Annotated in this window: 49 protein-coding genes and 3 pseudogenes (2 of these 52 running past the window's edge); 32 read left to right on the top strand and 20 right to left on the bottom strand. The window is 61.5% G+C overall.

What is annotated here, in order from left to right; translation table 11 throughout:
• Positions 1–504, bottom strand: the 5' end (the start) of a protein-coding gene (secA, locus tag AO268_RS02750) for a preprotein translocase subunit SecA (RefSeq protein WP_099167842.1). It extends 2238 nt beyond the left edge of the window; 504 of the gene's 2742 nt are visible here — the first part of the coding sequence; the start codon lies at positions 502–504; the stop codon falls past the left edge of the window.
• Between the two features lie 308 nt (positions 505–812).
• Between secA and AO268_RS02745 the strand changes: the two genes are divergently transcribed.
• A complete protein-coding gene (locus AO268_RS02745; protein WP_076961896.1) occupies positions 813–1268 on the top strand; it encodes a DUF721 domain-containing protein in 456 nt (151 codons plus the stop codon).
• Between the two features lie 133 nt (positions 1269–1401).
• On the opposite strand, the gene AO268_RS02740 is transcribed toward AO268_RS02745, so the two are convergent.
• On the bottom strand, positions 1402–2880 hold the full coding sequence (locus AO268_RS02740; RefSeq protein ID WP_099167851.1) for a helicase HerA-like domain-containing protein: 1479 nt from the start codon (positions 2878–2880) through the stop codon (positions 1402–1404).
• Between the two features lie 197 nt (positions 2881–3077).
• On the opposite strand from AO268_RS02740, the pseudogene AO268_RS33640 reads away from it, so the two are divergent.
• Positions 3078–4109: pseudogene (locus AO268_RS33640) on the top strand (cache domain-containing protein); the annotation flags it as partial.
• Positions 4110–4202: 93 nt separating this feature from the next.
• Entirely contained in the window at positions 4203–4967 is a 765-nt protein-coding gene (locus AO268_RS33635; protein WP_373562108.1) for a methyl-accepting chemotaxis protein, read from the top strand.
• Between the two features lie 45 nt (positions 4968–5012).
• On the opposite strand, the gene AO268_RS02730 is transcribed toward AO268_RS33635, so the two are convergent.
• A complete protein-coding gene (locus tag AO268_RS02730; protein ID WP_076961894.1) occupies positions 5013–5210 on the bottom strand; it encodes a hypothetical protein in 198 nt (65 codons plus the stop codon).
• Positions 5211–5297: 87 nt separating this feature from the next.
• Positions 5298–6146: a formyltetrahydrofolate deformylase gene (gene purU, locus AO268_RS02725; protein WP_076961893.1), complete on the bottom strand. Its 849-nt coding sequence runs from the start codon at positions 6144–6146 to the stop codon at positions 5298–5300.
• 349 nt (positions 6147–6495) lie between these two features.
• Here purU and mvaT point away from each other — a divergent pair, with 349 nt between their 5' ends.
• The gene (gene mvaT / locus AO268_RS02720; protein WP_029295469.1) at positions 6496–6870 is read left to right on the top strand and encodes a histone-like nucleoid-structuring protein MvaT; all 375 of its coding nucleotides are present in this window, start codon (positions 6496–6498) and stop codon (positions 6868–6870) included.
• An 89-nt stretch (positions 6871–6959) separates the two neighbouring features.
• On the opposite strand, the gene sbcB is transcribed toward mvaT, so the two are convergent.
• Entirely contained in the window at positions 6960–8387 is a 1428-nt protein-coding gene (gene sbcB / locus AO268_RS02715; RefSeq protein ID WP_076961892.1) for an exodeoxyribonuclease I, read from the bottom strand.
• A gap of 210 nt (positions 8388–8597) precedes the next feature.
• On the opposite strand from sbcB, the gene AO268_RS02710 reads away from it, so the two are divergent.
• From AO268_RS02710 to AO268_RS33960, 5 genes are all read left to right on the top strand, one after another.
• A complete protein-coding gene (locus AO268_RS02710) occupies positions 8598–9290 on the top strand; it encodes an RDD family protein (protein ID WP_076961951.1) in 693 nt (230 codons plus the stop codon).
• Positions 9287–10267: a stage II sporulation protein M gene (locus AO268_RS02705; RefSeq protein ID WP_099167841.1), complete on the top strand. Its 981-nt coding sequence runs from the start codon at positions 9287–9289 to the stop codon at positions 10265–10267. Before AO268_RS02710 ends, AO268_RS02705 begins: the two co-directional genes overlap by 4 nt.
• Positions 10254–11783 (top strand): DUF4129 domain-containing protein, encoded by a 1530-nt coding sequence (locus AO268_RS02700; RefSeq protein WP_099167840.1) that lies wholly within the window; start codon positions 10254–10256, stop codon positions 11781–11783. Before AO268_RS02705 ends, AO268_RS02700 begins: the two co-directional genes overlap by 14 nt.
• Entirely contained in the window at positions 11780–12937 is a 1158-nt protein-coding gene (locus AO268_RS02695) for a DUF4350 domain-containing protein (protein WP_099167839.1), read from the top strand. Before AO268_RS02700 ends, AO268_RS02695 begins: the two co-directional genes overlap by 4 nt.
• Before the next feature lie 109 nt (positions 12938–13046).
• On the top strand, positions 13047–13178 hold the full coding sequence (locus AO268_RS33960) for a hypothetical protein (RefSeq protein WP_428839098.1): 132 nt from the start codon (positions 13047–13049) through the stop codon (positions 13176–13178).
• 341 nt (positions 13179–13519) lie between these two features.
• On the opposite strand, the pseudogene AO268_RS02685 reads toward AO268_RS33960, so the two are convergent.
• The 3 genes and pseudogenes from AO268_RS02685 to AO268_RS32615 form a co-directional block, all read right to left on the bottom strand.
• Positions 13520–14521, bottom strand: a pseudogene (locus AO268_RS02685) (chitinase); the annotation flags it as partial.
• 40 nt (positions 14522–14561) lie between these two features.
• Positions 14562–15197, bottom strand: a complete 636-nt coding sequence (locus AO268_RS02680; protein WP_076961887.1) for a lytic polysaccharide monooxygenase auxiliary activity family 9 protein — start codon at positions 15195–15197, stop codon at positions 14562–14564.
• Positions 15198–15569: 372 nt separating this feature from the next.
• Positions 15570–15779 (bottom strand): hypothetical protein, encoded by a 210-nt coding sequence (locus AO268_RS32615; RefSeq protein ID WP_176561330.1) that lies wholly within the window; start codon positions 15777–15779, stop codon positions 15570–15572.
• 295 nt (positions 15780–16074) lie between these two features.
• Here AO268_RS32615 and AO268_RS02670 point away from each other — a divergent pair, with 295 nt between their 5' ends.
• Positions 16075–17067: an AAA family ATPase gene (locus AO268_RS02670; RefSeq protein WP_099167836.1), complete on the top strand. Its 993-nt coding sequence runs from the start codon at positions 16075–16077 to the stop codon at positions 17065–17067.
• Between the two features lie 7 nt (positions 17068–17074).
• A complete protein-coding gene (locus AO268_RS02665) occupies positions 17075–18406 on the top strand; it encodes a DUF58 domain-containing protein (RefSeq protein ID WP_076961884.1) in 1332 nt (443 codons plus the stop codon).
• A 13-nt stretch (positions 18407–18419) separates the two neighbouring features.
• Here AO268_RS02665 and AO268_RS02660 read toward each other — a convergent pair whose 3' ends face one another.
• Positions 18420–18779 (bottom strand): PilZ domain-containing protein, encoded by a 360-nt coding sequence (locus AO268_RS02660; protein ID WP_076961950.1) that lies wholly within the window; start codon positions 18777–18779, stop codon positions 18420–18422.
• A gap of 234 nt (positions 18780–19013) precedes the next feature.
• A complete protein-coding gene (locus tag AO268_RS02655; protein ID WP_076961883.1) occupies positions 19014–19388 on the bottom strand; it encodes a hypothetical protein in 375 nt (124 codons plus the stop codon).
• 177 nt (positions 19389–19565) lie between these two features.
• Between AO268_RS02655 and pyk the strand changes: the two genes are divergently transcribed.
• Positions 19566–21017 carry a pyruvate kinase gene (gene pyk, locus AO268_RS02650; RefSeq protein ID WP_076961882.1) on the top strand — a complete coding sequence of 484 codons (1452 nt, stop codon included), beginning with the start codon at positions 19566–19568 and terminating at the stop codon, positions 21015–21017.
• Between the two features lie 179 nt (positions 21018–21196).
• Here pyk and AO268_RS02645 read toward each other — a convergent pair whose 3' ends face one another.
• Positions 21197–21946 (bottom strand): enoyl-CoA hydratase, encoded by a 750-nt coding sequence (locus AO268_RS02645; RefSeq protein WP_076961881.1) that lies wholly within the window; start codon positions 21944–21946, stop codon positions 21197–21199.
• Between the two features lie 28 nt (positions 21947–21974).
• Positions 21975–22907 (bottom strand): iron-sulfur-binding ferredoxin reductase, encoded by a 933-nt coding sequence (locus AO268_RS02640; protein WP_099167835.1) that lies wholly within the window; start codon positions 22905–22907, stop codon positions 21975–21977.
• A 256-nt stretch (positions 22908–23163) separates the two neighbouring features.
• On the opposite strand from AO268_RS02640, the gene AO268_RS02635 reads away from it, so the two are divergent.
• The 4 genes from AO268_RS02635 to AO268_RS02605 all read left to right on the top strand — a co-directional run bounded on the left by AO268_RS02635 (position 23164) and on the right by AO268_RS02605 (position 30025).
• On the top strand, positions 23164–24687 hold the full coding sequence (locus tag AO268_RS02635) for a fumarate hydratase (protein WP_076961879.1): 1524 nt from the start codon (positions 23164–23166) through the stop codon (positions 24685–24687).
• Positions 24688–24899: 212 nt separating this feature from the next.
• A complete protein-coding gene (locus AO268_RS02625) occupies positions 24900–26675 on the top strand; it encodes an ATP-binding protein (protein WP_099167833.1) in 1776 nt (591 codons plus the stop codon).
• Positions 26660–27985 carry a sigma-54-dependent transcriptional regulator gene (locus tag AO268_RS02620; protein ID WP_099167832.1) on the top strand — a complete coding sequence of 442 codons (1326 nt, stop codon included), beginning with the start codon at positions 26660–26662 and terminating at the stop codon, positions 27983–27985. Before AO268_RS02625 ends, AO268_RS02620 begins: the two co-directional genes overlap by 16 nt.
• A 720-nt stretch (positions 27986–28705) precedes the next feature.
• Positions 28706–30025 carry an MFS transporter gene (locus AO268_RS02605; protein ID WP_099167829.1) on the top strand — a complete coding sequence of 440 codons (1320 nt, stop codon included), beginning with the start codon at positions 28706–28708 and terminating at the stop codon, positions 30023–30025.
• Between the two features lie 63 nt (positions 30026–30088).
• Here AO268_RS02605 and AO268_RS02600 read toward each other — a convergent pair whose 3' ends face one another.
• Positions 30089–30844, bottom strand: a complete 756-nt coding sequence (locus AO268_RS02600; protein ID WP_099167828.1) for a COG4705 family protein — start codon at positions 30842–30844, stop codon at positions 30089–30091.
• Between the two features lie 196 nt (positions 30845–31040).
• Between AO268_RS02600 and AO268_RS02595 the strand changes: the two genes are divergently transcribed.
• Positions 31041–31673, top strand: a complete 633-nt coding sequence (locus tag AO268_RS02595; RefSeq protein ID WP_099167827.1) for a flavin reductase family protein — start codon at positions 31041–31043, stop codon at positions 31671–31673.
• 143 nt (positions 31674–31816) lie between these two features.
• On the opposite strand, the gene AO268_RS02590 is transcribed toward AO268_RS02595, so the two are convergent.
• On the bottom strand, positions 31817–32098 hold the full coding sequence (locus AO268_RS02590) for a hypothetical protein (protein ID WP_099167826.1): 282 nt from the start codon (positions 32096–32098) through the stop codon (positions 31817–31819).
• A gap of 8 nt (positions 32099–32106) precedes the next feature.
• On the bottom strand, positions 32107–32448 hold the full coding sequence (locus AO268_RS02585) for an antibiotic biosynthesis monooxygenase family protein (RefSeq protein ID WP_099167825.1): 342 nt from the start codon (positions 32446–32448) through the stop codon (positions 32107–32109).
• 327 nt (positions 32449–32775) lie between these two features.
• On the opposite strand from AO268_RS02585, the gene AO268_RS02580 reads away from it, so the two are divergent.
• Positions 32776–33705: an AraC family transcriptional regulator gene (locus tag AO268_RS02580; protein WP_099167824.1), complete on the top strand. Its 930-nt coding sequence runs from the start codon at positions 32776–32778 to the stop codon at positions 33703–33705.
• Positions 33706–33738: 33 nt separating this feature from the next.
• Here AO268_RS02580 and AO268_RS02575 read toward each other — a convergent pair whose 3' ends face one another.
• From AO268_RS02575 to edd, 4 genes are all read right to left on the bottom strand, one after another.
• Positions 33739–35193 carry an ATP-binding protein gene (locus AO268_RS02575; RefSeq protein WP_076961869.1) on the bottom strand — a complete coding sequence of 485 codons (1455 nt, stop codon included), beginning with the start codon at positions 35191–35193 and terminating at the stop codon, positions 33739–33741.
• Positions 35183–35914 (bottom strand): response regulator, encoded by a 732-nt coding sequence (locus tag AO268_RS02570; RefSeq protein ID WP_076961868.1) that lies wholly within the window; start codon positions 35912–35914, stop codon positions 35183–35185. The genes AO268_RS02575 and AO268_RS02570 overlap by 11 nt, the downstream gene beginning before the upstream one ends.
• Before the next feature lie 126 nt (positions 35915–36040).
• Positions 36041–36997, bottom strand: coding sequence for a glucokinase (locus tag AO268_RS02565; protein ID WP_099167823.1), 957 nt, complete (start codon positions 36995–36997; stop codon positions 36041–36043).
• The gene (gene edd / locus AO268_RS02560) at positions 36994–38820 is read right to left on the bottom strand and encodes a phosphogluconate dehydratase (RefSeq protein WP_099167822.1); all 1827 of its coding nucleotides are present in this window, start codon (positions 38818–38820) and stop codon (positions 36994–36996) included. The genes AO268_RS02565 and edd overlap by 4 nt, the downstream gene beginning before the upstream one ends.
• A 221-nt stretch (positions 38821–39041) precedes the next feature.
• On the opposite strand from edd, the gene gap reads away from it, so the two are divergent.
• From gap to AO268_RS33625, 8 genes and pseudogenes are all read left to right on the top strand, one after another.
• Entirely contained in the window at positions 39042–40043 is a 1002-nt protein-coding gene (gene gap / locus AO268_RS02555) for a type I glyceraldehyde-3-phosphate dehydrogenase (protein WP_076961865.1), read from the top strand.
• A 195-nt stretch (positions 40044–40238) separates the two neighbouring features.
• The gene (locus tag AO268_RS02550; RefSeq protein WP_076961864.1) at positions 40239–40757 is read left to right on the top strand and encodes an RNA polymerase sigma factor; all 519 of its coding nucleotides are present in this window, start codon (positions 40239–40241) and stop codon (positions 40755–40757) included.
• 74 nt (positions 40758–40831) lie between these two features.
• Positions 40832–41800 carry a FecR family protein gene (locus AO268_RS02545; RefSeq protein ID WP_099167821.1) on the top strand — a complete coding sequence of 323 codons (969 nt, stop codon included), beginning with the start codon at positions 40832–40834 and terminating at the stop codon, positions 41798–41800.
• Positions 41801–41915: 115 nt separating this feature from the next.
• Entirely contained in the window at positions 41916–44483 is a 2568-nt protein-coding gene (locus AO268_RS02540) for a TonB-dependent receptor (RefSeq protein ID WP_099167820.1), read from the top strand.
• A 128-nt stretch (positions 44484–44611) separates the two neighbouring features.
• Positions 44612–45220, top strand: a complete 609-nt coding sequence (locus AO268_RS02535; RefSeq protein ID WP_076961861.1) for a biliverdin-producing heme oxygenase — start codon at positions 44612–44614, stop codon at positions 45218–45220.
• A gap of 192 nt (positions 45221–45412) precedes the next feature.
• Positions 45413–45817 (top strand): YbaN family protein, encoded by a 405-nt coding sequence (locus AO268_RS02530; protein WP_076961860.1) that lies wholly within the window; start codon positions 45413–45415, stop codon positions 45815–45817.
• A gap of 126 nt (positions 45818–45943) precedes the next feature.
• Positions 45944–47224, top strand: a pseudogene (locus tag AO268_RS33630) (PDC sensor domain-containing protein); the annotation flags it as partial.
• Between the two features lie 102 nt (positions 47225–47326).
• Positions 47327–48082, top strand: coding sequence for a methyl-accepting chemotaxis protein (locus AO268_RS33625; protein WP_373562107.1), 756 nt, complete (start codon positions 47327–47329; stop codon positions 48080–48082).
• 177 nt (positions 48083–48259) lie between these two features.
• Here the strand turns inward: AO268_RS33625 and AO268_RS02520 are convergent, their stop codons facing one another.
• A complete protein-coding gene (locus tag AO268_RS02520) occupies positions 48260–48823 on the bottom strand; it encodes a nitroreductase family protein (protein WP_099167819.1) in 564 nt (187 codons plus the stop codon).
• A 147-nt stretch (positions 48824–48970) separates the two neighbouring features.
• Between AO268_RS02520 and AO268_RS02515 the strand changes: the two genes are divergently transcribed.
• The 6 genes from AO268_RS02515 to AO268_RS02490 all read left to right on the top strand — a co-directional run.
• Positions 48971–50401, top strand: a complete 1431-nt coding sequence (locus tag AO268_RS02515; RefSeq protein ID WP_076961857.1) for a di-heme oxidoreductase family protein — start codon at positions 48971–48973, stop codon at positions 50399–50401.
• Positions 50402–50432: 31 nt separating this feature from the next.
• Positions 50433–51497, top strand: a complete 1065-nt coding sequence (locus AO268_RS02510; protein WP_076961856.1) for an imelysin family protein — start codon at positions 50433–50435, stop codon at positions 51495–51497.
• A 2-nt stretch (positions 51498–51499) separates the two neighbouring features.
• The gene (locus AO268_RS02505) at positions 51500–52597 is read left to right on the top strand and encodes a DUF1513 domain-containing protein (protein ID WP_099167818.1); all 1098 of its coding nucleotides are present in this window, start codon (positions 51500–51502) and stop codon (positions 52595–52597) included.
• Between the two features lie 262 nt (positions 52598–52859).
• Positions 52860–54020 carry an efflux RND transporter periplasmic adaptor subunit gene (locus AO268_RS02500; protein WP_099167817.1) on the top strand — a complete coding sequence of 387 codons (1161 nt, stop codon included), beginning with the start codon at positions 52860–52862 and terminating at the stop codon, positions 54018–54020.
• The gene (locus AO268_RS02495; protein ID WP_099167816.1) at positions 54017–57043 is read left to right on the top strand and encodes a multidrug efflux RND transporter permease subunit; all 3027 of its coding nucleotides are present in this window, start codon (positions 54017–54019) and stop codon (positions 57041–57043) included. Before AO268_RS02500 ends, AO268_RS02495 begins: the two co-directional genes overlap by 4 nt.
• Positions 57044–57222: 179 nt before the next feature.
• Positions 57223–57671: the 5' end (the start) of an efflux RND transporter periplasmic adaptor subunit gene (locus AO268_RS02490; protein ID WP_099167815.1), read on the top strand. Its footprint extends 715 nt past the window's final position; only the first 449 of its 1164 coding nucleotides appear in the window; its start codon is at positions 57223–57225; the stop codon falls past the right edge of the window.

The raw sequence follows: 57671 nt of genomic DNA, 5'->3' as shown, positions 1-57671 counted from the left end.
GGCGCGCTTCTCTTCCGGCGGCTGGAACGGGGTCACGACGCCGACGCTCAGGCCGAGGAACTCATACAGCGGGCGCATCCAGTTGGCGTCCCGGCGGGCCAGGTAGTCGTTCACCGTCACAACGTGCACGCCCTTGCCGGACAGTGCATTGAGGTAAACGCCCAGGGTTGCCACCAGGGTCTTGCCTTCACCGGTACGCATTTCGGCAATCATGCCTTCATGCAGGGTCATGCCGCCGATCAACTGGACATCGAAGTGGCGCATGCCCATCACCCGCTTGCCGGCTTCGCGGGCGACCGCAAAGGCTTCGGGCAGCAGCTTGTCGAGGGTTTCACCTTTGGCTATGCGGGCCTTGAACTCTTCGGTCTTGGCGCGCAATTGCTCGTCCGACAGGGCAACCATCTGCTCTTCGAGGGCATTGACCAGCTGCACCGTCTTGAGCATGCGTTTGACTTCGCGCTCATTCTTGCTTCCAAAAAGTTTCTTTAACAAAGGCGCAAACATATCGGCAGGTTCTTCCACACATTAGGGATGAAGGGGCGCCCCGTAAGTCGCCCGAGCAGCCCTCACGGCCGCATGCGAACGAGCATTCTACCCGGAAACGAGGGTGAGGAAAGTGGCGTTGTTCCACGATGCAGGCACAGCGTTCCGGGAGGGCTTGTCTAAAATAAGGGCTTTTTGCTGAACTTCAACCCATTCGAGCGAGAAGTTACTTATTGATTTAATGGATAAACTGCTGACAAAGCAATGACCACGGTGCCGCACACGCTTTCTGCTACCATGGCGGCTCTGTTACCTAAGGTGTCTAGATCATGGCATTTCGCCCTCTTACGGCCCGTGCTCCCGCCGTGTTGCTGCGCGAAGCCAAGCCTTTAAAAGCCATCTTTGGCCATGCGCAACGCCTGGGCCATCTGCAACGCCTGCTGGAAAGCCAGCTGCAACCTGCGGCCCGCGAGCACTGCCATGTGGCCTCGTGGCGCGAAGGCACGCTCCTGCTGATCGTCACCGACGGGCATTGGGCGACCCGCCTGCGCTACCAGCAAAAACGCCTGCAGCGCCAGCTACAGGCGTTTGAGGTATTTGAGAGCCTGCTGCGCATCCAGTTCAAGGTCCAGCCACCCACCGTGCCGCAAGGTGCGGTGGGCCATACCATGGATTTGTCGGTGAATGCCGCCGAAACCATCCAGGCGACGGCGGACGGGATTACAGATCCGAAGTTGCGCGCGGCGCTGGAGCGCTTGGCCAGTCATGCCAAGCCCAAGGCCTGAAAACTGCACAACCTAAATAGTGTAGGAGCGGGCTTGCCCGCGATGGCGATGTAACAGTCAACAGAGGTATCGACTGGCACACCGTCATCGCGGGCAAGCCCGCTCCCACATTGAGTTGCATAGACCTTGCTGGCTACTTGCGCTTGCTACCGCCAAGCAAAGACCCCAGCAGCCCACGCACCAACTGACGCCCCATCTGGTTGGCCGCCTGCTGCATCGCTGACTTGAGGGCCTTGCCCGCAGCCGTGCCCAGGAACGCCCCGGCCTTGTCGGTGAAGCTCGGCTCTTCAGCGGCAGGCGCGGCCCCCTCCTCTGGCCCCAGCGCCTTGCGGGCCATCAGCACCTCATAGGCTGACTCCCGATCAACCGGCTTATCGTAGCGCCCCAACAGCGACGAACTGGCGATCAATGCCGCGCGCTCGGCGGCGGTCAACGGCCCGATCCGCGATTGCGGCGGCGCGACCAGCACCCGCTGGACCACCTCTGGCGTACCTTTTTCCTGCAGCGTGCCCACCAGCGCCTCACCCGTACCCAGCTCGGTCAACACCGCCAGCGCATCGAACGCCGGGTTAGGCCGGAAACCATCCGCCACCGCCCGCAGGGATTTTTGCTCCTTGGTGGTAAACGCCCGCAGCCCATGCTGGATCCGCAAGCCCAACTGGGCCAGTACGTTGTCCGGCAAGTCGCCCGGCGACTGGGTGACAAAATACACCCCCACGCCTTTGGAACGAATCAGCCGTACCACTTGCTCCAGGCGGTCCTGCAAGGCCTTGGGGGTATCGGCAAACAGCAAATGCGCCTCGTCGAAAAACAGCGCCAGCAGCGGCTTGTCGGCGTCGCCGCGCTCCGGCAACTGCTCGAACAACTCCGCCAGCAACCACAGCAGGAAGGTCGCGTAGACCTTGGGCGACTCGTGCACCAGGCGGCTGGCATCCAGCAGGTGAATACGCCCCCGCCCATCGCTGGCCGGTTGCAGAATATCTTCCAGTTGCAGCGCCGGCTCGCCGAACAGGGCCTCGGCGCCCTGCTGTTCCAGCACGGCCAGGCGCCGCAGCAAAGCCTGGCTGGAGCCGGTGGTCATCAGGGCCGCATCTTCACCCAACAGCTCGGGATGGAACTTGAGGTGATTGAGCAGGGCCTTGAGGTCCTTGAGATCCAGCAGCAGCAAGCCCTCGCGATCGGCCACTTTAAACGCCGCATATAACGTCGACTGCTGGCTGTCGGTCAGTTCCAACAGACTGCCCAGCAACAGTGGGCCCATTTCACTCAAGGTTGTACGAAGCGGATGACCGGACTGACCGTGGATATCCCACAACGTTACCGGATACGCCTTAGGCACGTAATTCAGGAACGGCATGCCGGCAATACGCTCGGCCACCTTGCCTTGAGGGTTACCCGCGGCGCCCAGGCCACACAGGTCACCTTTGATATCTGCGGCGAACACCGCGACCCCGGCATCGCTGAATGCCTCCGCCAGCCGCTGCAACGTCACGGTCTTGCCCGTGCCCGTGGCACCGGCGATCAGGCCATGGCGGTTAGCCAGGCGCATGGCCTGGGCGATAGGTTGGCCTTCGAGGTCTGCACCAATAAGAAGTTGCGAGGAGTCAGGCATTTTGTCACCCATGATTAATCTTTAGCGCTGCACGGTCGATACAGACAAAGCGAGAGACCCAAAAAGTCTAAAAAAGTTAGACCAGATAATTCCTGCAGGAGCAGATGGAAATATCACACTTTATTTAACGCTGCCATTTGTGCGTTTCCATAAAAGACGCGCCTCGGACATTAAGACCTTAGCGGACACGACAAGCCATGAATAAAAATCTGCGCTTCAGCCACAAAATCCTGCTTGCAGCCGCCCTTATCGTCATTGCCGCATTTGCGTTGTTCACGTTGTATAACGACTACCTGCAACGCAACGCGATTCGCGACGACCTCGACAGCTATCTACATGAAATGGGCGACGTCACCGCCAGCAATATCCAGGGCTGGCTGACCGGACGCATTGTCCTGGTGGAAAACGCCGCCCAGAACATCGCCATCAACCCCGAGCCGACAGTGGTCGCCAGCCTGCTGGAGCAGAAAGCCTTGACGTCATCGTTCATGGCCACCTACCTGGGTGACAGCAAAGGCGGCTTCACCATTCGCCCCGATGCCAAGATGCCCGACGGCTTCGACCCCCGCGCACGCCCCTGGTACAAGGGCGCCCAGGCCAGCAATGGTTCGACCTTGACCGAACCCTATATCGACGCGGCCACTGGCCAGTTGATCATTTCCATCGCCACCCCCAGCAGCAAGGCCGGGCAAAGCGTCGGCGTGGTGGGCGGCGACCTGAGCCTGCAAACCCTGGTGGACAACATCGGCGCGCTGAACTTCGGCGGCATGGGCTATGCGTTCCTGATCAGTGCCGACGGCAAGATCCTGGTCCACCCGGACAAAAGCCTGGTGATGAAGACCCTGGGCGAGGCTTACCCGAACCAGCCCATTAAAATCAATACTGACTTCAACGAAATCGAGACCGGCGACAAAACCCGCATCGTCACCTTCGCCCCGATCAAGGGCTTGCCGTCGGTAAACTGGTATGTCGGTCTGTCGGTAGATAAAGACAAATCCTTCGCCATGCTCCGCGAATTCCGCACCTCAGCCATCATTGCCACCGTGATTGCCGTGGCGATCATCATCGCGTTGCTGGGCATGCTGATCCGCGTGTTGATGCAGCCGCTGCATATCATGACCCGGGCCATGGAAGACATTGCCGATGGCGAAGGCGACCTGACGCGCCGCCTGACTATCCAGAACCATGACGAATTCGGCATCCTCGGCAAAGCCTTCAACCGCTTTGTGGAGCGGATTCATACCTCGATTCGCGAAGTATCCTCCGCCACCGGCCAGGTCAATGAAGTGGCACTGCGCGTGGTCAGCGCCTCCAACTCGTCGATGGTCAACTCCGACGAACAGGCCAACCGTACCAATAGCGTCGCCGCGGCGATCAACCAGTTGGGTGCCGCCGCCCAGGAAATTGCCCGTAACGCCGCCCAGGCCTCGCACCAGGCCAGCGATGCGCGCCACCTGGCCGAAGATGGCCAGCACGTGGTGGAGCGCAATATCAAGGCCATGACCCAACTGTCCGAGATGATCAGCGCCTCCAGCAGCAATATCGAGGCACTCAACAGCAAGACCGTGAATATCGGGCAGATCCTTGAAGTGATCACCAGTATTTCCCAGCAAACCAACCTCCTGGCGCTCAACGCGGCCATCGAGGCGGCGCGAGCCGGGGAAGCCGGGCGCGGGTTTGCGGTAGTGGCCGACGAGGTGCGCAACCTGGCCCATCGCACGCAGGAATCGGCGCAACAGGTGCAAAAGATGATCGAGGAGCTGCAAGTCGGCGCCCGGGAGTCGGTCAGCACCATGAGCGAAAGCCAGCGCCACAGCCTCGACAGCGTGGAGATCGCCAACCTCGCCGGCGAACGCCTGAGCAGCGTGACTCAGCGCATCGGGGAGATCGACGGCATGAACCAATCGGTGGCCACCGCGACTGAAGAGCAGACCTCGGTGGTGGAGTCGATCAACATCGATATCACCGAAATCAATACGCTCAATCAGGAAGGCGTGGAAAACCTGCAATCCACCTTGCGCGCCTGTTCCGACCTGGAGCAGCAGGCGGCGCGCTTGAAACAACTGGTGGGTAGCTTCCGTATCTGATGTAGGAGCTGTCGAGCCTGAGCGAGGCTGCGATAGCGCCCACATTCAACCTGCGTTGTTTGTGTCAGGGCCGGGCTTGTCGTACGGCTCTGACGCTTCCTGCAACTGCTCCCACAACCGGGCGGCATCGGGGAAGTCCGTGCCGTCCTCGGCATCCAGGGCATCCGGGTCATAGCGGCTCAAGCAGCCCTCACCCAAGGTGGCGGGTGCCTTGGACGTGGCTTTATCCAGGGGATCAGCCATGGTTCGATCCTCGTAGTTGATACATATAAAAAGGGCCTGGGGTGATTTAACGCCCAGGCCCTTTTTACTTCAACCCGAAACCGCCGATCAGAACACCACGGTCTTGTTGCCGTGCACCAGCACGCGGTCTTCCAGGTGATAGCGCAGGCCACGGGCCAGGACCATCTTCTCGACGTCACGCCCGAAGCGCACCATGTCTTCAATGCTGTCGCTGTGGCTGACACGTACCACGTCCTGTTCGATGATCGGACCTGCGTCCAGCTCTTCGGTGACGTAGTGGCAGGTTGCACCAATCAGCTTCACGCCGCGCAGGGAGGCCTGGTGGTACGGCTTGGCCCCGACAAACGACGGCAGGAAGCTGTGGTGGATGTTGATCACCTTGCCTGCATAGGCGCGACACAGTTCCGGCGGCAGGATTTGCATGTAGCGCGCCAGTACCACGACGTCGGCTTCATGCTGCTCGACCAGGCGCGAGACTTCAGTGAAGGCCGGCTGTTTATTCTGCGAATCGACCGGCACGTGGTAGTACGGAATGCCATGCCACTCCACCATGCTGCGCAGGTCGTCGTGGTTGGAAATCACACAGGCGATCTCACAGTCCAACTCATCGCTGTGCCAGCGGTGCAGCAAGTCCGCCAGGCAATGGGATTCGCGGCTGGCCATCAGCACCACGCGCTTTTTTTGTTCGGTGTCGGTGATGCGCCAGGTCATGGAAAACTCTTCGGCGATAGGCGCAAATGCCTCACGAAACGCCTCCAGGCCAAAGGGCAATGTGTCGGCACGAATTTCGTGGCGCATGAAAAACCAGCCACTGAGATTGTCCGAGTGATGGCTCGCTTCGGTGATCCAGCCGTTGTGGGAGGCCAGAAAGTTACTGACTTTAGCGACGATACCAACCCGATCCGGGCAAGCAATCACCAGACGAAAAGTGCGCATTAGGGGCAAACTCCAGAACTTCGCAAAGGCCGCCATTCTAGCGACACCGTAGAAAAACTGCAGTATTCCTCAACGCTTATTCGAGCGATTCCTTGCGGTGCCCCTAAACAGCATAAGGTTTTTACCTGAGCACTATGTCAACCCAAGCATCTGTTACCGCAATTAGCCTAGATCTAATGAGAATATCTTTAGCCGGTTGAGCGTACTAAAAAATGCATTCCCGGCTTTCCCCTAGAAACAACCAAAGTAAATTACGTAAAACCGAGCTTAAATGTTTACTTGGGGAAACTGTCTGACTATTATTAAGCCACTATCCCTGTCCCTCAGCGCCCCTTATAAGGTAGTCCACATGTCCCTGATCAACGAATACCGTGCCACCGAAGAAGCGATCAAAGAGCTGCAAGCCCGTTTGAAGAACCTGTCCCAAGACGACAAACTGCAAACCGAGCTGGAATTCGAAGGCAAATTGCGCACCCTGATGGGTGAGTACTCCAAATCCCTGCGTGACATCATCGCGCTGCTGGATCCAGAATCGAAAGTTAAAGCACCACGCGGCGCCGTAAAAGTTACCGGCACCAAGCGCGCGCGCAAGGTCAAGCAATACAAAAACCCGCACAACGGCGAAGTGATTGAAACCAAAGGTGGCAACCACAAGACTCTGAAAGAGTGGAAAGCCAAGTGGGGCGGTGACGTGGTTGAAGGCTGGGCCACCCTGCTGGGCTAAGGCTCGCCAGGTCGTCACCTGATTCGTGACACACTAAAAAACGCCAGCTTGCTGGCGTTTTTTTATTGCCCGCTTTTATGAAAGACCGATTACAGGCTCAGGCGCTGGCATAAAGCGTCAGCATATTCCTGCCACTCATCCAGCACCTGACGCTGAAACGATGTAGCACTAGCGTCCAATTCATGCCTGGCCTTATTAAAACTCTCCAGGGTATTGGGCGCACCGTAATCTGCATCTGACAAGCGTTGCTGACAGAATAATTTCCAGCGTTGTTGCTCTTCACTGTCCAGGGTGGACGTAAAGTTACGGGCACGATAGCGAAACAATAATTCCGGCAAACGATGATCATCGAAAGGCCATTGCTGGCGTGCTAGTTGCGCCGGTTCTGCGCTGCGCACTTGTTCACATAAACGCCGATCCCGATCACCAATAAAACCATCGTAGAGCTGCTGCTCCGGGTCGGCGCTCGCAGCAAAACCTTCTTCGGCATAAATCGCCGGCAATTTATCCCGCCAAAGTTCCTGTGCGTCAGTTAGTCGCAGCGCCCGGGCCTGATATTCACCCATGTCCAGGTTCAAACGCTGCTGGTCTTGCGCCCGCAACACACTCAACGGTGCGACCACCGGGCAACGATTGATGTGCACCAATTTGAGCGGCACCGGTAACTCGCCTTCGGCCAACTCATCGCGCCGGGTATACAGACGCTGGCGCAGGGTATCGGCATCCAGGTCCAGCAGCCCCTGTGGGTCGAGCCCCAGGTCACAGACAATCAACGCGTTGCGATTGCGCGGATGCCAGGCCAGCGGCAGGACCACCCCCAGGTAATGGCGCTCGGCGGAGAAACGCCCGGAAATATGCACCATGGGCTGCAACAGACGGATTTGATCCATGACCCGTTGCTTGCTACGCAGTTGAAACAACCAATCGTACAATTTGGGCTGTTTGTCCCGGACCAGGCGCGCCAGGGCAATGGTGGCACGCACGTCGGCCAAAGCCTCGTGAGCCTGGCCATGGTCAATGCCGTTGGCCGCTGTCAGGCGCTCCAGCTTGAGGGTCACGCGCCCGTCCTGCTCGGGCCAGACGATGCCGTCGGGGCGCAGGGCATAGGCCGTGCGCAGCACATCGATCAAGTCCCAGCGGCTGTTGCCGCCCTGCCATTCCCGGGCATAGGGGTCGAAAAAATTGCGATACAAACTGTAGCGGGTCATTTCATCGTCGAAACGCAGGGTGTTGTAACCCGCGCCGCAAGTGCCGGGGGCCGCCAGCTCGGCATGCACCCGGGTCATGAAATCGGCTTCGGCCAGGCCTTTTTCCGCCAGCTGGCCGGGGGTAATGCCAGTGATCATGCACGCCGCCGGGTGCGGCAGGATATCGTCGCTGAGCTGGCAATAAAGGTTGACCGGCGGCCCTACCTCATTGAGGTCAAGGTCGGTGCGAATCCCGGCAACCTGCAACGGACGGTCGCTGCGCGGGTTGATGCCGGTGGTTTCATAGTCGTACCAGAAGATCGAGGTCACGGGCTATTCCTGTGCTGAAGACCGACAAAGTCTAGGCGCTGGATGCCGCCCGGGGCCAGCACCATGTGTACTGGATAAATATGCAGTGAAACCTTGGCACATTTTCAGGTGTTACTTCCAGCGACGACACTGCTAGCATCGACCTCTCAATTTGCCGGCTGCCCGATGAGGTTGCCCATGCCCAGCCACGCCGCACTGCCAGGGAACGCAATGCCCACCGTACCATTGGACACCCGCTACCAGATCGAGACCCCGGAAGGCATCGACCTGCCCTTGCGCCCCGCCGGGCTGATGCCCCGCGCACTCGCATTCGGGTTCGACCTGGGCCTGCGCGGCCTGATCCTCGGCATCCTGTTCATCGCCCTGGCCTTTCTCGGCAACCTGGGCATCGGCCTGGGCTCGATCCTGCTGTTCCTCGTCAGTTGGTGGTACATGGTGCTGTTTGAAGTACTCAACCAGGGCTGCTCGCCAGGCAAGCAGATCATGGGCCTGCGCGTGGTACAGGATGACGGCACGCCCATTGGCTGGTCCGCGTCCCTGATCCGCAACCTGCTGCGTTTTGTCGATATGCTGCCGTTCGGCTACTTCCTCGGCGCCATCAGTTGCCTGCAACACCCCCACTTCAAACGCCTGGGCGACATCGCGGCCGGCACCCTGGTGATTTATCGCGAACAGCCCCTGGCCCGCCCCCAACTGCCCCAGGCCCCGGCCTTGCGCCTGCCTTTTGCCCTTGAGCTGAACGAGCAGCGTGCGATTCTGGGTTTTGCCGAGCGCCAGGGTGAACTCTCCACCGAACGGACCCACGAGCTGGCCGCAATTCTGGCCACGCCCCTGCAGGTTTCCCCCGCACGCGCCGTGGAACAACTCAATGGCGTGGCCCGCGGCCTGTTGGGGCCGACATGAAGCAAAGCCTGTTTGAAACCCGTCACCAGCCGCACTGGCAGGCATTTGCCACGCAACTGGCCCTGCTTGAGCAAGGCAAGGCCAAGGCCCAGGACCTGACGCACTTCCCCCAGGATTACCGCCGCCTGTGCCAGCACCTGGCGCTGGCACAGCAACGCGGCTACAGCAGCTACCTGATCGACCCGCTGCAACAACTGGCCCTGCGCGGCCATCAACAGCTGTACCGCCATCGCAGCCAGCTCGGCGCCAAGGTCCTGGGCTTCCTGCTCGCGGATTTCCCCCGCACGGTTCGTGAACAATGGCGCTTCGTGCTGGTGGCCAGCCTGCTGTTCTTTGGCAGCCTGATCGGCATTGCGTTGCTGGTCTACCTGTTCCCCGACTTGATCTACGCCATCGTCAGCCCCCAACAAGTGACCGAAATGCAAGGCATGTACGACCCCGACGCCAGCCGCCTGGGGCGCGCGGCCGAGCGGGCATCGAGCGAGGACTGGATGATGTTCGGCTACTACGTCATGCACAACATCGGCATCGCATTCCAGACCTTCGCCGGCGGCTTGCTGTTTGGCCTGGGCAGCGTGTTTTTCCTGTTCTTCAATGGCCTGATGATCGGGGCCATCGCCGGGCACCTGACCGAAATCGGCTACGGGCAAACCTTCTGGTCCTTTGTCATTGGCCACGGTGCTTTCGAGCTGACGGCCATCGCCCTGGCCGGTGCGGCCGGCCTGCAACTGGGCTGGGGCCTGATCGCGCCGGGAGCATTGCCCCGGGGTGAGGCACTGCGCCTGGCAGCCCGTAAAAGCGTGCAGATGATCTGTGGCGTGATTGTCTTCCTGCTGATCGCGGCCTTTATAGAAGCCTATTGGTCCTCGACCACCGCCGTGGAGCCCTGGGGCAAATACCTGGTGGGCGCCGCGTTCTGGGCGATGGTGATTGCCTATCTGCTGTTCGCCGGTCGGAGTCGTCATGCGCCTGAGTGACGCCAGTGTGGTGATCCGCCCCCGCACCTCATGGGAAGCCATGGACCTCGGGGTGTTGCTGGCCCGTGAACACCGCGTGCTGTTAATGAGCAGTTGGGCCCTGGTCAGCCTGCCGGTCTTTATCCTGATCAGCCTTGTGCTGTGGGACTACCCGTCTGTCACCATGCTGGTGTTCTGGTGGCTGAAACCAGCCTTTGAGCGCCTGCCGCTGTATATCCTGTCCAAGGCCCTGTTTGGCGAGACACCCACCCTCAAGCAGGCGCTACGCCAATGGCCCCGCCTGCTCAGGGGGCAACTGCTGGCCAGCCTGACCTGGAGGCGCTTTAGCCTCAGCCGCAGCTTTGCCATGCCCGTGATGCAACTTGAAGGCCTCGGCGGCCAGGCCCGTCAACAACGGCTGGGGGTACTGCTGCAACACAATGGCGGCGCGGCGCGCTGGCTGACGCTGATCGGCATGCACCTGGAAAGCACGCTGTGGCTTGGCTTGATGGCCCTGTTCTACCTGCTCCTGCCGCAACAGATAGAGCTGGACTGGGACTGGCAGCAACTGGCACTGGCCAGCGACCAGGACTGGCTCTGGCTGGAACACCTGAGCAATGCCTTGTACGCCCTGATCCTGGTGTTCTGGGAGCCGATCTATGTGGCCTGTGGCTTCAGCCTCTACCTCAACCGGCGTACCGTGCTTGAAGCCTGGGACCTGGAACTGGTGTTCCGCCGTTTGCGCCAGCGCCTGGGGTCGGCAGCCGCCGCCCTGCTGCTGGCTGTCGGCCTGCTGCTGATCCCGCCAACGCCCCACGCCATGGCCGATCAACCCGCGCCCGCCAAACCCTTGAGTACGCCGGTCGCCAGCCAGGCGATCAAGCGCCTGCTGGAACACCCCCCGTTCAAGAACCCGGAAACCGTTACCCGCTACCGCTTCGGCGAGGAAAAACCCCTGCACAAACCCAAGACCCCGGGTGATGCCCAGTTGCCCGCCTGGCTTAAGTCCCTACTGGACAACCTCAACAGCGACACCTTCAAGGCCCTGGCCCTGGTCATGGAGGTGTTGCTCTGGGGCGTGCTGATCGCCGGCATTGCCCTGGTTGCCTGGCGCTATCGTGACTGGCTACACGCCTTTGTCAGCCGTCGCCGCGCCCCCCGGCCTAGCGTCGACCAGCCCGTGCCGTCACAACTGTTCGGCCTGGACATGGGCGTGGAGACCTTGCCCGAGGATATTGCCAGTACCGCCGAGCAACTGTGGGCCACGCAACCCCGCGAAGCCCTTGGCCTGCTCTATCGCGGCCTGCTTAGCCGATTGCTGCATGACTTCAACCTGCCACTGAAAAACGCCGATACCGAAGGCCAGGTCCTGGAGCGTGTGCGCCACTTGCAACAGCCGCAATTGCTGGCATTCAGCGACGACCTGACCCGGCACTGGCAAAACCTTGCCTATGGCCATCGCACGCCCCCGCCCCTGGCCCAACAACAGCTCTGCAACCATTGGCGCAGCCTGTTCGACAGCGAGGCCACGCGATGAACCGGCCGCTGATCTGGGTCGGGCTGATCCTGGCCTGCTTGCTGACAGCCGGGGGCTTCTACACCTGGCACAGGGCCACGCCCTACGACGAAGTGGTCGACCGTGGCCCATCACCCGAAGCCCAGGCCAATCCCTACCTGGCAGCGGAACATTTTCTGCGCCAACAAGGCCTGGCCGTCGAGCATGCCCACAGCCTGGAGCGCCTGGCCACCCTGCCTGCCAAGGACAACAGCCTGCTGTTGCTCAGCGCGCGCAGCAACATGACCCCGCGCCAGGTTGACCAGTTGCTGGAGTGGACCCAGGCTGGCGGCCATCTGCTACTGGTGGCCGAAGCCATATGGGATGAAGAAACCCAGGACAGCAGCGACCTGCTGCTCAACCGCCTGCAGTTGCGCCAGGCGTTCAGCGACGACTTCGACCAGCCGCCCTCCGCTCGCAAGGGCAAGCAACCGGACCTCACACGGCTCTATGTCGATAACGAAACCGCACCCGCCTTCTTCAGTTTCGACACGGACTTCACACTGATCGACCCCAGGCACCTGGCACAGTTTTCGGCCAACAGCGCCAAGTCCAGCCACCTGATGCAACTCAATCTCGGGCGCGGCCGTGTGACGGTGATCACCGACAGCGAGCTGTGGAAAACCCCGGCCATCGGCTTGCACGACAATGCCTGGTTGCTGTGGTACCTGACCCAGGGCAGCGGAGTCACCCTGCTGTCCAACACCGACGCCGAAAACCTATTGAGCCTGTTACTGCGTTACTTCCCCCAGGCCCTGCTGGCACTCGCCGCCTTGATCCTGCTGGGATTGTGGCGAGCCGGAGTACGCCAGGGGCCGATCCAGGCGCCGTCCCCGAAAGCCCGCCGGCAATTGCAGGAACACTTGAATGCCAGTGCCGACTTCCTGTTGCGCCGCAGCGGGCAAAACAGCCTGTTACAAGCCTTGCAGCGGGACATCCTGCGCACCGCTCGCCGCCGCCATCCTGGGTTCGAGCAGCTGGACACCGCCGGGCAATGGCAGGCGCTTGAACGCCTGACCCGCCAACCCGCTTCACTTATCAGCCAGGCCCTCGGCCCACTCCCGGCAAAGCGGCTTTCCAGCGCCGACTTCAGCCGCCAGGTGGCCTGCCTGCAAACGCTCAGGAATGCCCTATGATCCGGTACTTGAAAACCGTTGGATCCCTGCCATAGTGAAATCGAAACCTTAGAAGCCCATAGGTCTTGGTAATGAGCAATGGGTATCTGTTCAGTGCAGGAGACGGCAGATGGAGCTTGTGTGGGCTACTGAGGATTTCGTAATTGCCGGGCAGCCCTATGCGGGGTTCACGCTTGTTGTAGATGGCCTTGTGCAGCAGAATTTCCCGCAGCTTCGACCAATGCTCATCACTGAACAGTAATCGGGGCATTGCAAGCTCGTATTGGGGGGGGGGGGGAGAACTATAACGATACGAGCTTGTTCTTATGTATCAATGACTTAGATAGAAACGGGAACAGCCCCCAGGAATACCAACAGAAAACGAGCAAAGCAAATTCATAGAAAGCTGGATGTAGGTTTAAGCGTGACACAAAAAATCCGATGCCCGAACAGGCACCGGATTTTATTTCATAAAGCCAACAGTCAGATCATAAGCACAGCTGCTTGACATCAGACACGTCTGCCAGATGCCTCTTTGAGCTACTGCCGATTGGCGACTTCAAGATCCGCCTCATCCTGCCCGAGGCCAGAGAGATGAGTGCCGTTGATCATCGGCCCATAACGGCTGCTGAATTCCCAGTTGTAGGGCACGTGGTCTTTGCTGGTCCCGTTGTCCCAATTTACCGACCAGGTCATCAGGCCCTTGATCGACATTCCTTTGTCGTACAAACGCTTGAATGCATTGGTCACGGCTGTGGGGTTGATCACATAACCGGTGGCGGCCGCGTCGACGTTGGCGGGGAGGCCAATGACGAACTTGTCCGCTGGGATCTTGGTAAACCCGCGCGTTCCGCTCACCAGACTTTCGGTCAGGTAAAACAGGAAATCCTCTTTCATCGCGTCGTTGTTCTGGGCAATCCAGGCGCCGTTGCCGTTGTTGACCTCTTGCACCCAGATCCCGTCGCCACCCTGGTTGTAATATTGCGGGGCGATGAAGTCGTAATAGCCTTCCAGCGCCTGGATGTAACCGACGTATTTGCCGGCAGTGGTCAGGTACGGAAACTCCGGCGCCATACTGATGATGAAGTGTTTGCCTTCACCGGCGTAGTGGTCCTTGACCAGTTTCAACGCGGCGGGCAGGACAGTCTTGTTGTCGGCGAAATCAATCGCGCTCTGTTCAAGATCGATATCCAGGCCATCAAAGCCATAGGTTTCCACCAGGCGGATAATCTCGTTGGCCAGTGGTTGTTCGTTGCCTTTATGCAGCTCGATGTGCGCATCGGCGCCGCCAAGGGAAATCAACACCGCCCTGCCCTGGCTGTTCAGCACGCCCACCTGGCGGCGGAACTCGGCGTCGGACAGGTTGTACGGCTTGAAGGTTGGGATACCGTTGCCCTTCATGAAGGCCACGGCCACCACGCTGTAATCCCTTGGTACGTCGACCAGGTTCATGTTGGCGAACTGGCCACGCTGGTAGCCGTCGCTTGGGCCGGCAGGCCAGTTGTGCCAGAAGCCCATGAGGATCTTTTTGCCGGCAATGCTCGGCATCAGCGAAGCAGCATCGCTCAGCGGTGATTTCAGTAAGGTAAAGTCAATCTTTGACATGTTCTAATCCTTCAGAACGTGTGGGTTTAACGGCGCGGGCTTATTTGAAGTCCACGTCGAAGGCTTGATAAAAGGCGTTGCCAGTGTTGGCGACGATCCACATCAACACGATCACATGCTGGCCCTTTTTGTTAGCCGGCAGTTTCACTTCGTGATTGACCTTGGCCTTCAGTTCCCCTGCATGGCTGTAGTACGGCACCTGGGTATAGAAGTCTTCGGCGAACGGCTGGGTTTCCAGTTGTGCACGGGTAATGCGCTGTTTCGGATCCCAGCCATCCTTGGTGATCAGCCAGCGATAGCCACGGGTGGTATGCGCTGCGGTGTATTCCCAGGTGACCTTGAAGGTCTGACCCGGGTCGACATTGAGCAGCGGCCAGGTGAAGGCGCGGTTGAGTTTCTTGGCCATTTCCTCGTTGGTGAAGTTGATGCAGTCACGGGCATCGGTCTTGCCGCCGCTGAGGATGAAGCCGTCGGCTGGTGGGGTGACGCTGTCACTGTCGGTTTGATAAGGCGCCGGGAACGGACCGGCAACCAATGCCGGGAAGTTCTTGCCGCCTTCCATTTCATTGACCTGCCAGGTAGCCAACAGGCCGAGATCCACGGCGACTGCGCCACGGCTGGAAGGGGACGTGACACGACCATGGCGAAGAGGTGTCTGGGTTTGTGGTTTGTTCATGTGTTACTCCATTGAGATTGATTAAGAACTCTCCTTTCTTGAAGGAGAGGACTTCAAACTAACGGAGTTACTTTTTTTTTCCACAGGCCCATTTTTCACTCATTTTCGTTTCATGAGAGCACCGACCTGAAAACACTGGATATAAAACCAGTATTATGGAAATAACCTACGCGACTAAAGGTCGATTTCCTACAACGCTAGGCGCAAATCAACACAGTCTCTCTCGTAAATCGCCTTATCCCGTTCGTAAGGGATGGCCATTTGCATGGGATGAAGCATTGGTCTGGGCGCGCGGGATAGCAGTGGGGCGATGCAGTTTTGGAATCGGCTTTATCGCTTCCCCAAGCATCAGGTAATGCCAGGAATCGCAGATCAGTTGGTCGCGACCAAAGCGGCGAGCGTGCTCAGCAACGTAATGCCAGCCAGTCGCCCTGTCGCGCCAAGCAACGCGCAATTTTTATGTTCTGTCCGCATCGAGGTGCAAGACGGAATGCCTCCGAGCTCTATCAGTTGCTGACGGACGCTGGTGTTGAAGAGATCGAAATCGGATGAGATAAAATTCGGCTTACCTTTTGAGTCCATGTCGTTAGGCTACTGACTATCGAAGCCACTTTTGTTCGCGATGGCATAGCCCCAGTTCCGGAGTTCGTTCTTCTTAAGGATAGGATCACTACCTACAAACATGATTGCCATCATGGCCTAACCTCCACTTCAGACGAACGCACAAAGGAGGAGGTTGCCGAAGACTTGCTACGGGGCAGCTTGGTAGTCACACACTCGTTCCACGCGTAAAAAATTTTAGAAACAGTTAGATTAGGTAAGTGACTGACTTATGGACAATAAACTACATGTAACCGTTAGCAAGGCTCCAGAACCAATGAGCGACTCTCCAGTGGACGTATCCAACACCCTCGACACCGGGCGAGCCACCCAGTTGGCCCAGGCGCTGCGCACCGAGTTGCGCAAGGCGGTGATTGGCCAGGACGCCGTGATCGATGACGTACTGACCGCGCTGATCGCCGGCGGCCATGTGCTGCTCGAAGGCGTTCCCGGCCTGGGTAAAACCTTACTGGTGCGTGCCCTGGCCCGCTGCTTTGACGGCGACTTCGCACGCATCCAGTTCACCCCGGACCTGATGCCCAGTGATGTAACCGGGCATGCCGTGTACGACTTGCACACCGAACAGTTCAAGCTGCGCAAGGGGCCGTTGTTCACCCACTTGCTGCTGGCGGACGAGATCAACCGGGCCCCGGCAAAAACCCAGGCCGCCCTGCTCGAAGCCATGCAGGAGCGCCAGGTCACCCTCGAAGGCGAAGCCCTGCCCATCGGCCAGCCCTTTATGGTGCTGGCCACCCAAAACCCTATCGAACAGGAAGGCACCTACCCGCTACCGGAGGCCGAGCTCGACCGGTTCATGCTCAAGGTGCGCATGGACTACCCCGAGGCCCGGCAGGAGCTGGAAATGGTACGCGAAGTGACCCGCTCATCTCGCGCCGATATGCTCGACGTACAGCCGCTGCGCACTGTGCTGCAAGCCGATGACGTCTTGCTGTTGCAGCAGGTCGCCAGTGAGCTGCCCCTGGATGAGCAGGTACTCGACTACGCCGTGCGCCTGGCCCGCACCACCCGGAGCTGGCCCGGCCTGGCCTTGGGCGCCGGGCCTCGCGCCTCCATTGCCCTGGTCCGTGGTGCCCGCGCCCGCGCCCTGCTGCGTGGCGGCGAATTCGTGACCCCGGACGACATCAAGGGCTGTGCGCTGGCAGTGTTGCGCCATCGGGTACGTATCGCCCCGGAGCTGGATATCGAGGGCCTGGAGGTGGATCAGGTACTGACCCAGTTGCTCGACCAAGTGCCGGCGCCACGCCAGTGACCTGCCCATGAGACCCACTCGCCTGTTGCTAACCTGGCTCGCGGTGTTGTTGGGCCTGAACATCGCCCTCGGAACGGCCATGGCCCTGCAACTCAACGTGCCGGCCGCCTTGCACTCCGTAGCCTGGGGCCTGCTCCTGGCGCTGTTCTTGCTGGCATTGCTCGACGCCGCCCGCCTGAAGCGCCGCCCCTCGCCACGCCTGCGGCGGCAAATGCCAGGCAGCCTGGCCTTGGGGCGCTGGAGCGAGGTGAGGATCACCCTGGAGCACGACTATCCACAGCCACTGGCCCTGGAAGTGTTTGATCACGTGCCGGACGGTTTGAGCGTGCAGAACCTGCCGCAGTCCATCGCCCTGCACCCCGGCGAACACAGCACGCTGGGTTACCGCCTGCGCCCCTTGAGCCGTGGGCATTTCAGCTTTGAGCGCTGCGAGGTGCACCTGCCCAGCCCGCTTGGGTTATGGACCGCAAAACGCCAGGTGCCGGCCAAGGATGCCACCCGGGTCTATCCAGATTTTGCCCGCCTGTACGGTGCCCAGTTACTGGCAGTGGACAACTGGCTCAGCCAACTGGGTGTGCGTCAGCGCCAACGGCGTGGCCTGGGCCTGGAGTTTCACCAACTGCGGGAATTTCGCGAGGGCGACAGCCTGCGCCAGATCGACTGGAAGGCCACGGCACGACAACGTACGCCGATCGCCCGGGAATACCAGGATGAACGCGACCAACAGATTGTCTTCATGCTCGATTGCGGCCGACGGATGCGCAGCCAGGACGGCGAACTGTCCCATTTCGACCACGCCCTCAACGCCTGCCTGCTGCTCAGCTACGTGGCCTTGCGCCAGGGCGATGCCGTGGGCCTGTGTACCTTCGCCTGCGACCAGCCGCGCTACCTGGCACCGGTCAAGGGTAGTGGCCAGTTGAACCAGCTGCTCAACGCCGTATACGACCTGGACACCACCCGGCGCGCGGCCGACTACCAGGCCGCGGCCAACCAACTGCTGGCCCGCCAGAAACGCCGGGGCCTGGTGATTGTGGTGACCAATCTGCGGGATGAGGACGATGAGGATCTGCTGACGGCGGTCAAGCGCATCAGCCGCCAGCACCGGGTGTTGGTGGCAAGCCTGCGCGAGGAAGTGCTGGATCAATTGCGCCAGGCACCCGTGCAAACCCTGCCTGAAGCGCTGGCCTACTGTGGCAGCGTCGACTACCTCAATGCCCGGGAAGAACTCCATGATCGCCTGAAGGCGCAGGGCCTGGCGGTACTGGATGCTCATCCGTCCGAACTGGGCGCCGACCTGGTAACCCGTTACCTGGGCTGGAAAAAAGCCGGCGTGTTATGAGGGGCACATGACCCTAGGCCGAAGCCTGCAAGGGGTCAAAGCTGAAGTACTGCACCAGAGCAACGATCAGTTGCCCGTACTCGGCGGGCGCCTGCAACAGGATGAACCCCGAATCGTAATGCTGGGGGTTGATATCTTCACGGCTCCACAGGCAGGTGGCAGTGAAGTCAACGGCATGCACAGCCCCCTCCGGTCCGGGGATTTTCAAGCGCAGCTCAAAATCCACGTCGACCATCATGGGTAATTGACTGACCAGCATCAGTCCTTCATTGGAGATGTTGCCCAGGTAACCGATGGGTTTGTCCGTGAAGCGGTTGAACACCTGTAGAAAACAGGGCAACTGGTGCCGTTCAATCCGTCGGTCCTTAAACATGATGAGATCGCCGTCCAATAGTCATGACTCAGCCCGCTCCTGTGATTCGGACCGCAGCGCTGCCAGCAACGCCCCTGCGCGCCCCGAATCGCGGTGCAACAGCAGCTTCAGCCCTGTCACTTTACCTGCGCCGAATTCGGGCTTTGTATCTGTTTGAGTTGAAAGTTGTACAAACAGACATTCAAAGAATAGCCCAACTCTGGCAAGAGGCCAGCTATGAAATGATAAATGCCATCATAAGGCTGCTGGCCGCGCTCGTGCCGTGCTTGCACCCGGGTAGTGCCCCAGCTGTTGCAGCGTATCCAGGCGGGCGCGAGCACGGTACGCGTATTCGCTCGAAGGGTACTGGCTGATGATGAACTGATAGGTCTGTACTGCATCCACAAATAGCTTCTGCCGCTCCAGGCACTGCCCACGCAGCATCGAGACTTCCGGTTGTACGTAGCGACGGGACCGGCTTTCACGGTCGACCTGGGACAACTCCAGCGTGACCCGTTCGCAGTCACCCACATTGTAGGCACGGTAGGCATTGTTCAAATGATGGTCCATCGACCAACGGGTACAGCCGACAACACTGACGGCCAGGGCAGCAATGATCAAAACTCGCATGGGGTGTTCTCCTGTCTTGAGCAGTGTATCGACCCTTGGGCGAAAATCTTCAAGGTTGTTCGTCCAGCGTCATAGAGTGAAAACAGGCGAATCGACAATAAAGTAGTGCAAACGAACAATGACTACAGCCAAAGAGCATAGTAGCCTTCCCCAGCGCTAGAACTCAGGAGTCCGTGCATGTCCGTCCGTCGTACCAAAATCGTCGCCACCCTTGGCCCGGCCAGTAACTCGCCGGAAGTCCTCGAACAGCTGATTCTGGCTGGCCTGGACGTTGCCCGTCTGAACTTCTCCCACGGCACCCCAGACGAGCACAAGGCTCGCGCCAAGCTGGTACGTGACCTCGCCGCCAAGCATGGCCGCTTCGTCGCACTGCTGGGTGACCTGCAAGGTCCGAAAATCCGTATCGCCAAATTCGCCAACAAGCGCATCGAGCTGAAGATTGGTGACAAATTCACCTTCTCCACCAGCCATCCGCTGACCGAAGGCAACCAGCAGGTCGTGGGTATCGACTACCCGGACCTGGTGAAAGACTGCGGCGTCGGTGACGAGCTGCTGCTGGACGACGGCCGCGTGGTCATGCGTGTCGACACCGCCACCGTCACCGAGCTCAACTGCACTGTGATCATCGGCGGCCCGCTGTCCGACCACAAAGGCATCAACCGTCGCGGTGGTGGCCTGACTGCACCGGCCCTGACCGAAAAAGACAAGGCTGACATCAAGCTCGCCGCCGAAATGGAAGTGGACTACCTCGCCGTATCCTTCCCACGCGACGCTGCCGACATGGAATACGCCCGCCAACTGCGCGACGAAGCCGGCGGCACCGCCTGGCTGGTAGCGAAGATCGAGCGCGCCGAAGCCGTGGCCGACGACGAAACCCTCGACGGCCTGATCAAGGCGTCCGATGCAGTGATGGTTGCCCGTGGCGACCTCGGCGTGGAAATCGGTGACGCTGAACTGATCGGCATCCAGAAAAAAATCATCCTGCACGCACGCCGCCACAATAAAGCAGTGATCGTTGCGACCCAGATGATGGAGTCGATGATCCAGAACCCGATGCCGACCCGTGCCGAAGTGTCCGACGTGGCCAACGCCGTGCTCGACTACACCGACGCCGTGATGCTCTCGGCGGAAAGCGCTGCCGGCCCGTACCCGCTGGAAGCGGTCCAGGCCATGGCGCGTATCTGTGTCGGCGCGGAAAAGCACCCGACCAGCAAGACCTCCAGCCACCGTATCGGCAAGGTCTTTGAAAGCTGCGACCAGAGCATCGCCCTGGCCGCCATGTACACCGCCAACCACTTCCCGGGTGTAAAGGCGATCATCGCCCTGACCGAAAGTGGCTACACGCCGTTGATCATGTCGCGTATCCGTTCCTCGGTCCCGATCTACGCGTTCTCCCCGCACCGCGAAACCCAGGCCCGCGCGGCCATGTTCCGTGGCGTCTACACCGTACCGTTCGACCCGGCATCGCTGCCGCCCGAGCAAGTCAGCCAGGCTGCCATCGACGAACTGCTCAAGCGTGGTGTGGTCGAGAAAGGCGATTGGGTGATCCTGACCAAGGGTGACAGCTACCACACCATTGGTGGCACCAACGGCATGAAGATCCTGCACGTTGGCGACAAGATGGTCTGAGTGACCGGCTGAAGAACAAAAGCCCTGGCATGTGAGTGCCGGGGCTTTTTGCATTTCAGATCATGGTGATGGGGTGGCTGGATTGACGCTATCGCGGGCAAGCCCGCTCCCACAGTTGAAATGCATTCCCATGTGGGAGAGGGCTTGCCCGCGATAGCTTCAGTCCAGCCACTTCAGTTTCAGCGCCGGGCAATAAACCCCGACAACGCCGCAATCGCCTCCGGCGACCGCAACCTTTGGGTAAACAATGCACCCTCCGCCTCAATCACCTGGCGCAACTGCTCGCGGTCGACGTTTTTCATCAACTGCTTGCTGATTTGTACTGCCCCCGGCGCCAGAGTCTCGAAACGCTCGGCCACCTCCCGCGCCTTGGCCAAGGCGGCTTCGCCGCTGTCCAGCGCTTGTGTCGCAATCCCCCACTGCGCAGCCTGCTCCCCGCTGAACCCTTCGCCCAACAGCAACAACTCAGCGGCTTTCGCATGCCCGAGCAAGCGCGGCAGGATCAGGCTGGAGCCAAATTCCGGGCACAGCCCCAGGTTGACGAACGGCATGCGCAACCGGGCATCACGGCTGACATACACCAGGTCGCAATGCAGCAACAGCGTGGTGCCAATGCCCACCGCAGCGCCGGCCACGCCGGCAATCACCGGTTTGCGACAATTAAGCAAGCTTTTCATGAAGAGGAACTGTGGGCTGTCCAGGTCCGTGGGCGGTTGTTGCAAGAAGTCGCCAATGTCGTTGCCGGCGGTAAAACACTCGCAACTGCCCTGGATCAGCACCGCATTGACCGTGTTATCGGCATCAGCCTGCTCCAACGCCTCGGCCAACTGGTAGTACATGGCACGGGTCAGGGCATTTTTCTTGTCGGGGCGGTTGAACTGCAGGATCAGCAGTCCACGGTCACGTTCCAGCAAAATGGCGTCGGTCATGGTGAGTCTCGCAGGTAGACATCAGCGTTCAACCACGGGGCAGGAACACATCGGCCAGCAGTTGATTACGCGGCAAGCCAGCCAGGAACAGGCGCTTGGAAAAGGCCTCGACACTGCTGGGGTGCCCGCAGAGTAAGGCCAGGGTTTGCCGGGAAACAAGCCGCAGTTGCGCCAAAGCACCGGCCAACTGCGCCGCCGTCCACAACTCGACGGTGAGGTTGCCATGGCTGGCAACGAGCTGGGCCAGGGGCTCGGCCAGATAATGGCCGCCCGTCTCATGGGCCAGGTGAATCACGCGGATGGCGCCCTGGTGGTCCTGGCGCAGGGCTTCGCGCAACACCCCCCACAACGGGCCCAGGCCGGTGCCGGATGCCAGCAGCCACAATGGCCGGGCTTGCCAGTCAGGATCATAGTGCAACGCCCCGCCGCGCAACTCGCCCAGGCGTAGCTGATCACCGGCCTGTAGCTGCCGGGCAAGATCGCTGAACTCGCCGGGCAAGCGACAATCGAGGTGGAATTCCAGGAACGGATCGTCCTGGGGCAGGCTGGCCAGGGAATAAGGCCGCGCCACCGCGCCGGCCCACAACACCAAGTGCTGGCCGGCCCGGTAACGCAGCCCACGTTCCGGTTGCAGGCGCAGGCGCAACACCGTCGGGCTCAACCAGTCTGTGCCCAGCACCGTTGCCGCCGTGCCGTCGCGCAAGGGATCAAAGGCTTCAACCTGCACATCGCCCGTGACCTGGCATTGGCAGGCCAGGCGCCAGCCGTCCTGGCGCTGGGCCGGGCTCAGGGCGTCGGGTTGCTTGTCCTCGACCTCGCCCCGACAACGCACCAGGCAGGCATGGCAACTGCCCGCCCGGCAACTGTAGGGCACGGCCACACCGGCCTGGTTCAAGGCGTCCAGCAGATTGCTGCCGGTGGCGACCGACCACTGGCGTTCGCCGACGTGCAGTTCAGGCATGAAAGCTCTCGAATCAAAATGTACGATCACTGTAACTGCTTTTTATAGGCGCCGGCTGGTCGGCGCCTGCCGGCTCGCAATCGGTAGAGTTTGACCATCGTCGGGTGTATCGGCCATCGCACCGGGTTATACTGCCGCGCCTTTTTAGCGTCGCGCCAGCACTACCCGGCGTGCCTTGGAAAAGGTGGCTTCAGCGACCGATCCCCCCATCTGAAGCCACCTTTATTGAATGTTCCCTTATAGAGGAGCGCGACTCATGACCGTGATCAAGCAAGACGACCTGATTCAGAGCGTTGCCGACGCCCTGCAATTCATTTCCTACTACCACCCCGTTGACTTCATCCAGGCGATGCACGAGGCCTACCTGCGCGAAGAATCGCCGGCTGCCCGTGACTCCATGGCGCAGATCCTGATCAACTCGCGCATGTGTGCCACCGGCCACCGCCCGATCTGCCAGGACACCGGGATCGTCACCGTGTTCGTGCGCGTGGGCATGGATGTGCGCTGGGATGGCGCCACCATGGGCCTGGACGACATGATCAACGAAGGCGTGCGTCGCGCCTACAACCTGCCGGAAAACGTCCTGCGCGCCTCGATCCTCGCCGACCCGGCCGGCGCGCGCAAAAACACCAAGGACAACACCCCGGCCGTGATCCACTACTCCATCGTCCCGGGTAACACCGTGGAAGTGGACGTGGCCGCCAAGGGCGGTGGTTCCGAGAACAAGTCGAAAATGGCCATGCTCAACCCGTCCGACTCCATCGTCGACTGGGTGCTCAAGACCGTGCCGACCATGGGCGCCGGCTGGTGCCCACCGGGCATGCTCGGTATTGGTATCGGCGGCACCGCCGAGAAAGCCGCCGTCATGGCCAAGGAAGTGTTGATGGAATCCATCGACATCCACGAGCTGAAAAAGCGCGGCCCGTCCAACCGTATCGAAGAGATGCGCCTGGAGCTGTTCGAGAAGGTCAACCAACTGGGGATCGGCGCCCAGGGCCTGGGTGGCCTGACCACCGTGCTCGACGTGAAGATCATGGATTACCCGACCCACGCCGCCTCCCTGCCGGTGTGCATGATCCCCAACTGCGCCGCCACCCGTCACGCGCACTTCGTGCTCGACGGCTCCGGCCCGGCCTCGCTCGAAGCGCCACCGCTGGACGCGTACCCGCAAATCGTCTGGGAAGCCGGCCCGTCGGCGCGCCGCGTCAACCTCGACACCCTGACCCCGCAAGACGTACAGAGCTGGAAACCGGGCGAAACCGTACTGCTCAACGGCAAGATGCTCACCGGTCGCGACGCGGCGCACAAGCGCATGGTCGAGATGCTGAACAAGGGTGAAACCCTGCCGGTAGACCTCAAGGGTCGTTTCATCTACTACGTCGGCCCGGTCGATCCGGTGCGCGAAGAAGTGGTTGGCCCGGCTGGCCCGACCACCGCCACGCGGATGGACAAGTTCACCCGCCAGATCCTCGAACAAACCGGCCTGTTGGGCATGATCGGCAAATCCGAGCGCGGCCCGACCGCCATCGAAGCGATCAAGGACCACAAGGCCGTGTACCTGATGGCCGTGGGCGGCGCGGCTTACCTGGTGGCGCAAGCGATCAAGCAGTCGCGCGTGGTGGCCTTCGCCGAACTGGGCATGGAAGCGATCTACGAGTTCGACGTCAAGGACATGCCGGTCACTGTTGCCGTCGACAGCAAGGGCGAGTCGGTCCACATCACCGGTCCTGCTATCTGGCAGCAAAAGATCAGTGAGAGCCTGGCGGTAGAAGTGCAGTAAGCCCCCTCCTGCAGGGATAAAGGCGACTGTGGCTGCATGCCACAGTCGCCTTTTTTTGTGGGAGCGGGCTTGCCCGCGATGCAGGCGCCTCGGTGTATCAGTAACACCAAGGTGATGCTATCGCGGGCAAGCTCGCTCCCACACAAGCTCACTCGCCACAAGTACTGCGCATGTTATGGTGCTCGCCCCCTACTGCAGCTGTTCATTCTCGTATGATCGCGATCCCTCGCCCATTGCGTTTGACCTTCTACTCCCTGCTGATTATCGCCGGCGCCGTCCTGGCCGCCGCCCTCGCCATGCGCCAGGCTGAACGCCAGGCCCTGGTGGACGACGCCGGCCGCGCGAACCAGCAGTTGGCGCTGTATGCCAACTCCCTGCACACCCTGATTGAACGTTACCGCGCCCTGCCCGCCGTGCTGGCCCTGGACTCGGAAATGATCCGCGCCCTGAAAGGCCCGCTGGATCCGGCAACCCAGGATGTGCTCAACCATAAACTGGAACGCATCAACGGTGCCGCGCAATCGTCGACCCTGGAGTTGATGGACCGCACCGGCCTGGCTGTGGCGGCCAGCAACTGGCGCCTGCCCAGCAGCTATGTCGGCCACAACTATGCGTTTCGCCCCTATTTCAGCCAGACCCGCAGCCAGGGCACCGGGCGCTTTTATGCGGTGGGGGTGACCACCGGGATTCCGGGGTACTTCCTCTCCAGCGCGGTGCTGGATGAGCAGGAGCAGTTTCTCGGCGCCATGGTGGTGAAACTGGAGTTCCCGGAGCTGGAGCGCGAATGGGCCCAGGGCGATGACCTGCTGCTGGTCAGCGATGCCCGGGGCATTGTGTTTATCGCCAATAAACCCGGATGGCGGTACCGCAACCTGCGCCCGTTGTCGGCCAACGACCACGCCGAACTGCAGGCCACCCGTCAATACGACAAGAAACAACTGCTGCCCCTGGACACCCAGACCCTGCAGCGCTTTGACGAAAACAGCCATCTGATGCGCGTGGCCGGGCCCGAAGGCAACGCCGACTACATCTGGGAATCCCTGCCCCTCAAAGCCGAAGGCTGGACCCTGCACCTGCTGCGCAAGCCTCAGGTGGCCTTTGAAGACCAGCGCAACGCCGGCCTCGCCGCGGCGGGCCTGTGGTTGACCCTGGTGTTCCTGGTGCTGTTCCTCAGCCAGCGCTGGCGCCTGGCTCGTTTGCGCCAGCGTAGCCGCGAAGAACTGGAGCGCCTGGTGGAGGAACGCACCCGCGCCTTGCGCACCGCCCAGGATGGCCTGGTGCAATCGGCCAAGCTGGCGGCGCTGGGGCAGATGTCTGCGGCCTTGGCCCATGAAATCAACCAGCCACTGACCGCCCAGCGCATGCAACTGGCCACCTTGCGCCTGTTGCTCGATCACGGGCGCATCGATGACGCCTACCAGGCGCTGACGCCATTGGACGACATGCTCACCCGCATGGCCGCCCTCACTGGCCATCTGAAGACCTTCGCCCGCAAAAGCCCCAGCGGCCTGCGCGAACGCCTGGACCTGGCGACCGTGGTCGATCAGTCCCTGCACTTGCTCGACGCGCGCCTGCGCGACGAAGCCATCGGCACCGTGCTCGACCTGACCCGCCCGGCCTGGGTGCGCGGCGATGCCATCCGCCTGGAACAAGTGCTGATCAACCTGCTGCGCAATGCCCTGGATGCCATGGCCAACAAGCCGCGCAAACGCCTGGAAATCCGCCTGCATGCCGATCAACAACTGTGGCACCTGAGCGTCAGTGACAGCGGCGGCGGCATTGCCGAGGAACACCTGAACAATGTGTTCGACCCGTTCTTCACCACCAAGCCGGTGGGGGACGGGCTCGGGCTCGGGTTGGCGGTGTCCTACGCTATCGTGCATGAACTGGGCGGGCGTCTGAGTGCTACCAATCAGGACGACGGCGCCGTCTTTACCCTGACCCTGCCCATCGCGCTGGAGGCGCCGGACCTATGCTCAACGCAGTGATCGTGGTGGATGACGAGGCCAGCATCCGCACGGCCGTGGAACAGTGGCTGAGCCTCTCCGGGTTCGCCGTGCAGCTGTTCAGCCGCGCCGAGGACTGCCTGGCCCACCTGCCCAGGGATTTTCCCGGGGTGATTCTCAGCGATGTGCGCATGCCGGGCCTCAGCGGCCTGGAGCTGCTGGCCGAGGTGCAACGGCGCGATGGCGACCTGCCGGTGATCCTGCTGACCGGTCATGGCGACGTGCCCATGGCCGTCGAAGCCATGCGCGATGGGGCCTACGACTTCCTGGAAAAGCCCTTCAGCCCCGACGCCCTGCTCGCCAGCCTGCGCCGGGCCCTGGACAAGCGCGGGCTGATCCTGGAGAACCGCCGCCTGCACCAACAGGCCGATCATCGGGCCAAACTGGAGTCAAGCCTGCTCGGGGTGTCGCGCAGCCTGCAGAACCTGCGGCGCCAGGTGCTGGACCTCGCGGCCTTGCCGGTCAACGTGCTGATCCGCGGCGAGACCGGCAGCGGCAAGGAACTGGTCGCCCGCTGCCTGCATGACTTCGGGCCCCGGGCGAAGAAGCCGTTTGTCGCGCTCAACTGTGCGGCGATTCCCGAGCAACTGTTTGAAGCCGAACTGTTCGGCCATGAAAGCGGCGCCTTCACCGGCGCCCAGGGCAAGCGGATCGGCAAGCTGGAGTACGCCGACGGCGGTACGCTGTTTCTCGATGAGATCGAAAGCATGCCCCTGGCCCAGCAGGTGAAGCTGCTGCGGGTGTTGCAGGAACAGAAGCTGGAGCGCCTGGGCTCGAACCAGAGCATCAAGGTCGACCTGCGCATCATCGCCGCGACCAAGCCCGACCTGCTGGACGAAGCCCGTGCCGGGCGTTTTCGCGAAGACCTGGCCTACCGCCTGACCGTGGCGCAACTGCGCCTGCCGCCGCTACGTGAGCGCCGCGAAGATATCCCGCTGCTGTTCGAGCACTTTACCCAGGGCGCCGCCGAACGCCTGGGCCGCGAGGCCGCGCCCCTCAGCGGGCCGCAGCTGGGGCGGCTGCTCAGCCATGACTGGCCCGGTAACGTGCGCGAACTGGCCAACGTTGCCGAACGCCAGGTGCTGGGCCTGGGCGAGCCGGAGCCGGAAGGTATCGAAGCCGGGCAATCCCTGGCGGCGCAGCAGGAAGCGTTCGAGGCCCATTGCCTGAAAGCTGCGCTGACCCGGCACAAGGGCGATATCAAGGCGGTGCTGGCGGAGCTGCAACTGCCACGGCGTACCTTCAATGAAAAGATGCAGCGCCATGGCCTGGCCCGGGAAGCCTTTCTCTAACCCGATCGTTCCCACGCTCCGCGTGGGAATGCAGCCCAGGACGCTCCGCGTCCGTGACGCAGAGCGTCACAGGAAGCGTTCCCACGCAGAGCATGGGAACGATCAAAGATCCAGCGCCATGGCGCTGGCCCGGAAAACCTTTCTCTAACCGATCGTTCCCACGCTCCGCGTGGGAATGCAGCCCAGGACGCTCCGCGTCCGTGACGCAGAGCGTCACAGGAAGCGTTCCCACGCAGAGCGTGGGAACGATCAAACATGCAGCGCCATGGCCTGGCCCGGGAAGCCTTTCTCTAACCCGATCGTTCCCACGCTCCGCGTGGGAATGCAACCCAGGACGCTCCACGTCCGTGACGCAGAGCGTCACAGGAAACGTTCCCACGCAGAGCGTGGGAACGATCAAACATGCAGCGCCATGGCCTGACCCGGGAAGCCTTTCTCTAACCGATCGTTCCCACGCTCCGCGTGGGAATGCAACCCAGGACGCTCCACGTCCGTGACGCAGAGCGTCACAGGAAGCGTTCCCACGCAGAGCGTGGGAACGATCAGCGTCGGCGGATTTCCGCTCACCAGCAAAAAACCATCAGCGATTTTCCGCTCAGAAATATCCGAAAACCCCTCTAGACCGGGCCCTCACCTACTTGGCACAGCTCCTGCTATAGCTCCAGCCAGGCTGCGCCCACGCGCGCTCCACAAAAACAATGACATATAAAGGATCCTTCAATGGATAACTCCAATTCCCTGCCCTTGGGGTCGGCGGCTGCGCCGGCGCAAGAACGCAGCACCTCCAGCCGCATCAAGTCGATCTTCAGCGGTTCGGTCGGCAACATGGTCGAGTGGTACGACTGGTACGTCTACGCCGCCTTCTCCCTGTACTTTGCCAAAGCCTTCTTCCCCAAGGGCGATACCACTGCCCAACTGCTCAACACCGCCGCGATCTTCGCCGTAGGCTTTTTGATGCGCCCGATCGGCGGCTGGCTGATGGGCCTCTACGCCGACCGCAAGGGCCGCAAGGCAGCCTTGATGGCCTCGGTACTGCTGATGTGCTTCGGCTCGCTGATCATTGCCCTGAGCCCGGGTTATGAAACCATCGGTGTCGGCGCGCCGATCCTGCTGGTGTTTGCCCGCTTGCTGCAAGGCCTGTCGGTCGGTGGCGAATACGGCACCTCGGCCACCTACCTGAGTGAAATGGCGACCAAGGAACGTCGCGGTTTCTTCTCCAGCTTCCAGTATGTGACCCTGATCTCCGGCCAGCTCATCGCGCTGGCGGTGCTGATCGTGCTGCAACAGGTCCTCACCACCGAAGAGCTGTATGCCTGGGGCTGGCGTATCCCGTTTGCCATCGGTGCCCTGTGCGCGGTCGTGGCCCTGTACCTGCGTCGCGGCATGGAAGAAACCGAGTCGTTCACCAAGAAGGAAAAAGCCAAGGAAAGCGCGATGCGCACCTTGATGCGCCACCCCAAGGAACTGATGACCGTGGTCGGCCTGACCATGGGCGGCACCCTGGCCTTCTACACCTACACCACCTACATGCAGAAATACCTGGTGAACACCGTCGGCATGAGCATTTCCGACTCCACCACCATTTCGGCGGCCACGCTGTTCCTGTTCATGTGCCTGCAACCGATCATCGGTGGCCTGTCGGACAAGGTCGGTCGCCGACCGATCCTGATCGCCTTCGGCATCCTCGGTACGCTGTTCACCGTGCCGATCCTCACCACCCTACACACCATCCAGACCTGGTGGGGGGCGTTCTTCCTGATCATGGCCGCGCTGATCATCGTCAGCGGCTACACCTCGATCAACGCGGTGGTGAAGGCCGAGCTGTTCCCTACCGAAATCCGCGCCCTGGGTGTCGGCCTGCCGTACGCACTGACCGTGTCGATCTTCGGCGGCACCGCCGAATACATCGCACTGTGGTTCAAGAGTGTCGGCATGGAGACCGGCTACTACTGGTACGTGACCGCCTGTATTGCCGTGTCGCTGGTGGTCTACGTGACCATGAAGGACACACGCAAGCATTCACGGATTACCACGGACTAAGCATTCACCGGGTATAAAAAAGGGGCCATGTCATCAAGTGACATGGCCCCTTTTTTCATCCCGTCAGGACAGCTCTGCCAGCGGCTGGCGGCTCTCCCTGCGCTGCACATACCAGGCACCGGCGATCATCACCAGCAGCACCGCCGCCAGCACCGCCGACGAGCCAACGGTGCCAAAGTCCAGGCCGCCCTTTTCGTAGGGCTTGGTCAAAAAATCCCCCAGGGTCGCGCCAAAGGGCCGGGTCAAGACAAACGCCACCCAGAACAGCACCACCGACGAAACCGTTGTGCAGTACTTGAGCGCCACCACCAGCAGGATGCTCGCGCCGATCAACAGGGCGCCGCCAGCAAAGCCCAGCCCCGAGTCGTCAGCCAAAAAGTCCCCCAGTGCCGTGCCCAGGGTGTTGGAGAGCAGGATCGCCACCCAGTAGAACAGCTCGCCGCGCGGGGTCTGCGCCTTGTTGACGTTCAGCGAGTTGCCGCTCAAGTGCCAGAGGGCGAAGACCATCAGCAACAGGACAATCAGGATCATCGAACCGGAGGCGTACCCCAGGCCCAGGGTACGGTCCATAAAGTCGGACATGGTGGTGCCCGCCGTGCTGGTCGACAGGATCACGATCCAGTACAGCACCGGGTTGTAGGTTTTCGACCATAACTGCGTCAGCAAGGTGATGAGGAACACGCTGAGCAGGATCATCGAGCTGATGGCATAGCCAACGTTCAAGGTCATCGACAACAAGTCCCCGGCGGTCTCGCCAAGGGTGGTCGCACAGATTTTCATGACCCAGAACGCCAGGGTAATCTGAGGAAGTTTATTCATTGTGCAGAAGGCTCCAGAGTTCAGTCTCGAAAGGCCGACTCATGGGGGGTATCGACCTGGCGTGCAGACTGGCCGTGCAGCTGTGAAAAATAGGTGGGCGATGGATGAAAATTCCATACAGCACCGCCAATCCGGTGGAAATCCGGCCCTTGGACCTGCACTATTGCGCTTTTCCCCGCCGTAGGAACCGCCGTCCATGCCTGACGATATCCATTTCTATGAACCCGCCAACGGCCATGGCCTGCCCCATGACCCGTTCAACGCCATCGTCGGCCCGCGCCCGATTGGCTGGATTTCGTCCCAGGACAACCAGGGCCGCCTGAACCTGGCGCCCTACAGTTTTTTCAACGCCTTTAACTACATCCCACCGATCATTGGTTTTTCCAGTGTCGGGCGCAAAGACAGCCTGAACAACATCGAACAGACCGGCGAGTTTGTCTGGAACCTGGCCACGCGCCCGCTGGCCGAGCAGATGAACCAGTGCTGCGCCGCCGTTGCACCTGAGGTCAACGAGTTTGAACTGGCCGGGCTGACGCCGGTGGAGTCCAAGGTGATTGCGGTGCCACGGGTCGGCGAAAGCCCGGTGTCGTTCGAGTGCAAGGTTACGCAGATCATTCAGTTGCAGCGGGCTGACAAAGGGCTGGTCCCGAGCTGGCTGGTGCTCGGCGAAGTGGTTGCGGTGCATATCGCCAAATGGCTGCTCAAGGATGGGATCTACGACACCGCAGCGGCCGAGCCGATTCTGCGGGGTGGCGGCCCGGCGGATTATTTCCAGCTGGGGCCGCAAGCCCTGTTCAAGATGTACCGGCCAGGTGCCCACAAACCCTGATGGAAACCACCGTAAAAAATGTGGGAGCGGGCTTGCCCGCGATAGCGGTGGTTCAGTTAAGGCAAATCTGACTGAAACACCGCTATCGCAGGCAAGCCAGCTCCCACACTGATCGGGTTACCCCATTGGGATTGCGCTGTTCTTTAGTTTGCTGCAGCTGCCCAGGCCAGTTGGCCCTCTTCATCGATAGCGATCAAGCGCTCCAATTGCTGGGCCGCCGCATCGTCAGCGTCTTCGGCAGTCTTGAACCGTTGGCCATCGAGGATCTTGTGAAAGCGCGGGGCGCTCATGCCATCCAGGGCCTTGACGGCGATGGCGGCGCTATAGCCACCCTGGTCTTCGCGCACAAGGGCGGAAACAGCTTCGTGGTGGGCAAACTCTTTACGTGCCATGTTGCAGGTCCTGACCAATGGAAAGTCGGCCATTCTAAACCCTAACCGGCCAGTTGCAGGTACTCGCCATAGGCATCCGGGGCAGATGCATCGATGAAAGTCTGGAAGTCCATGCTGCGCACGACCCCGTCGTTCAACAACTCACTAAACAGCATCAGGGCTGGCGAGCTGAAGTAGGCGCTCATCGCCTGTTCGCTGCACCAGAAACCTGAAACCAGCCATACGTCGGGGTCAACCTGGGAATGCTGCAACGAGAATTGCAGGCAACCCTGAGCCTGGCGACCCGGTTCGATCAAACGGCTCAAGCGCGCACCCAGTTCGGTGCTGCACCCACTGCGGGCACGGATAAAGGCCATATGGCTCGCGGGAATGGGGGTGGACATGTTCGACTCTCCCGTTGAGAAGTGATGCTCGGCAAACACGCTGAGGACGTGTTGCCACAGGATCAACGATACGGGCGCAGGCACTGGCAGGGTTAGTCGATTCCTGCCGGCTTATTGCACAATCCTGCCAGAAGCAGGGACACCCGGTTTACCCCCAGGCTTTATGCCAGGGGCAGAGGCTTTGTTTCAGGCAGATGACAAGCCCTGTGCTTGCCTGATTCAAAAGGCGCCGCAGGATCAGGCAAGGATTGTGCAGAATCGACATAACACTGTTTGCCCCGCCGCCGCTAAGCTGTGCCCATCAATGCAGCCTGCAGAGAACGCCCCATGTCGTCGCCCGAACAGCAGTCCATTCCCCTCGATACCGAGATGGAAAAACAGCGCGCCGAGCTGGCCAGTATCGTGCACCGGCATACCTGGGAAGACGGTTCCTACGGCACGGCGATCACCTCGCTGTACCTGAACCGCCACAATGCGCCGCGCGATTTCATGCCGGTGCTGGTGGAGCCCGCCCTGTGCATCCTCGCCAACGGCAGCAAGGAAGTGCGCCTGGCCGATGAAATCTTTGCCTACGACCCACTCAACTATCTGGTGTTCTCGGTCGCGATGCCGGTAGCCGGGCGGGTTATCGATGCCACACCCGAAGACCCCAACCTGTCGATACGCATCAATCTCGACCCGGCGCAGTTGACCGCCTTGATTGTCGAAGCCGGCCCCATGGGCGTGCCCACGCGCCCGACAGCGCGCGGGATGTATGTCGACCGCATCGACACCCAGTTGCTCGACGCCGTACTACGCCTGGCACGCTTGCTGGATACACCCAAAGATATCGCGGTCCTGGCGCCGTTGATCAGCCGCGAAATCCTCTACCGTTTGTTGCGTGGGCCACAGGGCTATCGCCTGTACGAAATTGCCGTAGCCAATAGCCAAAGCCATCGGGTCAGCCGCGCAATCACCTGGTTGAACGGCCACTATGAGCAACCGCTGCGCATCGATGACCTGGCCAAGGAAGTGAATCTCAGCGTGTCGACCCTGCACCACCGCTTCAAGGCCATCACCGCCATGAGCCCGTTGCAGTACCAGAAGCAGTTGCGTTTGCAGGAGGCGCGCCGCCTGATGATCACCGAAGGCCTGGAGGCCTCGGCGGCGGGCTATCGGGTAGGGTATGAAAGCCCGTCGCAGTTCAGCCGGGAATATAGCCGGTTGTTTGGTGCGCCGCCGCTGAGAGATTTAGCCAGATTGCGCCAGAGTATCTGACCTACTGCTCCCACATAGGCTCGGCAGCGCGGCTTAGTCTAGGGTACGGGGCAGTTGCAAGGTCACCCGCAGGCCACCTTCGCGCAAATTTTGCAGGCTCACTTCGCCGCCATGGCTGTGGGCAATATTGCGCGCAATCCCCAACCCCAAACCATACCCCTGCTGCTGCCCCGCCAGGCGAAAATGCGGCTCGAAGACCTGCTCCAGACGCTGCTCCGGCACGCCCGGCCCCTCGTCATCCACATGCAGGATGAACTGCGCGCCATCGTCTTCGATACGCAGATGGGCGTTCTGCCCGTACTTCAAGGCATTGTCGATCAGGTTGCCAATGCAGCGCTTGAGCGCCAACGGCTTGCCCGGGTAGGCCGTCAACGCCCGGCCGTGCTGGGTCACCCGGCCATTGCCGTTGGGCGCCAGGTACGGCTCCACCAGGCAGTCGAGCACATGGTTGAGGTCCACCGGCTCGATGTTCTCGTGGATGTCGGTGTCCTTGACGCACTGCAACGCGCCCTTGACCAGCAGCTCCAGCTCATCCAGGTCACGGCCGAACTTAGCTTGCAGCTTTTCATCCTCCAGCAACTCCACCCGCAGCCGCAGGCGGGTGATCGGGGTGCGCAGGTCGTGGGAAATGGCACTGAACAACTGGCTGCGCTCGGTCAGGTAGCGGCTGATCCGCTCGCGCATGGCATTGAACGCACGGCCCACTTCCACCACTTCGCTGCCGCCGCCTTCGGCCACCGGCTCCACGTCGGCGCCCAGGGACAGGTCCCGCGCCGCCCGGGCCAGGCGCTTGAGCGGCCGGCTTTGCCAGTGCACCAGCAAACCGATAAACAGCAACAAAAAGCCGCTGGTCAACACGATAAACCACACCTGCTGGGAGGGCAGGCCCTGTTCTTCGAGGCTGGTGTAGGGCTCGGGCAGCAACGAGGCGATATACAGCCACTCGCCGGCGCCCAACTCGATCTGCGTCACCAATACGGGGGGGTTGACCGGCTCCAGGGTCAGGGCGTAATGCGCCCAGGAGCGTGGCAGCTCATCGAGCTTCAGGCCGGCATTGAAGATGCGCAGGTCTTCGGCACTGACAAACTCCACCGAAAAATGCACGTCACTGCCCAGGGCCTGGCGCAGCACGTCGTCCACCACACCAAGCACCGCCTGTTTGCGCGGGGTTTGCGGCAAGATCTGCATATCCAGCGGCTTGTCGTTGAGCGTCACCACAAAACGCGTGCCGCCCATGCTGCGCAACTGGTCGAGCACCAGCGGCCGATAAGCCACCGGCAGCGAGCGGAAATAGCTGACGCTGGCGGTCATCGAATGGGCCAGGCTACGGGCGCTGGTGACCAGGCCTTCAAGCTGGGTAGCGCGCAGTTGCGACACCCAGATCACGCTGGATAAAGCCTGGGCAAACAGCACCGCCAACAGGGTCAGCAGCAGCATGCGCCCCAGCAATGAACGCGGGACCGGAATGCGCCGGCGTTCAGTGGGCATTGCTGGCAACCACATTGGCTGCCAGTTGGTAACCACTGCCACGCACGGTGCGGATCAGCCGCGGCGGTTTCTCGGTATCGCGTAGGCGTTGTCGCAGGCGGCTGACGGCCATGTCGACAATGCGGTCGAGAGGCATCAGGTCACGGCCACGGGTGGCATTACCGATGGTGTCGCGGTCAAGGATTTGCTGGGGGTGATCGAGGAACAGCTTGAGCAGGGCAAAGTCGGCCCCGGACAGGATGACTTCCTCGCCATCGAGGTGAAATAGCCGATGGCTGATCATGTCCAGCCGCCACTCATCGAACACCAGCACATCGCCGCCGCTGCGTTCCTGGCCAAACTGGCAGCGGCGCAACAGGGCCTTGATACGTGCCTGCAACTCACGGGGGCTGAAGGGTTTGCCGATATAGTCGTCGGCGCCCAGCTCCAGGCCGATAACCCGGTCGGCTTCGTCGGAGCTGGCGGTGAGCATGATGATCGGCACCTGGGCCTGGCGCGGGTGTTGGCGCACCCAGCGGCAGAGGCTGAAGCCATCCTCATCGGGCAGCATCACGTCAAGGATCACCAGGTCGCACGGTGCTTCGTCCATGGCTTGGCGAAACCCCGCGCCATTGGGCACGCCCCGCACCTGGAAGCCGGCGCGACTGAGGTAGGTTTGCAGCAACTCGCGGATTTCCTCGTCGTCGTCGACGAGAAGAATGGATTTACTGATTACGCTCACGGGGGCCTCCTTGTTGTTATGGGGTGCTCTCTAGGACCCCATCGCGGGCAAGCCCGCTCCCACATCTTGATTTGTGAACACCATCAAATGTGGGAGCGGGCTTGCCCGCGATAGGGCCATCACTGCCTACGCAAATGCCTGCTCCAACGCCACACCGGCCCCGGTCAACCCGGAATACGGCGCCGTCACCAACCACACCGGGATACCCTTGAAGTAGTCACTCATGCAGCCTTTGTCCGCAAAGCTCTTGGCAAAGCCACTGTTGATAAAGAATTCGGCAAACCGCGGGATCACCCCGCCCACGATATACACGCCACCCCGGGCGCCGGTGGTCAGCACGTTATTGCCGGCCACGCGGCCCAGCCAGATGCTGAACTGGTCCAAAACCTCCATCGCCACCGGATCACCCGCCAGCCCGGCGGCGGTAATCGCCTCCGGGGTTTCCAATACCGCCGGGTGGCCGTCCACCGCGCAGATCGCCCGGTACAGGCGGGGCAAGCCGCCGCCGCTCAGGGCGGTCTCGGCGCTGACATGCCCGATCTCGTTGTAGATGTGCTGCCACAACTGGGTTTCCCGTGGGCTGCTCAGGGGCAGGTCGACATGCCCGCCCTCCCCCGGTAGCGCCACCCAACGGCCTGCCCCCATATCCAGCAGAGTGCCCACGCCCAGCCCCGTGCCCGGGCCGATCACCACCGCCGGGCGCCACGGCTCCGGCGTGCCGGCGCAGACCACGCGGTACTCATCGGGTTGCAGGCGGGTCATGCCCAGGGCCATGGCCGAGAAGTCATTGACCAGCAACAGCTCGTCCACTTGCAATGTCTTGCAGAACGCGGCCTTGCTCAGGCGCCAATGGTTGTTGGTGAACTTGAACTCATCCCCACTGACCGGCCCGGCCACCGACAGGCACACCGCACCAATGGAACCCGGCGCCAGGCCTTCCTCGGCGAGGTAGGCCTGGATCGCCTCTTCGGGGCTGGCGTGATCCGCCGTGGCCTGCACCCGGATCGAATGCAGTGCCTGGTCCCGCCACAACGCAAACCGGGCGTTGGTACCGCCAATATCACCAACCAGTGCAAGTTTCACTTGAGTGTCTCCAGGGCAGAGGTAAAGGCGCTGGCGCCCTGCTCTGCGGAGCTTGCGGCCAAGCGCATAAATGCAAACAGCTCGCGACCGGCCCCCACGTTATTGCCCAACAGGCCCGTGGCCGGCGCGCGCGCTGCAAACTCTTCGGCGTCCACCTTAAGCTCCAGGGTGCCTTTGACGCCATCGACGCGAATGATATCGCCATCCTTGACCCGCGCCAGCGCCCCACCGCGCTGGGCTTCGGGGCTGACGTGAATCGCAGCGGGAATCTTACCCGAGGCACCGGACATGCGTCCGTCCGTCACCAGCGCGACCTTGAAGCCACGGTCCTGCAGCACACCGAGGAACGGCGTCATCTTGTGCAATTCCGGCATGCCATTGGAGCGCGGGCCCTGGAAGCGCATCACTGCGACAAAATCCTTCTCCAACTGGCCGGCCTTGAACGCATCGGCCAGGTCCTGCTGGTCCTGGAACACCACGGCCGGCGCTTCGACGACCTGATGTTCGAGGGCCACCGCCGAGACTTTCATCACCCCGCGGCCGAGGTTGCCTTCCATCACCCGCAGCCCGCCTTCCGGGGAGAAGGCGCGGGCCACCGGGCGCAGGATGGTTTCGTCGAGGCTTTCGATCGGGCCTTCGCGCCAGATCAGTTCGCCGTCCACCAAAAACGGTTCGCGGGTGTAGCGGCCCAGGCCATGGCCGGCGACGGTGTTGACGTCTTCGTGGAGCAGGCCGGCTTCCAGCAGCTCGCGGATCAGGAACGACATACCGCCCGCCGCCTGGAAGTGGTTGATATCGGCCTTGCCGTTCGGGTAGACGTGGGACAGGGTCGGCACCACTTCCGAGAGGTCGGCCATGTCCTGCCAGGTAAGGATAATGCCCGCCGCCATAGCGATGGCCGGCATATGCAGGGTGTGGTTGGTCGAGCCGCCGGTGGCGTTGAGGGCAACAATGGAGTTGACGATGGATTTTTCGTCGACGATCTCGCCAATGGGCGTGAAGTTGCCATTGGCCTTGGTCAGGCGCGTGACCTGGTGCGCGGCCTCACGGGTCAGCGCATCGCGCAGCGGCGTGTACGGGTTGACGAACGAGGCGCCCGGCAGGTGCAGGCCCATCACTTCCATCAGCAACTGGTTGGTATTGGCGGTGCCGTAGAAGGTGCAGGTGCCGGGGCTGTGGTAGGACTTCATCTCCGATTCCAGCAACTCTTCACGGCTGGCCTTGCCTTCGGCATAGCGCTGGCGCACATCGGCCTTCTGTTTGTTGGAGATCCCCGACGGCATCGGCCCACCCGGCACGAAGATCATCGGCAAGTGGCCATAACGCAGCGCGCCCATCATCAGGCCGGGGACGATCTTGTCGCAGATCCCCAGCATCAACGCGGCATCGAACATATTGTGGGACAGCGCTACCGCCGTGGACATGGCAATCACTTCGCGGCTCAGCAGGCTCAGCTCCATGCCCGGCTCGCCCTGGGTCACGCCGTCGCACATGGCCGGGGTGCCGCCGGCGAACTGGCCGACCGAGCCGACTTCGCGCAGGGCGCTCTTGATCTGTTCCGGGAAATGCTCGTAGGGCTGGTGCGCCGAAAGCATGTCGTTATATGACGAAACAATTGCCACGTTGGCGGCATTCATCATCCGCAGGCTATTTTTATCTTCAGTGCCGCACCCGGCCACGCCGTGGGCAAAGTTGGCGCATTGCAGCTTGCCGCGCATCGGCCCGTCGCTGGCCGCGCCGCGAATCAGCGCAAGGTACGCCTCACGGGTAGCGCGGCTACGGGCGATAAGGCGTTCGGTGACCTCAAGTACGCGGGGATGCATGTGTAGAACTCCAGGCTAACGGATGTGGCGACCTGAGTGTCTATGCTGATCAAACGCCCACCGCTCATGGGATGGCAGGGAGTCGCTTGGATCATCGGACCAGTTGATTCAGGTCACTCGTTGTAGATTGAACAAAATATTGCCACTAAAAAGGCTTGTTTTCTATTTTTATGCGAATAATCTTGTAATTCTTACAACAAATCGACGACAGGCGCTTTCAAATGACTCTTCGGATTGCAATCAATGGTTTTGGCCGTATTGGCCGCAACGTCCTGCGCGCACTTTATACCCAAGGTTACCGCCAGGATTTGCAGATCGTCGCCATCAATGACCTGGGCGACAGTTCGATCAATGCCCACCTGCTCAAATACGACACCGTCCATGGCACTTTCGATGCAGAGGTGGCCCACGATCAGGAAAGTCTGACCGTCAACGGCGACCGGATTGCCGTGAGTGCCATTCGCAACCCGGCCGACCTGCCGTGGGCTGCACACAAGATCGACGTGGTATTTGAATGTACCGGCCTGTTCACCGACCGTGACAAGGCCGCCGCCCATCTTAGCGCCGGTGCGCGCAAGGTCATTATCTCGGCCCCGGCCAAGGGCGCGGATGCCACCGTGGTCTACGGGGTAAACCATGACATTTTGCGTCAATCGCACCAGATCATCTCCAACGCCTCCTGCACCACCAACTGCCTGGCGCCGGTGGCCCAGGTGCTGCATCGCGAACTGGGGATCGAAAGCGGCCTGATGACCACTATTCATGCCTACACCAACGACCAGAACCTGACCGACGTCTACCACACCGACCCCTACCGCGCCCGCTCGGCCACGCAGAACATGATCCCGAGCAAGACCGGCGCCGCCGAAGCGGTGGGCCTGGTACTGCCGGAACTGGCAGGCAAGCTGACCGGCATGGCGGTGCGGGTGCCGGTGATCAACGTGTCGCTGGTGGACCTGACCGTGCAATTGAAAAAAGAAGCCACGGCAGACGAGGTCAACGCGCTGCTCAAAGAAGCCAGCCAACACTCGAAAATCCTCGGCTACAACACCCTGCCGCTGGTTTCCAGCGACTTCAACCATAACCCGCTGTCGTCGATCTTCGACGCCAACCACACCAAGTCCAGCGGCAAGCTGCTCAAGGTCCTGGCCTGGTATGACAACGAGTGGGGCTTCTCCAACCGTATGCTGGATAACTGCCTGGCGCTGTGTAACGCCGAGTAACTCCCTGTGGGGACCGGCTTGTGTGGGAGCTGGCTTGCCTGTGATGCAGACGGCGCGGTGTATCTGCCGCCCCCCAGTGATGCAATCGCAGGCAAGCCAGCTCCCACAGGGTTTTGTGCAGCTCATACATTCGCTACTTGCCATTTGCGTTGATGATAAGCATTATCATTAACTAGCAATCGGTCCGGTACCCCTGTGAGCCTATCTCGCTTCAACCAAGTCTTCCTCAGCCAACGGCTGGTGCTACTGCGCACTTTGCAGCGGATGGTGGATAACCACAGCACCGCCGAGGACCTGTTGCAGGAAACCTACCTGCGCGTCACCCGGGCCCTCAGCGAAAGACCGATTGATCACCTCGAACCTTTCGTGTTCCAGACCGCGCGCAACCTGGCCCTGGATCATCTGCGCGCGCGGCGGATCCAGTCCCGTACCTTGCAGGAAGATGTCCCGATGGATGTCCTGCAAAGCGTCGCCTCCCCGGTCACGACGCCCGAAGACGCCGCCCACGCCGAGCAACTGCTGGAGCACCTGAGCGTCAGCCTCGGGCAGTTGAGCGCCCGCCAGCAGCAGATCTTTATCCTCAGCCGCCTGCACGGTTGCAGCTATCAAGAGATCGCCGACCAATTGCAGGTGTCGTTGAGCACCGTGCAAAAGGAACTGAAATTGATCATGGCCATCTGCATAGGTGTAGCCGCACGGCTCGATCACCCTTAAGCTTTGTCGGTAAAAGCTGACAGACATGTCACAACAGCTCTTGAATAAAACGTGGCGAAGACCCGAGGAACACCGTGACGGACCCGAACAAACTGCACCCCCATGAGCTGGCTCATGAGGTGTTGCAACATGCGGCCATGGATCAAGCCCTCGACTGGCTGATCGCGTTGCAGTGCCCGCAGCCTGGCCAGCAAGCCGCGTTCCAGGCCTGGCTGGATGCCGACCCGAGTCACGCCCAAGCCTTCGCCAAAGCCCAGGCCGCCTGGGGCGGTGCGCCGGTGCACAGCGCCGCCGTAGCCCTCAATGCGCCGCGCAAGCCCAGCGCCTGGCGGCGGATCAAGCCGCATTGCAAGCCCCTGGCCACGGCGGCGGTGTTGCTGCTGGGGCTGTTCAGCTTCAGCAACCTGCCGGTGCGCCTGCAGGCCGACCACTTGACCGTGGTCGGTGAGCGCCAGCGCCTGCAACTGGAGGACGGCTCCAAGGTGCTGCTCAATACCAATTCGGCGTTCTCCAGCACCATCGACGAGCATCAGCGCATCGCCCGCCTGTATCAGGGCGAGGCGTTTTTCGAGGTCGTGGCCAACCGTGGCCTGCCCCTGCAAATCGACGCCGGCCCGGTGCGCGCCAGCGTCAGCGACACGGCGTTTGCCGTGCGTTACCTCAACGGTGAAGCGCAGGTGCAGGTGCAACGCGGGGATGTCGACCTGAGCACCCCCTCCGGCAACAACCGGGTGCGCCTGAGCGCCGGCGAGAGCATCCGCGTCGGCCCCAAGGGCTTCGGCCAACCGGCCAAGCTCGATGCCACCAAGGAACTGGCGTGGGTCCAGGGCCGGCTGATCTTTGAAAACTGCCCGATGAGTGAAGTGCTGGCTGAGCTGCGGCGCTATTACCCGGGCTGGATCGTCAACACCAATGAGCAACTGGCCAGCGTCGCGGTGACCGGTAATTACCGCCTGGACCAGCCCCTGGACGTGGTGCGCTCCCTGGCCCACATCACCTCGGCCAAGCTCTCGGAGTTCCCCGCGCTGGTGATTCTCAACTGAGAATAATTATTTTTACTCGATAGCTGCTGCTGGTACGTCTCGTCTTAGCCAATGCAACTGATTCCTATTTGATTCAGGCTCGCAACTATAAGACTCGTCCCTCGGAGCGCTCTCGATGTCCTCTCGTTTCAACCGCCGGTCCTCTTCGCCCACGCTGTGCCTGCTGACCGCCGCCATCCTGCTGGCGGGCGGCCCGGTGCTGACGGCCACCGCGGCCGAACCCGCTGCGCGCAACCATGCCAATTACAGCTTCAGCATCGAGCAGCAACCCCTGGTGTCAGCACTCAACGCCTTTACCGCCGTCACCGGCTGGCAGATCGGCCTGCCCGCCGAACTGGGCCAAGGGGTTTCCTCCCCGGGCGCGCGCGGTTCGCTGACCCCGGAAAAAGCCCTGGACCGGCTGTTGGTGGGGACCAACCTGAACTACCGCAAACTGGGCAATAACAACATCGTGCTGGAAAAGCGCACGGCGGGCAGCGCCATCACCCTGCAACAAATGACCATCAGCGCCACCCGCCAGGAGCAGAGCGTCGACAGCGTGCCCAGCACTGTCACCGTGCATGGACGCGAGGAACTGGACCGCCAGAACGTCAACACCATCCGCGAACTGGTGCGCTACGAGCCAGGTGTCTCGGTCGGCGGCGCCGGCACCCGCTCCGGTAATTCCGGCTACAACATCCGTGGGATCGACGGTGATCGCATCCTCACCCAGGTGGACGGTGTAGAGGTGCCGGACAACTTCTTCAACGGCCCGTACGCCAAGACCCGCCGCAACTATGTCGACCCGGAAATCGTCAAGCGCGTGGAAATCATCCGCGGCCCGGCCTCGGCCCTGTACGGCAGCAGCGCCATCGGCGGCGCCGTCAGCTACTTCACCCTCGACCCGGACGACATCATCAAACCCGGCCAGGATGTGGGCGCGCGCCTGAAAACCGGCTACAGCTCGGCCGACGAAAGCTGGCTGACCTCCGGCACCGTCGCCGGGCGGCTGCAGGACTTCGACGGTTTGCTGCACCTGAGCCAGCGCAATGGCCACGAGATGGAATCCTACGACGGCAACAACGCCACCGGCCTGGCCCGCACCGGCGCCAACCCCGAAGACGTGCGCACCACCAACGTGCTGGCCAAGCTGGGCTGGAACTACGGCGAAGACAACCGCCTGGGCCTGACCTACGAGAAGTACAAGGACGACCGCGACATCAACCAGAAAAGCGCCGTCGGCGGGATTTTCCTCGAAGGCCAGGGCATGAATATGTACCGCGACCGTCGCGGCAACGACACCATTACCCGCGAACGCTTTGGCCTGGAGAACCGGTTTTCCCTCGACTCGCCGTTTGCCGATCACATCAAGACCAGCCTCAACTACCAGATCGCCAAGACCGACCAGGCCACCAGCGAAATCTATCAAGCCGGCCGCCGCGTACTGCGCACCCGCGACACCCTCTACGAAGAAAAACAGTGGGTGTTCGACGCCCAGTTGGACAAGGCCTTCGTCATCGGCAACACCGATCACCTGCTGACCTACGGCACCACGCTCAAGCAGCAGAAAGTCACCGGCTCCCGTGAAGGCGCAGCCACCTGCCTGGCCGTCGGTGCCGGCTGTACCGCCATCGGCGCACCGAGCCCAGCCCCTGCCGACAGCGTGAAAAAAGCCAGCGACTTCCCGGACCCAACCATCAACAGCTATGCGCTGTTCGCCCAGGACCAGATCAGTTGGAACAACTGGACCGTCATGCCCAGCCTGCGCTACGACTACATCCAGCTCAAACCCAAGCTGACCGAAGAGTTCCTCAACACCACCGACCCGGACCGCAAGTACCCCCACAACGACTCGAATAAAACCTGGCATCGCTTCTCGCCAAAGCTGGGCGTGACCTACGCGCTGACCGAGCAGTACACCTGGTTTGGCCAGTACGCCGAAGGGTTCCGCACGCCATCGGCCAAAGCGCTGTACGGGCGCTTTGAAAACCTTGGCGAAGGCTATGTCGTCGAGCCCAACTCCAACCTCAAGCCAGAAACCAGCAAGAGCTATGAAACCGGAATCCGTGGCAATTTCGACGCCGGCAACTTCGATGTCGCGGTGTTCTATAACAAGTACCGCAACTTTATCGATGAAGACAACGCCGCGCTGGGCCCGGCTGGCACTATCTTCCAGCCGGGCAATATCAAGCGTGCCACCATCAAGGGTATGGAAGTCAAAGGTCGCTTGAACCTGGACGCCTTCGGCGCGCCACAAGGCCTGTACACCAAGGGTGCGATTGCCTACGCCCACGGGCGCAACGACAAAACCGGCCAGCCGCTGAACAGTGTCAACCCGCTCAAGGGCGTGTTTGGCCTGGGCTACGACCAGGACAACTACGGGGCGCTGGTCAGTTGGACCCTGGTCAAGAAACAGGACCGGGTCGACAGCGCCACGTTCTTTACCCCAACCGGCATCAAGGCCAACGGCCCGTTCAAGACCCCGGGCTTTGGCATCGTCGACCTGACCAGCTTCTACAAAGTCACCGACGACCTGACCGTCAACGGCGGCCTGTACAACCTGACCGACAAGAAATACTGGAACTGGGATGACGTGCGCAGCTACGACGGTGTGGGTGAAGCCGGCGTGACTTCGCCGGCCAGCCTGGACCGCCTGACCCAGCCAGGGCGCAACGTTGCGATCAACCTGATCTGGGACATCTGACCCATGCAGCCCCGCCTCGCCGGTTTTATCGCCGGCCGGGGTGAGGATTTTTTACTGTGACGCGTCTTCTTGTTCGTCTAGTAATAACAGCCTGGCAATAAGGCGCTTTTCCTTCTCAAGGACATCCAATGACCGCTTCCACCACCGCAGAACGCGCAAGCCTGCGCTCCCAGCGCCTGAACCAGATCACCCACGAGCCGCATACCAAGCTCGATGCCCTGGTCAAGGCTCACGCCCCGTTTGAAACCCAGGCCAACTTCGCCCGTTTCGTGGTCGCGCAGTACCTGTTCCAGTCGGAACTGGTGGCACTGTACAACGATCCCGAGCTGATCAAGCTGGTGCCGGACCTGGCCGAACGCTGCCGCGCCGACGCCGCCAAGCTGGACCTGGCCGACCTGGAAACCGCAGTGCCAGCCCCGGTGGCCGGTGCCGTGCAGAACCCGAGCAAGGCCCAGGCCCTGGGCTGGCTGTTCGTGTCCGAAGGCTCCAAGCTGGGCGCGGCGTTCCTGATCAAGCGTGCCGTGGGCCTGGGCCTGAGCGAAACCTTCGGGGCCCGCCACCTGGGCGAGCCGGCCGGTGGTCGTGCCGAAGGCTGGAAGCGCTTCACCCGCACCCTCGATAGCCTGGAACTGAGCGCCGAAGAAGAAGCGGCGGCGGAGAAAGGTGCGGTGGATGCATTCGTACGCTTCACCGTATTGCTGGAACAGGCGTACGCTAGTGCCCCGGAACTGGCCTGATCCACTGTTGGAATGCAATTAATGTGGGTGCTGGCGTGTGTGGGAGCTGGCTTGCCTGCGATGCAGACGCCTCGGTGTATCAGTTAGACCGAGGCGATGCTATCGCAGGCAAGCCAGCTCCCACATAAGCCAGCTCTCACAACTTGATCGCATTCCAATTTGAAATCTTCGTACTCCATACCCATTGCTCCCATGACCGGCACAACCCAATCCCCCTCCAAACTCGCCCGAATCCTGTTCGGCCTGCTGGCCTACGTCAGCCTGGGGATCGGCTTGGTCGCGATTGTCGTGCCGGGCCTGCCCACCACCGAATTCATCCTGCTGGCCGCCTGGGCCGCCACCAAGAGTTCGCCACGCCTGAGCGCCTGGCTGGAAAACCACCGGCTGTTCGGGCCGATCCTGTTCAACTGGCGCAACGGCAAGATCATCGCGCGCCGGGCCAAGGTCAGCGCCACGGTGAGCATGCTGCTGTGTGCCGGGCTGATGCTGGTGATGCTCGATCACGGCTGGCCGATCTACCTGGCCATCGCCGGGATGGGCCTGGGCAACCTGTGGATCTGGTCCCGCCCTGAACGCCTGGCGCGCACCGTTGCCTGAGCGCGCTACCGCTCATCGCCTGCCCCTCATGAAATATCCGTCGGCGCCGATGTTGCGAACATAGCGCCGAATGGACTTGGCCGCTTTTCTGCTTGTATTCCAACAAGTCCAAACGCGAGTAATGCCATGTTCGACACCCTCTCGATCCGCTTGAAAATCGTGCTGCTGTCCGGCCTCTGCCTGTTGGGGGTGATTGCGCTGATCGTCAGCCTGAACCTCTACCAGTCCAGCCAGAACGACCAACTGGTCAGCGCCTCCAGCTCACGCATGCTCACCACCGGCGTGGAGAACCTGCTCCAGGCCAAGGCCGCCGAGCAGGCAGTCCAGGTCCAGAAAATTTTCGGCGAGAGCCTGTTGGCGATCACCGCCCTCGCCGATCAGGTCAAGGACTTGCGCAACATGGCCGCCAAGCGTTCGCTGGAAGCGGCGACCGTGCGCGAGGAACTCAACCAGCGGATCAAGACCACCTTCGAGCGTAATACCAAGGTGTTGGGAATCTGGCTGTCGTTTGAACCCAACGGCCTGGATGGCAAGGACAGCGAGTTCGTCAACGACAAGCTGCACGGTTCCAACGAGGCCGGGCGCTTTTCCAGCTACTGGAGCCGTGCCGGCGGTGAGAGCCTGAACACGGTGATGGTCGAAGCCGACATGAACAAGACCAGCCTCAACCTCAGCGGTACGCCCTACAACATCTGGTACACCTGCCCACGGGATACCCGCAGCGTTTGCCTGCTGGACCCGTACGCCGACGACGTCGCCGGCAAGTCGGTGCTGATGACCACGATCTCCCTGCCGCTGCTGGTGGATGGCAAGGTGATTGGCGTCGTCGGTGTCGATATTGCCCTGGATGCCCTGCAAGCAGCCGCCAATACCGCGCAAAAAGAGCTGTTCGGCGGTGCCGGGATCATGGAGGTGCTCTCTGGCAGTGGCCTGATTGCCAGCTACAGCGGCGAGCCGGACAAGGTCGGCAAGCGCATCGTCGATGTGCTCGGCGACGAAGGCAAAGAGCTCGTACAACTGATGGCCAGTGACACACGCATGGTCCGTGAGCAGGACGATACGATCCGCGCGGTGTACCCGGTCAAGCCGATTGCCGATGCCAAGCCCTGGGGCGTGGTGATCAAGCTGCCCAAGCAAGTGTTTCTGGCCGATGCACTCAAACTGCAGACGGTGCTCGATGCCGCTAGGGATCGCGGCACATTCCAGGCCTTGCTGGTGGGCGCCGTGGCCGGCCTGCTGGGCCTGTTGCTGATGTGGCTGACCGCCACCGGCGTGACCCGGCCAATCAACAGTGTGGCGGCGATGCTCAAGGACATTGCCAGCGGCGACGGCGACCTGACCCAGCGCCTGGCCTACACGAAAAAAGACGAACTGGGGGAACTGGTCAGCTGGTTCAATCGCTTCCTCGACAAGCTGCAACCGACCATCGCCCAGATCAAGCAGAGCATCACCGAAGCCCGCGGCACCGCCGACCAATCCTCGGAAATCGCGCGCCAGACCAGCGAAGGCATGCAGGTGCAGTTCCGCGAGATCGACCAGGTGGCAACCGCCTCCAACGAGATGAGCGCCACCGCCCACGATGTGGCCAACAGCGCCTCAAACGCGGCGAGTGCCGCCCGGGGCGCCGATCAATCGGCCCGTGAAGGCCTGGCGATTATCGAGCGCAGTACCCTCGATATCACCACCCTCGCCGAAGAAGTCAGCAAGGCGGTGACCGAAGTCGAAGCCCTGGCGGTCAACAGTGAGCAGATCGGCTCGGTGCTGGAAGTGATCCGCAGCATTGCCGAGCAGACCAACCTGCTGGCGCTCAATGCCGCGATTGAAGCGGCGCGCGCCGGGGAAAGCGGACGGGGTTTTGCGGTGGTGGCGGACGAAGTGCGCAACCTGGCCCGACGCACCCAGGATTCGGTGGAGGAAATCCGCCTGGTGATCGAACGCATCCAGAGCGCCACCCGCGGGGTGGTGACCACCATGCATTCGAGCCAAAGCCAGGCGCAGAGCAATGCCGGGCAGATCCAGCAGGCGGTACAGGCCCTGGGCAAGATCAGCGATGCGGTCACGGTAATCAGCGACATGAACCTGCAAATCGCCAGTGCTGCCGAAGAACAGAGCGCCGTGGCCGAAGAGGTTAACCGCAACGTTTCGGCGATCCGCACCGTGACCGAGACCCTGACCAGCCAGGCCACGGAATCGGCGGCGATCAGCAGCCAGTTGAATGCCTTGGCCAATCAACAGATGAAGTTGATGGATCAGTTCCGGGTGTAACCCCCCGGTTCTGAAAACAATGAAACACCCTATGTGGGGGCTGGCTTGTGTGGGAGCTGGCTTGCCTGCGATGCAGACACCTCGGTGTATCAGTTAGACCGAGGCGATGCTATCGCAGGCAAGCCAGCTCCCACACAAGCCAGCTCCCACATACAGCACCAGCAGATTTGCGGCGAGTCAGACACCGCTCCAGGCGCTGACAAACGCCGTGATATCTTCCTTGGCCGCCGTACGCGGCGGGTTCTGCGCGGTGCCCAGGTAAAGGAAGCCGATGACTTCTTCACCGGTCGTCAGCCCCAACCCCTTGGCCACATGCGCCGAATACGACAACTCCCCGGTCCGCCACACCGCCCCAATGCCCTGGGCATATGCCGCCAGCAGAATGCCGTGGGCCGCACAGGCCGCCGCCAGCCGTTGCTCGGACTGCGGCACCTTGAAGTGGTCCTGCAGACGGGCAATCACCACCACCACCAACGGTGCGCGCAACGGGCCGTTCTGCGCCTTGTCGATCACCGCTTGCGGCGCCTCGGGGTCTTGCAGGCGGGCCGCTTCGGCCAGCAGGGTGCCCATCTGTTCGCGGGCCGCGCCTTCCACCGTCAGGAAGCGCCAAGGCCGCAGCTGGCCGTGGTCTGGCGCCCGCATGGCCGCCGCGAACAGCACTTCGCGCTGCTCGGCAGTAGGGGCCGGCTCCAGCAGGCGCGGCACGGAAACACGGTTGAGCAAAGCGTCGAGAGCCTGCATTGGCCACCTCCAGGAAAAATGTGCGGCCATTCTAGCGGGAATGGTCGGGATTGGAGCAAACGATAATTGCTCTTATTCAATCCGCCCCGCCCTGTTAGACTTTGCGCCTTGATTTTTTCCACCGTCGCTCGTCTTCCAGGATTACCGATGCTCCGTTTGCCGCTTCGCCTGTCTGTACTCTTGATGGCTGTGGGCCTGAGTGCCTGCGATGACACCCCGCCGCCGACGTTTACCCAGGCCGAGCCCGGTGAGGCCCGTTCGGGAGGCGGCACAACGGTGCGCAAGAGCGACCAGAATGCCTTTTCGCTGCCATCGGCCAACCTGGCACCGACCCGCCGCCTGGACTTCAGCGTCGGCAACAGTTTTTTCCGCAACCCCTGGGTGATCGCCCCGGCCACCACCACCGCCCGTGATGGGCTGGGACCGCTGTTCAACACCAACGCCTGCCAGAACTGCCATATCAAGGACGGTCGCGGTCACCCGCCCGTGCCTGAAGCCAGCAATGCGGTATCGATGCTGGTGCGTTTGTCGATCCCGGATTCGCCGCCCTATGCCAAGGTCATCGAACAGATTGGCGTGGTGCCCGAGCCGGTCTACGGCGGGCAACTGCAGGACATGGCCGTGCCCGGCGTGGTCCCGGAAGGCAAGGTGCGGGTCGACTACACCCCGGTCAACGTCACGTTCAAGGACGGCACAGTGGTCGAGTTGCGCAAGCCGACCCTGCAAATCACCCAGCTCGGCTACGGGCCGATGCACCCGGATACGCGGTTTTCCGCGCGCGTGGCCCCACCGATGATCGGCCTGGGCTTGCTCGAAGCCATCAGCGACGCGGACATCCTGCAAAACGCCAGCAAACGCCCGGATAAAAACGGCGTGCTCGGCCGCCCGAACTGGGTCTGGGATGATGCCCAGCAAAAAACCGTGCTCGGGCGCTTTGGCTGGAAGGCCGGGCAACCGAACCTCAATCAACAAAATATTCACGCGTTTTCTGGTGATATGGGCCTGACCACCCGCCTACGGCCGATGGACGACTGCACCGAGGCCCAGGTTGCCTGTAGGCAGGCGCCCAACGGCAATGGCGAAAATGGCGAGCAGGAAGTCAGCGATAACATCCTGCGCCTGGTGCTGTTCTACACCCGTAACCTGGCCGTACCCGCGCGCCGTGATGTCAACGCGCAGCAGGTGCTGGCCGGCAAGAACCTGTTTTTCCAGGCCGGTTGCCAGGCGTGCCACACCCCCAAGTTCACCACCGCCGGCAATGCCGCCGAACCGGAACTGGCCAACCAGGTGATCCGTCCGTACAGCGACTTGCTGCTGCACGATATGGGCGAGGGCCTGGCCGATAACCGTACTGAATTCAAGGCCGGTGGCCGCGACTGGCGCACGCCGCCGTTGTGGGGCATTGGCCTGACGCAAAACGTCAGTGGCCACACCCAGTTCCTGCATGACGGCCGCGCCCGCAACCTGCTCGAAGCTGTGCTGTGGCACGGCGGTGAAGCCCAGGCGGCGCAACAACAGGTGTTGTCGTTTAACGCCGAGCAGCGCGCCGCGTTGCTCGCGTTCCTGAATTCTCTATAAGCTTTGCCCCAATTATTGAAGGGAGCTCGACATGTTCCGTCCCAAGTTGTTGTTCACCAGCCTGGCCGCCCTGGCCCTGGGCGCCTGCTCGCCGCAGGACCCGCAAGCAGTCACCTCGGCGGCCATCGCCAAGCAAGTGATCCTGCCGACCTACAGCCGCTGGGTCGAGGCTGACCGGCAATTGGCCGTCAGCGCCCTGGCCTATTGCCAAGGCAAGGAATCCCTGGAGACCGCCCGCGCCGACTTCCTCCATGCACAAAAAGCCTGGGCCGAGTTGCAACCGCTGCTGATCGGCCCGCTGGCCGAAGGCAATCGCGCCTGGCAGGTGCAGTTCTGGCCCGACAAGAAAAACCTCGTCGGCCGCCAGGTCGAGCAACTGGCCAGCGCCCAGCCGCAGATCGATGCCGCCGCCCTGGCCAAGTCCAGCGTGGTCGTGCAGGGCCTGTCGGCCTACGAATACATCCTGTATGACGCCAAGACCGATATCGCCAACGACGCCCAGAAAGCCCGCTACTGCCCGCTGCTGATTGCCATCGGCGAGCGCCAGAAACTGCTGGCCGAAGAGATTCTTACGAGCTGGAACAGCACCGACGGCATGCTCGCGCAGATGAGCAAGTTTCCTAACCAGCGCTACGCCGATTCCCACGAGGCCATCGCCGAGTTGCTGCGCGTGCAGGTCACGGCCCTGGACACCCTGAAGAAAAAGCTCGGCACACCGATGGGGCGCCTGTCCAAGGGTATCCCCCAGCCTTTCCAGGCCGATGCATGGCGCAGCCAGTCGTCCCTGCAAGGCTTGCGCGCCAGCCTCGCGGCGGCCCAGACCGTGTGGGTCGGGGTCGACAACAAGGGCCTGCGTGGCCTGCTGCCCGCCGACCAGAAGCCTTTGGCCGAGAAGATCGACGCCGCCTACGCCGCCGCCCTGAAGCTGTTCGACAGCAACCCGCGTTCGCTCAATGAACTGCTGGCCGACGACGCCGGGCGCGAGCAACTCAACGCACTCTACGACAGCCTCAACGTGGTCCACCGCCTGCACGAAGGCGAACTGGCCAAGGCGCTGGGCATCCAACTGGGCTTCAATGCCAACGACGGTGACTGATGATGCTCAGGCGACAGGCTTTGGCCATCGGCAGCGTGCTGCTCAGTGCAATCACCCTGGGTGGCTGGACGCTGTTCAAACGCAAGGGCGACAGCCCGCTGCTGCTGTCGGCCCGGGATGATGGCGATGGCAAGCACTACGCCGTGGGTTATCGCCTGGACGGCAGCCAGGTGTTCGCCACCCAGGTCGGCCAGCGCTGCCACGACATCATCAACCACCCGAGCCTGCCCATCGCCCTGTTCGTGGCCCGCCGCCCGGGCACCGAGAGCTATCTGGTGGACCTGCGCGACGGCACGCTGCTGCAAACCGTGACGTCCCAGGCCAACCGGCACTTCTATGGGCATGCGGTGATCCACAAGAGTGGCGACTGGCTGTATGCCACGGAAAACGACACCACCGACCCCGGTCGCGGCCTGTTGGGGGTGTATCGGTTTGAGGGTGAGCGCCTGGTGCACAGTGGCGAGATGTCCACCCACGGCATCGGCCCGCACCAGGTGTCGTGGATGCCGGATGGCGAGACCCTGATCGTGGCCAATGGTGGCATTCGCACCGAGGCCGAGAGCCGGGTCGAGATGAACCTCGACGCCATGGAACCCAGCCTGGTGTTGATGCAGCGTGACGGTACCCTGTTGAGCAAGGAAACCCTCGCCCAGCCGATGAACAGCGTGCGGCATATGGGGATCGCCAGCGATGGCACGATCCTCACCGGGCAACAGTTCATGGGGCCGTCCCATGAGCGCTCCGAGCTGCTGGCGATCAAGCGTCCGGGGCAACCGTTCGTGGCGTTCCCGGTGGCGGACGAGCAGTTGCAGGCCATGGGGCACTACACCGCCAGCGTGGCCGTGCACAGCGAGCTACGCCTGGTGGCACTGACCGCGCCACGGGGTAACCGCTTTTTTATCTGGGACATGGACAGCGGCGAACTGCGCCTGGACGGGCCATTGCCCGACTGCGCCGGCGTGGGCGCGGTGGCGGACGGCTTTGTCGTGACCTCGGGCCAGGGCCGCTGCCGTTTCTACGATTGCCGGCAGCCCCAATGGGTGGCCAAGCCCCTGGATTTACCAGCCGGGTTTTGGGATAACCACCTGCATCTGATTTGACCTCACCCCCGCGCCACCTGATCGCTCCCGGCCAACGCCCGGGAGCGTCTTCTCCTGCCCCGCCAGCACCAGGCATTTCTCCTACGAAGCATGTGAAAACGCCTCCCTACGGCGACCAACATTCTCACAGACACTCGCGAATTTACCCCTTATAGCACCCGCCTTTCTCGTGAAAACTGCGTGGCTCACCGGGCCAACGAGCGCGCCTGCCTGCTCGTCCATCGCCCCTCCCGCACGACATCGCCATCACAAGGAAGCCACTATGCCGGGTCGCCGGATGATTACCATGCTCAGCATCGTCCTGTTGGTCGTGCTGATGCTCGCCAGCTACAAGGCGTTCTGGGCTTACCAGCAATTGCAACTTCTGCATGCGCCGAAGCCCCCCGTCAGCGTGGCGGTGTCCACGGCCCTCGAAAAGCCGTGGCAGCGCCAGTTGCCCGCAGCGGGCACGCTCAAGGCGTTGCAAGGTATCAACCTGAGTATCGAGGTGCCCGGCGTCGTCACCCAGTTGCACTTCGACTCGGGGCAAGAGGTCAAGGAAGGGCAAACCCTGCTGCAGCTCGAACACCAGACCGAGCAGGCTGAGTTGGAGGTGGCCCTGGCTGACCGGAGCCTGGCCCGGCAGAACTTTCAACGCGGCCGGGAACTGGTGGCGGTCAATGCCATTTCCAAAGGTGAGTTCGACCGGCTGTCCGCCGAGTTCAACCGCAACAATGCCGTCGTTGCACAACGCCGCACGACCCTGGAAAAAAAACGTATCGTCGCCCCGTTCAACGGCACCATTGGCATCCGCCAGGTCAACATCGGCGACTACCTGCAAAGCTCCACGGTGATCGCCAGCCTGCAGGATACCCATAGTCTCTACGTCGATTTCCATATCCCCGAGCAAGCCGTCCAACAGATCAAGATCGGCCAGTCCGTGCGCATTGAGGTCTCGGCGCGGCCTGGGCTTTTCAGTTTCGCCACGGTCAGTGCCATCAACTCCATCGTCGATGACAACACGCGCAATGTGTTGGTACGCGCCACCCTGACCAACCCGCCCGACGACATGCTCCCGGGCATGTTCGCCCACTTGCAGGTGATGCTGGCCGACCCGGGCGCGCACATCGTGGTCCAGGAAAGCGCAATTGCCTACAGCCCCTATGGCGAATACGTGTACGTCGTGGTGCCGCGCAAAAACAGCGAAGGCCGCGACGAACTGGATGGCGAGGGCATGCCGGTCCTGATCGCCGAACAACGCCTGGTCGAAACCGGCGAGCGACGCGACGGCGACATCGTGATTACCAAGGGCCTGGCCAAGGGCGAACAAATCATCACGGCCGGCCAGATCAAACTGCAAAACGGCACCCCGGTGCACATCAGCTTCGACAGGAATCAACCCGATGAGCGACCACTGGCGGCACAACGGGAGAACGCTGAATGACGTTCACCGACCTGTTTATCCGCCGTCCCGTGCTGGCCCTGGTCGTCAGCCTGCTGATCCTGCTGCTGGGGTGGCAAGCCTGGGGGCAATTGCCGCTGCGCCAGTTCCCCCAGATGGAAAATGCGCTGATTACGGTGACCACGCTCTCTCCGGGCTCCAGTGCCGAAACCGTCCAGAGCTATATCACACAACCCCTGCAGAAAAGCCTGGCAAGCGCGCAAGGCATCGACTACATGCGCTCCTCCAGCCGGCAGAATGTGTCCATTATCTCCATCTATGGCCGGGTCGGTGCCGACAGCGACCGTTTATTCACCGAACTGCTGGCCAAGACCAATGAAGTGAGGAACCAGCTTCCCAAGGAGATTGAGGACCCGGTCCTGAGCAAAGTCGCGGCGGATAACACCGCGCTGATGTATCTGAGTTTTTCCAGCGACACCCTGAGCAATGCGCAAATCACCGACTTCCTGCTCCGCGTGATCCAGCCTCGACTGGTGACACTGCCGGGCATGGCCGAGGCCCAGATCATCGGCAACCAAAGCTTTGCCATGCGTGTGTGGCTCGATCCGCTGAAACTCGCGGGGTTTGGTTTGAGCGCCAGCGATGTGACGCACGCCATCAAGCGCTACAACGTACAGTCCATTGCCGGCGATGCCACCGGTGAACTGGTGGTCACCAGTGTGACGGCCAATACCGAGCTGCAATCGGCCGAGGGCTTCCGGGCCATCACCTTGAAAATCGACGGTGACAGCCAGGTCCGCCTCGGTGATGTGGCGCGGGTGGAGTTGGGTTCGCAGAACTACGACAGCTTCAGTTCGTTCAATGGCCTGCCCGCGACCTATATCAGCATCAAACCGACCCCCGATGCCAACCCACTGGAATTGGGCAAGCGCGTACGCGAGCTGATGCCCCTGCTGCAAACACAGTTACCGCCCCACCTGCATGCGGATATCGCCTACGACTCGACGCTGTATATCAACGCCTCTATCGACCATGTGCTGTCGAGCCTGATGGAAGCCATCCTGATTGTGGTGTTGGTGGTGTTCTTGTTTCTGGGTTCGTTACGCGCGGTGGTGATTCCCGTCATCACCATTCCCTTGTCGCTGGTCGGCACGCTGTTTTTCATGCAACTGATGGGCTACTCCATCAACGTCCTGACGCTGCTGGCCATGGTCTTGGCCATTGGCCTGGTGGTCGATGACGCCATTGTGATGATGGAGAACATCCATCGGCATATCGAAAGAGGCAGGTCCCCCCTTGAAGCCGCGATCAAGGGGGCGCGGGAGGTGTGCATGCCGGTGATCTCCATGACCATCACCCTGGCGGCGGTGTATGCGCCGATCGGCTTCCTGCAAGGCTTGACCGGCGCGCTGTTCAAGGAGTTCGCCCTGACCCTGGCCGGCGCCGTGGTGATTTCCGGCATCGTTGCCCTGACCCTGTCCCCTATGATGTGCGCCCTGTTGTTGCGCCCGGAACAACAGCCACAGGGCCTGCCGCTGCTCCTCGATCGCTTTTTCAATCATCTGAAGCACCGTTACCAGCGCCGCCTGCACCAGATCATGGAGGCGCAGTCGGTGGTCATCGTGTTCGCCCTGCTCATCCTTGGCCTGATCCCAGCCATGCTCACCTTCACCCTCTCGGAGCTGGCACCCGATGAAGACCAGGGCCTGATCTTTATCCTCGCCAACGCGCCGCAGCCGACCAACCTGGCCTACCTCAATCGCTACACCCAGGACTTTATCGAGCCGTTCAAGACCGTGCCCGAGTACCAGGCCTCCTTCCAGATCAATGGCCTCGATGGCGTGCACTCGGGGGTTGGCGGCTTTCAACTGCTGCCCTGGGACAAGCGCGAGCGCACACAAATGCAGGTGCTGGCGCAATTACGCGAGAAACTGGACAAGATCCCCGGCCTGCAGGTTTTTGCCTTTAACCTGCCCTCTTTGCCGGGTACGGGCGAGGGCCTGCCTTTTGGCTTTGTCATCAGTTCCCAGCAAGACCACAAATCGATGCTGGGCGTGGCCGAGCGCGTCAAGCAACGGGCGATCGACTCCGGGAAATTTGCCTACGTGGATATCGACCTGGCGTTCGACCGACCCGAAGTGGTGATCGACATTGACCGGGTCAAGGCCGCACAAATAGGCGTGTCCATGGAGGACCTGAGCCTGACCCTGGCCACCCTGCTGGCGGAAACGGAAATCAACCGGTTCAGGATTGATGGCAACCTCTACAAAGTGATCGCCCAGGTCGAGCGCACCTACCGCGACAACCCGGACTGGCTGAGCCACTACAACGTAAAAAATGCCAAAGGCCAATTATTGCCCTTGTCGACCTTGATCACCGTCTCCAAGCAACAGGTACGACCGCGGCAGTTGAATCAATTCCAGCAGCTCAATTCGGTGCTGGTCTCGGCTTACCCGATTGTCGGCATGAGCAACGCACTTGAAACCCTGCAAACCATCGCCGAAGAAGAGGCACCGGCCGGCTACACCTTCGACTACAGCAACGCCACGCGCCAGTTTGTCCAGGAGGGCAATGCGCTCTGGGGCACGTTCGGCCTCGCCCTGGCGATCATCGGCCTGGTGCTGGCGGCCCAGTTTGAAAGCCTGCGTGACCCCCTGGTGATCCTGGTGACGGTGCCGCTGTCGATCTGCGGCGCGTTGATTGCGTTGTTCCTCGGCTGGTCGACCCTGAACATCTACACACAAATCGGCCTGGTCACCTTGATCGGCCTGATCAGCAAGCACGGCATCCTGATCGTCGAGTTCGCCAACCAACTGCGCAAGGAACAGGGCCTGTCACCCCGTGTCGCCATCGAGGAAGCCGCCGCGATCCGCTTACGGCCGGTGCTGATGACCACCATCGCCACTGTGCTGGGAGTAATCCCCCTGGTGTTTTCCAGCGGGGCGGGCGCAGTCAGCCGCTTTGATATCGGCATGGTGATCGCCACCGGCATGTCGATCGGCACCTTGTTCACCTTGTTTGTCCTCCCGTCGGTGTATACGGCGCTGGCCAAACCTACACGCTGATACACGCCCCCAAGGAAAGGGCTGACACCCCTTTCCTACTCCTCCAAGCCCTTACAACCCGGGGGTTTGAGCCTGCCTGCCAACTGTGAAATTTACCAGTTGGAATCCCCCCGAAACTCGGAGTAATGTGCCGAATCGTTCGTCTTCGTCTGCCTCAGTTTTTTCCAAGGAACCGGAATATGCTGCGTCGTCGCATGCTGATCATGTTGGCCATTGTCCTGTTAATCGTCCTGCTGCTGGGAGGCTATAAGGCCTTTTCCATCTATCAGCAGATCCAGGTCTTTTCTGCGCCCAAACCGCCGATCAGCGTGGCGGTGGCCACGGCGGTCGAACACCCCTGGCAACAACGCCTGCCAGCGGTGGGCACGCTCAAGGCCTTGCAAGGGGTGAACCTGGCCCTGGAGATCGCCGGCACCGTCAAGGACGTGCAGTTCGAGTCCGGGCAGAAGGTCAAGGCCGGGCAACCTTTGGTGCAACTCGACAGCGCAGTGGAAGACGCCTTGCTGCAAACGGCCCAGGCCGACCTGGGCCTGGCCCAGCTCGACTACGGGCGCGGCAGCCAACTGGTGGGCAGCCAGGCAATCTCCAGGGGCGAGTTCGACCGGCTCTCGGCGCAACGGCAAAAGCA

It is taken from the genome of Pseudomonas sp. ICMP 8385 (genome assembly GCF_002699915.1).
Classification (GTDB): domain Bacteria; phylum Pseudomonadota; class Gammaproteobacteria; order Pseudomonadales; family Pseudomonadaceae; genus Aquipseudomonas; species Aquipseudomonas gessardii.
The sequence above is the reverse complement of the archived record's forward strand: the minus strand, read 5'-3'. Positions and strand labels throughout refer to the sequence as shown.

Coding starts and splice junctions, on each gene's coding strand:
- gap (WP_076961865.1), top strand. CDS start 39,042: ATGACTCTTCGGATTGCAATCAATGGTTTTGGCCGTATTGGCCGCAAC.
- AO268_RS33625 (WP_373562107.1), top strand. CDS start 47,327: ATGCAGGTGCAGTTCCGCGAGATCGACCAGGTGGCAACCGCCTCCAAC.
- AO268_RS02515 (WP_076961857.1), top strand. CDS start 48,971: ATGCTCCGTTTGCCGCTTCGCCTGTCTGTACTCTTGATGGCTGTGGGC.
- purU (WP_076961893.1), bottom strand. CDS start 6,146: ATGCGCACTTTTCGTCTGGTGATTGCTTGCCCGGATCGGGTTGGTATC.
- AO268_RS02635 (WP_076961879.1), top strand. CDS start 23,164: ATGACCGTGATCAAGCAAGACGACCTGATTCAGAGCGTTGCCGACGCC.
- AO268_RS02600 (WP_099167828.1), bottom strand. CDS start 30,844: ATGAATAAACTTCCTCAGATTACCCTGGCGTTCTGGGTCATGAAAATC.
- AO268_RS02700 (WP_099167840.1), top strand. CDS start 10,254: ATGCGCCTGAGTGACGCCAGTGTGGTGATCCGCCCCCGCACCTCATGG.
- edd (WP_099167822.1), bottom strand. CDS start 38,820: ATGCATCCCCGCGTACTTGAGGTCACCGAACGCCTTATCGCCCGTAGC.
- AO268_RS02745 (WP_076961896.1), top strand. CDS start 813: ATGGCATTTCGCCCTCTTACGGCCCGTGCTCCCGCCGTGTTGCTGCGC.
- AO268_RS02595 (WP_099167827.1), top strand. CDS start 31,041: ATGCCTGACGATATCCATTTCTATGAACCCGCCAACGGCCATGGCCTG.
- AO268_RS02655 (WP_076961883.1), bottom strand. CDS start 19,388: ATGCGAGTTTTGATCATTGCTGCCCTGGCCGTCAGTGTTGTCGGCTGT.
- AO268_RS33960 (WP_428839098.1), top strand. CDS start 13,047: ATGGAGCTTGTGTGGGCTACTGAGGATTTCGTAATTGCCGGGCAGCCC.
- AO268_RS02605 (WP_099167829.1), top strand. CDS start 28,706: ATGGATAACTCCAATTCCCTGCCCTTGGGGTCGGCGGCTGCGCCGGCG.
- AO268_RS02590 (WP_099167826.1), bottom strand. CDS start 32,098: ATGGCCGACTTTCCATTGGTCAGGACCTGCAACATGGCACGTAAAGAG.
- mvaT (WP_029295469.1), top strand. CDS start 6,496: ATGTCCCTGATCAACGAATACCGTGCCACCGAAGAAGCGATCAAAGAG.
- AO268_RS32615 (WP_176561330.1), bottom strand. CDS start 15,779: ATGGACTCAAAAGGTAAGCCGAATTTTATCTCATCCGATTTCGATCTC.
- AO268_RS02530 (WP_076961860.1), top strand. CDS start 45,413: ATGACCGGCACAACCCAATCCCCCTCCAAACTCGCCCGAATCCTGTTC.
- AO268_RS02695 (WP_099167839.1), top strand. CDS start 11,780: ATGAACCGGCCGCTGATCTGGGTCGGGCTGATCCTGGCCTGCTTGCTG.
- AO268_RS02710 (WP_076961951.1), top strand. CDS start 8,598: ATGCCCACCGTACCATTGGACACCCGCTACCAGATCGAGACCCCGGAA.
- AO268_RS02495 (WP_099167816.1), top strand. CDS start 54,017: ATGACGTTCACCGACCTGTTTATCCGCCGTCCCGTGCTGGCCCTGGTC.
- AO268_RS33635 (WP_373562108.1), top strand. CDS start 4,203: ATGGTCAACTCCGACGAACAGGCCAACCGTACCAATAGCGTCGCCGCG.
- AO268_RS02625 (WP_099167833.1), top strand. CDS start 24,900: ATGATCGCGATCCCTCGCCCATTGCGTTTGACCTTCTACTCCCTGCTG.
- AO268_RS02645 (WP_076961881.1), bottom strand. CDS start 21,946: ATGACCGACGCCATTTTGCTGGAACGTGACCGTGGACTGCTGATCCTG.
- AO268_RS02505 (WP_099167818.1), top strand. CDS start 51,500: ATGCTCAGGCGACAGGCTTTGGCCATCGGCAGCGTGCTGCTCAGTGCA.
- AO268_RS02640 (WP_099167835.1), bottom strand. CDS start 22,907: ATGCCTGAACTGCACGTCGGCGAACGCCAGTGGTCGGTCGCCACCGGC.
- AO268_RS02680 (WP_076961887.1), bottom strand. CDS start 15,197: ATGAACAAACCACAAACCCAGACACCTCTTCGCCATGGTCGTGTCACG.
- AO268_RS02520 (WP_099167819.1), bottom strand. CDS start 48,823: ATGCAGGCTCTCGACGCTTTGCTCAACCGTGTTTCCGTGCCGCGCCTG.
- AO268_RS02740 (WP_099167851.1), bottom strand. CDS start 2,880: ATGCCTGACTCCTCGCAACTTCTTATTGGTGCAGACCTCGAAGGCCAA.
- pyk (WP_076961882.1), top strand. CDS start 19,566: ATGTCCGTCCGTCGTACCAAAATCGTCGCCACCCTTGGCCCGGCCAGT.
- AO268_RS02705 (WP_099167841.1), top strand. CDS start 9,287: ATGAAGCAAAGCCTGTTTGAAACCCGTCACCAGCCGCACTGGCAGGCA.
- AO268_RS02730 (WP_076961894.1), bottom strand. CDS start 5,210: ATGGCTGATCCCCTGGATAAAGCCACGTCCAAGGCACCCGCCACCTTG.
- AO268_RS02510 (WP_076961856.1), top strand. CDS start 50,433: ATGTTCCGTCCCAAGTTGTTGTTCACCAGCCTGGCCGCCCTGGCCCTG.
- AO268_RS02670 (WP_099167836.1), top strand. CDS start 16,075: ATGAGCGACTCTCCAGTGGACGTATCCAACACCCTCGACACCGGGCGA.
- AO268_RS02500 (WP_099167817.1), top strand. CDS start 52,860: ATGCCGGGTCGCCGGATGATTACCATGCTCAGCATCGTCCTGTTGGTC.
- AO268_RS02660 (WP_076961950.1), bottom strand. CDS start 18,779: ATGTTTAAGGACCGACGGATTGAACGGCACCAGTTGCCCTGTTTTCTA.
- AO268_RS02665 (WP_076961884.1), top strand. CDS start 17,075: ATGAGACCCACTCGCCTGTTGCTAACCTGGCTCGCGGTGTTGTTGGGC.
- AO268_RS02580 (WP_099167824.1), top strand. CDS start 32,776: ATGTCGTCGCCCGAACAGCAGTCCATTCCCCTCGATACCGAGATGGAA.
- AO268_RS02540 (WP_099167820.1), top strand. CDS start 41,916: ATGTCCTCTCGTTTCAACCGCCGGTCCTCTTCGCCCACGCTGTGCCTG.
- AO268_RS02585 (WP_099167825.1), bottom strand. CDS start 32,448: ATGTCCACCCCCATTCCCGCGAGCCATATGGCCTTTATCCGTGCCCGC.
- AO268_RS02620 (WP_099167832.1), top strand. CDS start 26,660: ATGCTCAACGCAGTGATCGTGGTGGATGACGAGGCCAGCATCCGCACG.
- AO268_RS02535 (WP_076961861.1), top strand. CDS start 44,612: ATGACCGCTTCCACCACCGCAGAACGCGCAAGCCTGCGCTCCCAGCGC.
- AO268_RS02575 (WP_076961869.1), bottom strand. CDS start 35,193: ATGCCCACTGAACGCCGGCGCATTCCGGTCCCGCGTTCATTGCTGGGG.